Here is a 57,671-nt window from a genome sequence, read left to right as displayed (position 1 = left end):
GGTAGCGATCTTAGCCAGCGCCGCGGCGCGCGCGCGTAATTCCGGCATCGGCATGTCGCCGACGGTCTGAAACAGGCCACTTTGGTGGTCAATCAGCAGCATTACTGCGTCGTTAGCATCAATGGCAGGGCGTTGACCGTTAAAATTCGCGGGTGTAGACATAATTCATTCCTTGTTGTTGCCTTTCACTGATAATCACTATCAGTGTTAAAGTCATTAATCGCCGGGGCGATTTCCGTTTTTAAGCTGATGACAGTAATCCGTTGCCAATTCTGGATTACCTTATTGAGTTCTTTCTGAAGGAATATTCATCGACATCACCTTCAGTTGATTTACTTTCACGCGAATCTGTTATCACAACAATATTCATATTATGAATAAATGTTTCTATTTTACATGGCAGAGAGGATTATTGATTGAAAAAACAGACTATATCCCTACAAATTGTTTCTGATGGATAGTTTTAAAATTATTTAGTATAAGTTTGAAATATATCAATTAAGAGTTAACTTATTTATATTAAAATAACATAAAGCACAGCTTAAATATTAAGTGCGAAGCGTGCTACTATTAAGTATGGCTACTGTAACTCTTAATAAATTGGAAACTATCCCTACATAACGAGTGCTGCTTTTTTGGATATTACAAGCCATTATAGAGAACACATTGAATAAAACCTTGTGTTTCATGTGGGGTAGATTATCAGGATATTTTTTCTCATGATTTATCTATGAGATATTAAAGCGTAGTGGCACAGTAAATTTGGCCACTTGATTAAAGGTGATATTCTCACCTCAATACAAAACAGGAGACTTAACGAACAAGAAAACCAAACGTACTTTCACTCCTGAGTCTGCTATAATGAGAAAAGCGGTGTCTACGCTTACCTGTTAATGTCTTATGCCTCTCGCTCTTCTATATGATCGGTATGTGCAGGGGACAATCCATGTCCTGCTACGCAGCCACAGCATCAGACTATACTCAGTGGTGTCTATTAACCCTCTCCAACTACGTTATGTTTTGGCATGGTAACAATGCGATGTTATGGATAATTAACGATAATATTGAATTTAATCCAGAAATGAATCGCCTGGCGTCATTATCGAGGCCAGATCTCAACATTATTCTGACAACGCCCGCCAGCCGCTGCTTGCGCCTTCTGCTGGAAAACGCCCCCTCCGTCGTCTCACAACAAACATTCTTTCAAAAAGTGTGGGAAGAAGACGGCATGGTGGTGTCGGCAAATACGCTTTATCAGAATATCTCCATTATTCGCCGCGGATTACGTACCGTTGGCGAAAATGAAGATACGCTGATAATCACGGTTCCGCGTAGAGGCTTTCAGATTGAGCCTGGTGTGAGCATCATGACCATCCGCAAAGACTTCGCTCAGACAATAGAAAAAAAGGGTGAGACGCCGCCGCGTACGTCAGGGCGTTGGTTTAAACATTATGTACCTGTACTTTGGATGACCGGGACATTTGCTGTCGGTATTTTGCTTGGCACTATAAGCTGGCAAACCGTTCCCGATAAGGATTTTTACGATCGCTACACGCTGGTTGAAACAACTCAGGGCTGTCATTTTTTCTCGCGGAATGAAGATATCGAAAGCGGTAGCCGCTTTGCAAGCTATAAGTCAATGATTCTAAAAACCGGTATGGATTGTCAGAAATACCCATGGGTCTATTTCCCTTCCAGCAGTCGCACCCCAGCGGTTACGGCATTGATTTGTCAGCAACCTTATAAAACGCGCGGTGATACAGGCTGCGTGACGCTTTTTTTCCGCGGGGTGACACATGGGTAAAAAGGCACTGATGTTAGCCTGCCTGACGCTACTTTTTCTGGGAGTAGGGCTTGGACATCTTTTTCATTTGTATACGGAAAAGAACCGGGATCCAGAGAAATGTACTGCGCCTGTGATTGTGTTTTATAACAACACTCAGGCTAACCTGACGCTGGATTTTATGTATTCGCTGAAAAAACGTACTGGGGTGGTTTCCATCAGCGGAACGTATTACGTCGATAATAAAATGAGCGGCGTGATCCGCCGTGATGTTTCCTATGTATGGAGTGAAAATAAAGACAGCACCCATTTTATATCGACGGATATCAACAAAGTCACGCGTGACGAAACACTGTCCGATGCGGTTATCGAGACGGTTTTACCCGATTTTTATGTCTATCCAGGGAAAAGTATCAGTTACACCATCCTGACTCAGGGCCATCGTGGTTTTATGTTCACCATCGGGAAACGCCCGATATTTTTCTGTACACATTAAGCGGTTTTGGGAACCGTTCATGGAACGTATCAGCCAAATGAAAGCGCTTCCGGGTAAAAGCCGCTGAAGATCAGCGGCTCTGTTGTTACCTGAATCAAAAACTGTATTTAACCCCCAGTAGGCCTTGGGTATTACTATAGCCCTGGTCACCTACCTGTTGCGCCACGTTACCCCATACGTTCAGGCGCGGGGTAATTTGTCCTTCAATACCCACTTTCAGTTCACCAATATTTTTCGTACCACGCATATCGCTGCTGACATCGTCCATCTTCACGCTGGCAGGCTGCGTATTATGGATCCAGTTCGCTTCCACGAATGGCTGGAACTCTCGAGATTTATTGTCATCAATAGCATTGTGGCCGTTAATATAGGCTTTTACGCCCATGCGGGTTAGCAGATTACCAGCGGTATCATCCTTGACGAGGGTACCATTGGCTTCGCGATTGTCGTCAGCCTGCACGCCCATCCATACCACCTGCGCTTTGGGCTGCAACCAGTAGCTTTGATGCGCGCTTTCACCTAACCTGAAGCTGTAACCGGCTTCAACCGAGGCGGTAATTCCTTTGGATTTATATTTCTCAGCGGCCTGATCCTGACCCATCACCTTGTTATCAAACCAGTTGTACAGCATCCAGGTATCCACATAAGCCCCAGACCGATCGATATTGTTAGCATACCAGGTGCCGTAAAGGCCGACGCTGTAACCGGTGACTTGACCACGGGAATGATAGTCACTCACGGACGACTGCGTGCGGTTCTGGCTGTTGGCATAACCTGCCATTGCACCAATATGCCAACGGTCAAGACCGTCAGTGCTCCACTGTGCCAGATCGCCTCCCAGTTGTAACACATAGCTGTTGATGCGGGTTTTTAGCTGCCCGCTGCCATCGTTGAAGCGAGTATGGGCGCCGACGTTACGCATCCACAGGCTGGTGACCTTCTTCTCACCCGTCAGCATATCGGTGTACTGGGTTTCACCCAGACGGTCATGGAGACGCGTCATGAACAGCGTATTTGCCGCATAGTTGTTGGCAAGATAGCTGCCCACTTCCGGACGGAACTGATGTTCTGTTATCGGCGGTGTGTCAGATTGCCCTATGTCAGGAATGACCGGATCAGGGATGACCGGGTCTACTGGCTCAGGGTCTACTGGATCAGGGTCCACCGGATCGGGAATAACAGGGTCAGGGATAACCGGGTCTACTGGATCAGGGTCTACCGGATCGGGAATAACAGGGTCCACCGGATCGGGAATAATCGGTTCGTCCGGCTCAATGTAGCTGGTCAGATACCAGTTTTTACCTTTCTGCACCACGTTGTAGTCATAGGCTCCGGCAACAATACGGCTTGCTTTTTCGAAAGTACCGTTAGAATTGCCAGCAACGTTAACAATTTCAATACCTTCAATGGTTTGAGCCCCGGCTCCTCCAATATTATTTACTGCAACAAATGTGTTGCCTGAAGTATTGCCGAGAACCTGCAGCCTGTCCGTTTCGGAATCATCATCGTTGAGCACAGTATTAAAGACCAGCTTACCGCCGTTGCCTACATAATCTTCATTGATGGTGAGCGTTTGCCATGGCTCGCCATCTTCATGGCTGAAGTTAATGGTTGCGCCACTATTCAGCGTCAGGTCAGTGAGCGTTGAGCTGCTGGTCATATTCCAGGTCGCATCGCTCATTTGTACAGAGATAACGCCTGTGCCCGCCGTAGCGCTGGTGATGTACGACGCCCCGTCCCATCGCGAGTTGTCCGTCATATTGAGCTTAATCGTACTGTTCTGCTGCGGTAGCGTACCGCTGGCGGCGGTGGCGCCAGCAGCACGAATATCACCGTCGATGACGAAACGACCTCCTGAAGAACCGTCAACAATGCCGCCAGTTTCCGTGCTGATGGCGTAACTTTCGCTACTGTTATCGCCCGCCATAGTAATAGCCGCACCGCCTGCCAGATTAATGGCGCCTCGGGAGAGGGCGTATAAACCGGCAGGGGCTTTACTATAGGATGCAGCCTTACTGGCGCTGTTAACGCTAATAGTGGCATTCTCTCCCAAATTAACGGTAGCGTTAGTTGCATATACCGCGTGTGCGCTGGCACCGTTCACCGTAATAGTAGCGTTGTTGCCAAGCTCGGTTCTGGAGGAGGATGCTGCGTAAATCCCCGTTGAGGATGCGCCGGAGGTTTCGATGGTTGCATCGTCACCCAGACGAATCAAAGAACCGCTTTGTCCGGTACGCAGCCCCTCCGAACTGTCGCCGGTAGTAACAATATGTGCACGATTGCCGACGACAATCGTATTTTTGGCACGTGACGCATCCCGCATGGCGTTAGCTGTAATTCCACGTCCCTGGCTACCTGTTGTTTTGATATACAGATCGTCGCCGACGTAAATATTGGCCGATCCGGTCCAACCCTGGCCCAGTGAGTTATATCCGGCGTTAATACCGTCACCATCCTGACCATCCACGTAGATGTTGGTACGGTCACCGGTAATAATAAATACCGGGTTATCCGGAGTATTTGCGCCGTGAGTACGGATGCCATCGACGTCTCTACCATTATTCGCGGCATTCGCCGACTGCGTCCGAATGGTCAGGTCGTTGCCAAAAATCACGCCCGGACTTCCCGTCCCGCTGTTTTGAATAACCGTGACAGTGTGTTCAAACGCCTCCGCGCCCGGCCCATTAAGCGTGAGGCCATTGCCATAAACCGGGATGGTACCGGTGTTCCACTGATAAACGTAGTTGGGCATGGTACCGACTTTGGTGAAACCGGTACTGGCCTGAGCGGGAATAATAGCCTGTAATTCCGGCGGCAACTGGCTGACTAGCCCACTGGATGGCAGACTATCAACGTCGACCCAGGCCGCCTGGGAGGGAAATACCATAGAGGCTAATGCTGCTGATACCGCTATGGCGATGAATGAGTAATTTTGGGGAGTTGGCATTCTGCCTCCTGCATTATGGCGTAAAGCGTCTTCCACATCGCAATAATATGGAAATAATAAAAATGGAAACGGATCTATAAAATATTTGATATTATTTTATGAATGCTATGCCCTAGCTTATTTTCAAGCCGCAGCTTATGCACATAAAGTTTCTTAATATCAATATTGTCAATATTTACAATCTGCTGAATACTTATTCCTGATACAAAGCGCTTAAGTAATATAAATTCCGTATAGTTAAGCGTTCGTCCACGTTTACTGTTGGCAAGCCGACCGGTAAACAAGCGGTGCATCTTTTGCTGTTGCACAATATCATCGTCATCGGAATAAATAATTCCTTGTATTTTATTGCTTTTCAAAATCCAGTAATTGGCCAGCGGAGTTAAACTTTTGTCAGAAATCAGGACAATATGCATACCACTGTTTGCCAGACTGTCAGCCCATTGTAAATCGGTAAATCGTCGAAGATTCGGGAAAGAAAAATCAACAAAGATAAAACCGCTGGATAAATGGTTGTGTCTATCAAGCAATAACTTTTCAATAAACCCTTTTTTCAGGAAAGCATTACCATCTGGCCAGATGGAAAATGCCGCATTATGACAGTATTGCACCCGTACTGCGCTGTCAGGGAATAATTGACAGGATAAATCGCAACTAATGCAATGGACAATTTGTGAAGGCTTTCTCATCATCCTGAACGACTCCCGTCGATGTTTCTATTAATATTTCATTGGTAAATAAATGTGTCAATCCAGATAATATACAGTGCTACGGCTGTCAAAAGTCGCGAATTATTGTCAGTGTCATAAACTCCTGGAAAGACCTAAAATACAGCTTTAAGGAACCATGACAGATCCGACAGTCGTAATACATCATTTCGGATTTGTATTTCACCCATTGGGATTTTTATACATAATCTCCAATATCATAAAAAATCTTAAAACAGCACTATTTGCTAAATCATGAGAGTGATAAATAACGGTTATCAATACCATCTGTCTGCTGCCTTCGTCACTATCGGGGTGATGTGATGAAATATAAAAGTAAATCCTGTAAACCTGTAATGAATTCTTATTATTAAAACCTAATTTAAGATTTTTTCTTTTATTGCATTGTTATTCAATGACTTAATGGTGACATTTGTGCTCTCATCAACTTCTTATATACAAATTTAAGACTCTTTTATAGAGACGCATGTAAACTTTAAGGGGGTGTAATGCTAATGCCATGAGAAAATCTTGTAACTTAACGCTGGGAGTCATACCTTGCCAATAAGTTGATCTGACTTAATTCTGATCGTGACAGTCTGAGCAACCGACAGACTTATCGGTCGAAGCAACTTCAGCTTCTGGCTTCTCTTTTCAATTGCTCATTTGATGAAAACTCTTTCCCGGAGCACATTAGTGAGAAACAGGATGTGGTCAAACCCAATGTCCATAGATGTCGTCAGTCACTTCAGAAATATCCGCCTCCTGGCAGATATCTTTAACCGCTCGTCCAGCTTCGACCAACTTAATTACGGCGATGTTCTGATGCTCAGGGAGACGGGCTTTACGCATAGAGATTCCTTCGTCAGCAGTTCGATGACGTGATCTCTAAATGTGAATAGCACGATTATGTGGAGTAATATGAGTACCGGGTATAAGAATGTATACGGGTATTTTGCTGCTGAAATATAATAATGGGAGGGATTACGAATAAACAGGACGTATGGGAGAGAAAGGGTATAAAGGTAAAATGCTTGCAGTATCTAATAGATAACAATGAAAAATCAGGTAACTGAGAAACTATTCAGTGTTTAGGTTAATGTGACATTAAGTCATTCAGCCGCTACAGCACATTATCAGGATAATTTCGTCTGGATAAAACAGCGGAGTGAATCGCCACAGGTTTAACAGACGCCACTGAGTCATTTAAAATGACTTAAAGAGAGGAGCCCATGAGCGGTAAACGTTATCCCGAAGCGTTTAAAATTAAAGCGGTAGAACAGATTATTGAGCGCAGCCATTCTGTTTCCTATGTTTGCATCAAAAATTTTTTCTAAATAGCTACGCGGAATAGTAAATCCCTTTGAGGGAACCCGGTCCGGATGGTGCAATCTGATCAATCGCCAAATCAAAACAAATCACCAACCGGACTAAGCGATGCCGATCATAGCACCCATTCCCCGTGACGAACGACGCCTGATGCAGTAAGTAATCCATAAAACGCATCCGCAGGCTGACGGCCATGCTGATGTTGCATCAGGGCGACCGCGTCAGCGATGTTGCCAGAACGCTCTGCTGTGCCCGTTCCTCCGTCGGACGCTGGATTAACTGGTTCACGCAGTCGAGTGTTGCAGGACTGAAATCATTACCTGCCGGACGAACCCGTCGCTGGCCTTTTAAGCATATCTGCACGTTATTACGTGAGCTGGTAAAACATGCTCCCGGCAATTTTTGCCATCAGCGCTCAATGAATGAGCGGACACAACAATAGCGTTCTTGGTAATACACCATAATGCAGTCATTGACATTTATTTCTTTTTTAATATTGTTTTATGAAATAAATAAATCCATTTAGTTTTTTTAATTTTACTTTTAAGAAAATATAAAAAAATGATTCTTGTAATCAGCTACATGATTTGAATGAACTAATTTTATACCTAAAAGTATAAAATTTAATCATATATATATTTATTTTCAATATATTTTATACGGATATCCTTATTTATAGTTAACATGAATTGTTTCTAAATGATAATACATGTGTTTTATTTTACATATTATATTTCCCTCGCTCATACTGCGCCCTCATTTAATCATAGATGACAATTTTTATTCACATTAAGGATGTATGTAATAATGAAAAAAACATTATCGTTAGCAGTTATGGTTATGGCGATGGGCGCGGGTTCTGCAATGGCTGCCGATCCAGTAGCAGCTGGCCAGATCACGTTCAATGGCCAGGTCGATCCAGCGACCTGTATCGCTAAAGTTGTTGACGGCGGTAAAACCAGTATCGGTTCTGACGGTACTGTTACACTGAAAACCGTTACTCTGGCAGATATGAAAGCTGCCGCAACCGTTGCACAAAACACCACTGGTTTGAATCCTAAAGATTTCTCTATCACCGTGGACTGCACTGGCGCTGATGCTGATCTGAAAAACGTAGCTCTGTATATGAGTTCTGCAGACTTCGCCAACAGCGACGGTACTCTGGCTAACAATACCAATATTACCCTGGGCTCAGGCATTAAAATGGCCAATGGCGTAAGTATCGCAGTACACGAAGTTGAAGCTGCCGGCGGTCTGACTCTGGTGAATATGGTTAACCACTCTGACAAACACGAACTGGCACTGGATGATACTACCCGCGCCGGTACCTATAATCTGCGCGCTTCCTACGTTATGGCTCCTGGTGTCACCAGCGATGCAGTGACCTCCGGCGCGGTCACCACTAACTCTATTTACTCTATCGTTTATAATTAATCTACACCTACCCGTGAAGATTATTTAGCGAATTGTCATGCGAGCATGCGTGCCGATATTTTTCGGTACGCTTATTATCAATAAAATATCCTGCCCATACCGCGATGGATTAATGGCGATATTTAAGCACGCAAGGAATGCTTATGTTATGTCATCTGAGAACTGCATTTACGGTCATCACGCTTACCGGCACGTTACTAAGTAATGTCGCCTGGGCTGATATTGTTATTTCAGGTACGCGTATCGTTTATCGCGGCGCACAAAAAGATGTTAACGTGCGCCTGGAGAATAAAGGCTCGCGGCCATTGCTGGTACAAACTTGGTTGGATACCGGTAATGATAATACGGAACCTGGTGCAATTAAGGTACCATTTAACGCCACTCCGCCGGTTTCTCGTATCGATCCCAAAAAAGGCCAGACGATAAAAATTATGTATACCGGTAGTCAAACTCTTCCCAGTGACCGGGAAAGTGTATTCTGGTTCAACGTACTGGAAGTGCCGCCAAAAGCTAATAAAAATGAGAATTCAGCTGCGCAGAACACGCTGCAGTTAGCGTTTCGCACGCGCATTAAACTGTTTTACCGCCCTCAAGGATTGGGCGATCTGGCGGGTGAGGCTCCGGCAAAGTTAACCTGGAGAATGAAGCATGAACAGGGCAAGTCCGTTGTGACCGTTAATAATCCAACGCCCTATTTTGTCTCGTTTAATAGTATTGAACTGGAGTCGACTGGTAAAAAATATATCGTCGACGGTCAAATGGCTGCTCCGCTAACTGAGACCAGTTTTACTCTCAAAACCGCGACTACGATCAGCAGTGGCAAAATTAACTACAGTTTTATCAATGATTTTGGCGGAATTATCAACGCTACAGCCTCTCTACAATAAAAATAAGAAGGATTATAACGTTGTACACCTTTATCAATTGCCCTCATCCCTTATCGCGCACTACCATTGCTATCTGCCTGGCATTGTGTGCTGTTAATAGGGGCTATGCTGCGGAAAGCATTGAGTTTGATGAAACTTTTCTAATGGGTGATGGTAAGTCGTCTATTGATATTAGCCGCTATGCCGACGGTAACCCTACACCGCCGGGGGTATACAATGTCAGCGTTTTTGTTAATGATAAAATCACAACTAATCTGGAAATTCCGTTTATTGATGTCGGAAAAAATGATGCTGAAGCCTGTATCAGCAAAAAAAATCTTGCGCAGTTGCATATTAATCAGCCTGAGAAGATAAAAAATAGCGATATTTTGCTAAAGAAAGAGGATGAAAATAGCGATTGCCTGAATCTGACAACGCTAATAGACAATTCGAATATTAGCTACGATAGCAGCGATCAACGTTTATACATTACTGTACCGCAAGCCTGGCAGAATCGTAGCTATCAAGGTTATGTCGACCCTTCATTGTGGGACAATGGGATTAATGCCGCCACTTTATCTTATTCACTCAATGCCTATCACAGTGAATATGACAATGGAAATAATGACACCTTTTATGGTGCCTTTAACAGCGGTGTTAACCTTGCGGGTTGGCGCTTTCGCGCCACCGGTAACTATAACTGGGCCAAAAATGGTGGTAGTAACCTCGATTTTCAGAACCGCTACGTTCAGCGTGATATTACCGCATTGCGATCTCAGCTCATTATGGGTGAGGCCTATACGACGGGCGAAACCTTTGACTCGGTTAATATTCGCGGTGCTCGCCTCTATAGTGACAGCCGAATGTTGCCATCCTCGCAGGCCAGCTATGCGCCTATTATTCGAGGAGTTGCTAACAGCAACGCCAGGGTCACTATTACCCAGGGGGGTTACAAAATCTATGAAACTACCGTACCGCCAGGAGCCTTTATCATTGACGATCTTAGCCCATCCGGTTTCGGTAGCGATTTGATCGTTACTATTGAAGAGGCTGACGGCTCCAGGCGAACCTTTAGCCAGCCGTTTTCTTCAGTGATGCAGATGCAGCGACCTGGCGTCGCCCGCTGGGATTTTAGCATTGGGCAGATGAAAGACGACAGCCTGCGTCATGAACCTAATTTGATTCAGGGATCGTTTTACTACGGTATCAACAACTATGTGACTGGTTATGCAGGCCTGCAAGTCACCGATAATGATTACTCAGCTGGGTTATTAGGTGTGGGGATTAACACACCATTTGGCGCCATTGCAGTGGATGTCACCCAATCGCAGGCGGAAATCACCGATGATGAGTCTTATGCCGGACAGAGTTACCGTCTGACGTGGAACAAACTGCTGGAGCCGACAGAGACCTCGATCAACGTTGCTGCTTATCGCTATTCTACCCGAAAATATCTTGGGCTGAGCGATGCACAACGCCTGATTGATGATGCGGCACATGGCGTGGTGAGTACGAAAATGAATACTTACGAGCGACTCAAAAATCAGTTTACCGTCAGTATCAGCCAGCCGTTGCAATTTGAGAAAGAGGATTACGGTTCATTCTATCTTTCCGGATCCTGGAGTGATTATTGGGCGGGTGAGCATAGTCGCAGTGAGTACAACGTCGGCTATAGCAAAGGGTTCAGTTGGGGGAGTGCGGGTATTACCGTTCAGCGTACATGGAACGAATATGGTGATAAAGACGATGCGATGTATATTAACTTTAGCATTCCATTGAGTAATCTTTTTGGTGGTACTTACCGCCGTTCAGGTTTTACCAGCCTTAACGCCAATATTAATACTGATTTTAACGGCACCCATATGGTGAATATGAACTCAAGCGGTAATAGCGAAGATAATTTGCTGAATTACAGTGTTAACACCGGTTATACGATGAATAAGACCGGTAGCGATCTTGCCTCAGTAGGCGGTTATGCCAGCTATGATTCACAATGGGGCAGTTGGTCTGCATCCAGCTCATTTGATACTGATAAGAGTCGACAATATTCACTGAGTACAGATGGTGGTTTTGTGCTGCATAGCGGTGGTTTGACCTTCAGTAATGACAGTTTTAGCTCCAGCGACACCATAGTGCTGGTGAAAGCGCCAGGGGCCAAAGGTGCACGTATTAACAGTAGCGGCAGTAGCGTAGACCGTTGGGGCTACGGTGTAACCTCTTCGCTGTCACCATACCGTGAAAATACCATTTCACTGGATATTGAGGACATGGATGGTGACGTGGAACTGAAAAGTACCAGTACCATTGCCGTACCGCGCGATGGCGCGATTCTCTTCGCCAACTTCGAAACCGACCAGGGGCGTTCAGCCATCATAAATATGAGCCGCAGCGATAATAAGACATTGCCGTTTGCTGCTGAGGTTTATGAAGGTGATGCGCCAATTGGCAATATGGGCCAGGATGGTCAGGCATTTGTGCGTGGTATTAACGATGCTGGTGAACTCATCGTTCGTTGGTATGAAGAGGGTCGGCCGCAGTCCTGTCGCGCAGCCTATCAATTCCCGGCTCAGCCAGCCACTCTACCGGGGAGTCAGACATTGGTGTTGAGTAATGTCATCTGTCGTATCTCCAACCGTAACTAAGATGGAATAGATCATGAAACGGAATAAATCTGTACTTACCGCACCATTATTGGGGCTGATATTACCACTAGCCAGCCATGGGGCTGCGGCCCCTACCGAAATTAATGTTGATTTTACCGCAACGGTGATTGAGACCACCTGTAATTTTATTATTGATACTGCCGTCAGCCCGGCTGTTAAGGAAAATACGCGTAATAGTCAGTATACATTGACTATACCTAATGTTTCTTTGGATAAAATCATTAGCGAAGACCCTGCGGCGCAGTCTAATTTTACGCTGAAGACTGATAATTGCAGCCCCGGGATTTCTGCCATTAGCACAAAAATCACCAGTTCCGCAGGACGCACTGGCAACCTGATTAACAACAGTCTGTCAAACAGTACTGCGGCAACTAATATCGGCATGGGTTTTAAACGCCAGAGCGATAGCGGTAATAACTTTATTACTCCGGATAACGCCACGACTATCACATGGAGTTCTGATGAAAGGTCGGCAGGTTTACCCTTGACCGTTGCCCTGCGCATCGTTAACAGCAGTGGTACAACGTCTACCGGTGAGTTTGAGTCTACCGCCACCTTCAACTTCACCTATAACTAACAAGGATGATGATAATGAACAGGAAATTACTCGCCGGGATGGTTTTTGGTAGTTTATTAAGCACAGGAGTTGCTTCTCCAGCCTGGGCCGGAACCTCAACCCTTGATCTCAAAGTAAAAAGTACTATCGAAGTAGGTACCTGTACTGCGGCTATCTACGACGGTACCACTCAAACCAACACTATCGCACTGGGTAACGTGCCAGTTTCACAGGTAGTGAACTATCAAAGTAATGCAGGCAAAGCTTTTAAAATACGTTTTTCTGACTGTTCTGGTTTGCCAAACGGCAAGGCTAATCTGAAAATTGTTAAGCGGGCCAATGGCTGTGCAGGGGGCAACTCAAACCAGGCTGGTTTTGCCAATAGTACAGCCGCTGCAAGTGGTGGCGCTACGGCTACGGCCCTGGAGCTATGGACGGGTAGCTCGGCAGGTCAGGGAACGCAGTTCCACTGCTACACGCCGGACACCACCACACAGGAGATTAATGTCTCAGCAGCAACAGGTTCTACTACGGTTGATTATGATATGAGCGCCAGGTTAGCCATGCCGTCGGGTAAATCCCTGGCTGATATTCAGGCGGGGTCATTTCTTGGTGAAACCACCTTTATTATCTCTTATAACTAAGGCTCTGGAATAGCCATGCTGACGCGCAGACAGTGTTATTTTCTATTTTGTTCAGGGCTGGCAACGGCCTTTTTATCGCGACCGGGATACGCCGACCATAACGTCGATGTGACTGCAACGGTGATTAATAATACCTGTCGGTTGGAAGTCAATGATAACGGTGTGGTGCGACTGCCCACCGTTAAGCTGGACTATTTCTCGAATGAGATTACAGCTGAAACTGATTATGCCGGGGGGCAAAACTTTACTCTGCGTCTGGTTGATTGTCCGGTCAGCGATGATAAGATTTCTCAGGTGTTATTTACCTTTTCCCCGCAACAGGGGGCCTTGCCTGCGGATAACTTACAGGTATTTGCTAATGAGTTAGCGCAAAATAAAGATGGTGCGAAAAATGTTGGCGTGGTGATTTTTTCCGCTCAGAGCAACGCTACACGTTTTAATGTGCTGGATGTCAATGGGATGTCAAAAGCTATCTATAGCTTGCCGGATAGCAATTACAGTAATTCACAGTGGACATTCTACGCCCGGATGCAAAAAATTGTCAGCATGGAAGATGTGTCATCAGGGCTGGTAACTGCCAGAGTGCTGGTGAATATATCTTACCAGTAAATAAAAACAAGGATGATAAAATAATGACGATTAAATTTCGCATGTTATGTCTGTTGTTGTCGACTCTTTCTTTATTTTCACAAGCCTCCTATGGATGGTCTGTTTTTGTTGGAGATTATGGCAACGTAAATAGTAGTAATATTTCAAGCAGCATCAGCGATATCACTGTAGATTTCAACCCGACAACTTTTGTAAAACCTCTGGCAATGCATGAAGGAAACGGTTTACGGGAAATTGCCGTGACGGATGCTGCAAGAGATCTTGATCCTCATACCGGCCTGAGTTGTAATAAAGATGGTAACGAAGGTCAGGCTGATTTGCATCATGGGTATATCGATTCTGGATTAACTTATAATGGCAATAAGCTCTGGAAGACAAATATTACCGGGCTCTATTTTGCTCTTGAATTTACTAGTATTAACTTTGGTGGGCAATATTACAGTGAGCAATTTTGGGTCAACTGGGCCAGCGGTGATAGTGCAGCTAAATCCTTTAATATGCATACTATAATGGGGGCCGATCAGCGTACAAAAGCTGGAATGTGCGATAGGGCTACCAACTGGAAGTATTATGCCTATGGTGGCATTGTTTTATGGATTAAATATCATATTTATATTGATGATAAATTTAATCCTAATGGCGCAACATCCCTCCCCATCACTTTTCTGAAAAGTAGTATATATGATCTTAAATTTAATACACCGTACACCTCAGATGCTGCGCAGCATTCTGTGAGCTACGTGTTCAATAGTGGTACACTGAATATCAATTATCCAACCTGCACAGCCAGTGCCGTTACCGGTGAGGGCGTTAGTAATGCTACCGTGCCGTTTGGACGTGTTTCTGCTGAAGATATTGTTAATGGAAGCACGACGATGCAGAAAACATTTTCTATTGAACTCAGTAACTGTAAGTATGTTAAAAACCTGAATGTGACGCTGGATTCTACCAATATTGGTACAACAGATAAAACTTTACTAAGTAATACATTGACGAGTAGTGCTGCCAGTGGGATTGGTGTAATGATTGAGGGGGAGAAGAACCCACTCAGCACCAGCGACTGGACATTGCTCAAGCCCAGAGACAGTACTTCAGTTTATAAATTTACCAATACACCTGATTATACCAACAGCGATATTGGAAATAGTACCCAAACAATGAATTTTCGGGCTACCTTAAAACAGGATGGCAGTAATGTTATCAATGCAGGTGAATTTAAAGCTACGGGTAGATTTACCATCAACTATCCATAATATCTTTACCTGTAGATCTACTACTGGGGCAGGAAACATATTCGATAGAGCCCGGTGTTAGATCTTTTTCATAAAGATGGTCGTTCGGTATGAATGACCTCTTTATTGTATATAAATTCCATGTCGCTATGGGGAAAATTCTTTGTCACGATTGATATGTATATGCATGTAGGCACCTCAATAGGTTGGCTTATAACAAATAATGGCTATGTCAATAACCGGATTGCTACACACCAAAAATAATATCATATGGTTATTGACGTCAATGGTTCAATCAGCCTGATAAGCGTGCGTTGGAATATCATGAGTAAAATAGAAAGAAGTATATAGAAGTTAAATAATATACCGCCTTTAGAGTATATTTCAATTTATCGTGCTCAGAGATTATTGAATTGTGAGCCAGCAGATTAACTTCATCGGCATGATATTGGTGCAATAAATCGTTGTTTGAGGATAGCAGAAACAAATGGAGCATTAGGGTGTGTCCTTAACCTAACAATCGCCTCAAAAACAATCTGATGGCTCCCGGCTTTAACATGCACTGGTAGTTACTTGCCGTTTTCTCTGAACGTGTCGCTGAGGCGTGCAGGTAAATCCCGCCATGGAGCGCCTGAACAAAGCACCCAAAATATACCATTCATAACGTGTCGATGAGCAAAGTAAGGACGTCCACCTCTGGAAGAGCCCCTTTCAGGTGGCAACATAAGGGAAATGAGCGCCCACGCTTCTTCAGGGAAATCGTAACGAGCCAAATTCAGTGACGCTTTGTAATCAAATCATGCGCCAGATTGTACAAAAATAGTTACGGGACACACCCTGGCTTGATGGCTTCGTTAATAGCCACATCCGGCCATGTTCCAGATGTGGGGCTTTTCTCCTTCCCCTCTATTCGGTACTTCCTCCGCCAGCACGTTGACCCCGTTGGATTCACCAGCAAAAAGAGCCCCTGCCGATAGAAAATTTGTAAGGTTTACTACGGGCATCAAGTGATTTTATTATTTGATTATTAATGATTTTTTTATTTTGGTGGCATGTTATTTTACCTCCAATAGTTGGTATGCCCAATTGTGCCCCCAAAGGCATATTGATACCAATAGACTTCGGTTGACCTCAGAATACAAAGAAAGCCTGATATATAAGGGATTAGAAAGGGTTTTGTTGACGTCAGGAGAGTTCAGAAGAGGCAAACTGGCGGAGATCACAGGAGTCGTATTCAATGGTTAACTTATTGATTTAAAATTGATTTTTTGTGTTGGATAAATGAGTGCCCCCCATAAGCACCCCCAAATGATTTTGCTTGTGGAGATTGGGGGCATTACGCGCTGTTTTTTAGCCTTCATTGTCACTTGATCAATGAAGGCAAGAAATGTGAGTAAACTTAGCCATCTGTCTCTTCAACGCTAAAAGCGTGAAGAGTTCTAAGAGTATTTTCAGTGCACCATGCAGGATTTTCCTTGCTCAAGATTTCATCATAAATGGCTTCACTGAAGGGTATCGTGAGTAAAAAAGAAGCTTTTTTACCTTCAGTAGGTACTATCGGTTTACCACTGCTCACCCAATGCGCTTCAAGTCGGACATTCAGATTTTGCCATTCCACTCCTTTACGAAGTCTATCTTTTTTAAGTGAATAGAAAAAAGCTGATTTACCGTTTGGCGTCGGATGGTTATCCATCAACATCAGAAGAAGCGGGATTCCCCAGTCTGGCATATAGCTATAATGCCAGATCCCAAAACTATCAGCGATTCTGACCAAACGAATGAATGACTTTTGATCAAGCTTCCCTTCTCCTCCACGTAAATACCTACAAACTATCCACGCCTTGCAGAGATTATCAAATTGCATGAATCGATTTCGGCGAGATGCAGCAATTTCTGTTGATGCTGTTCTGTCATTCCCGGAAAGGCCACCGAAACGTTGAGATGTAGACCCAAGAGGGCAAAATTCGCCGTTATCAGGCGGAGATGAATGAGAGAATCTGGGGCTATAGTCAGGATTAGGAGTAACTAAGCCACTATCATGAACTCTTTGCTCACATGCGATACAACGTAATGAAGGGTACTTGTCTCGTGAAATACCTTTCACCCTTTGTGCAAATTCTTCGATATTGATCTCAGCCCAACAACCCTGCTCCAAAATTTCTGCTTTGTCCATAATACATTAACTATTGCTGAAGTATAACCGTGAGGGAAATTAGAATTGCAGGTTAAAAATGAACCAGCAAGCAATTTTTGCTACTAATACTGTTGTACACTCTCTAATCACATTTTTTGCTAATAGCCGCGTTAAGTCAGAGATAAAAACAAACGCGCCTGCTGGGAGTAGCTGGCGCATTATGCAGTGAAATAAAGTTGAGGGACCAATCAGGAATGGTGGTGTTAAATTAATGCTGGGGCGTGGTTCTGTAATACCTGTTCAGCTTCTTGCTGGAAAAACTGGCGTGTAATGCTGAAGAATTCATGCAGTTTATGATCTAGCGAAGGGACCAGCTCAAGCTGAAGTAATTGTTGCAGATCCCAGCCTTTTTCAATATGTTCCTCAAAAAGCTGTTCCAGCTCTTCCCAATGATTACGACGTTCCGTTTGAAGGAATCCGCTGTTCAGATTTAGTAGATCAATGGTGTACTCTGCCCTCTCCATTTCCTGGGCATTTAGCTCATCAGCCGGTACTATTCGGCCATCAGAAAGGTAAGCAAAATAACGAGAACAGTCAGGGAGGTGACAATGAATAAACTTTGCCATATCCACGGCCTCTTGTTTTCCTCTTGCGTGACCGCCGAAAGCGTTGATACCAAACAGGTGCAAACCATTCTCAGAGTCTAACGCGCTGGCGGCGAGATTTTGATAATCGAAGGTTCGCCCTGGCTGCTGACTTTTATTTTCGACGTGTTCAATGTGATAGCCGAGGCCACGCAAATCAGCACGGATTTCGCTGTAACAGCAAAGGTGATATTGCTCATTGAGAAGCAGAGTCATTAAGGCTGCTTTATTCTCACGACCAAAGTGCTGCCAGCGACGAGTTGATTGATCTGAATTTTGTGGTGGTTGCTCATGTGCAGTGAGTAAGGCATCTGTTCCACGTCGGGTTTTTATCACATGCCTCATTGCGCTTTCCCTTTCAGCATGTTCTGCCGGGCAATGCTGCGCTGTAAGCGTTGGAGTTGTGGATGTTGATCACCCAGCGCCGCCTGTAATGCAGCCATCAGTTGCTGTGCTTCTGGCTCGTCGTACTTCCCTTGATCTACCCAAGCCGTCAGCTTTTGTAGGTCAGCCTTCTCCTTAACCGGAGGTTGCGGATCGACACCCATCACACTTTGTAGCACGTCGTTACTCGGCTCGCCGTAGGTCGCTCCGAGCGGCATCAACGCTTTCCCGTTGCCATTCTCATCCTGCTCAAGCAGACGAATGGATTCACGTTTTACCGTGCTGATAACCTGCGGGCTATGGGTAGTGACAATAAACTGGATTAGTGGAAATGCGCTGCGCAAAGACTGGATAATTTGCTGCTGCCAGGCTGGGTGCAGGAACATATCGACTTCATCGATCAGCACAATCCCCTGTGTTTTTAAGGCGGCTTCATCGCGTAAATGGGGGTTGAGTTTGACACAGCGAAACGCGATATCCGCTACCATCGCAACCGCATTACGCAGGCCGTCGCTGAGCTGGGATAAGGGAATCTTACCGTGCTGTGGATGGTTCATCACCAATTGCTGGTTATGGCTGGAGCTGTATTCCAGATCGTGCCAGCCAGTCACTTCCTGCGTCAGACAGTTAATGGCTTGCTGGATGGCTTGAATAGCTTCTTTCATCCGCTGAACACGAACACCTTCTTTTAACTTTGCTGAAGGTGATTCAAGTTGTGTGATTTGATGTTCACGGTAGCTAAGCCATAACCAGCTATACCATTGTTCAAATTGCTTATAATTTGATGTGGCAGAAAGGCAATCGTCATAACCAGACAAACGTGAAAAGGCGCTGTTATCCAGACGCTGTTCAGTAGGCTGTGCCTCATAACGTTCCTGATACCACAAGCGAGCAGTCCCCAGATAAAGCATTAGGGGAAGCTCAACCTGCTGCAAATTATGCTCTTCACGCACCAGCGTCTGAAGTTGTTCACCCCAACGGGTAAGCTGCGCCGCTGTCTTATCTTCATGCGGCGGCTGTTCTCCTCGCTTGTCGAGCATCCAGGTTGCCGTTTTTCCACTTTCCCATTCCCCGGTAGCCGTAATCATGGCCGGAGACGACATTTCCATGTTCAGCGCTTCGGGGCGGAAAACCAGACGTACATCTTCTGTACGGATCGCCAGCGATTTATCTTTTACGTAGAGGCTGGCATCAAAACCACGAATAAAGGGAAACAGCGCCAGGCGTATCGCATCCAGCACTGTCGTCTTGCCCGCGCCATTCGGTGCAACCAGAATCGTAATGTGCTCATCAAAAGTAATATCGAGCTGTCTGAAGCAACGAAAGTTAAGCAGTGAAAGTTTGTCGATTCTCATTACACCAGCCTCACCTGTTTTTATGTTTTAGTATAATAACATCTCTTGCCTGCAATCTTGCCCGCTTTAAGCGGGCAAAGGTTACGCCTTTTATCACGTTTTAACTATTTATCCTGTTGATTAACATGGTTTTTCTAAGGAATTAATAAAATCCTTTCCTGTCGTGTCCGTAGAATATCGACAGCCTGGAGACAAGGTGACTGTTGCTGGTAACCATATTCTTTGCGTTCGATACCAACTCGTTCATGTTTTTTCTTCAGAAAGTTACGGCATCGACAAACGTAGCGCCTGCGTTGATAAACGTAAGGCTATAGTGCCTTCAAGTAGATGAGTAAGCTGCGACGTTACTGCTCGTATGAACACCATCCACCCTCATGATGTGAGCCTGTACCCCCATGTGGATGTTGACCCTTTGGGCAGGCAAGCGCACTGGATGATGCCGTGACGGTAATAAAAGCGATAATCATCGCTGTAAATAATCTCTTCATATATAACTCACATTAATAAATTAGAACATATTACTACCTACTACAGAATACGCATACTTGATACGGACTTAGGGATAATATAACGCGTACTTTAGTTTAAATTGTATCCTTCATGTGGCATAGGTTATCAGGATAGGTTTTCGTTATGAATTTTATCTGGGATATTGAAGCAACATATTGGGGGGTATATGAGTTATAAATATGTTGGTAAGCATGGCTGTGATGTTGCATTGCGGATGGGCTATAAAGAATGCCCCGATGAAAATGCTTATGGTGATGCCTATTATATTAAAGATGGGTTAAAATGGATATTTAATATAACAGGCTTAAAAAAACGGCTTGGCGTATACAGCGACGACGATCTCCGTAAACAGAACTATGATGTAGATACCTATTATCGAGTTGAAAACCAACCGGAAGAAAGTGCAGATGATGAAATGCAATCGCTATATCATAATTTAGCGGTAGAAGAAGGAGAACCCGTGTATCTGGAGGGAGGCATGTATCTTTATCCGGATGGCTCTATACGTTGATCTCATAATTTTGGCCTGGTAAGCGTATCTCTTTTGAGAAAGGATGAGCCTGTAAGTATGACCCACAAGTTCGTTTGGTGATTAGTTAAGTCCCGCCCGCGTTAGTCCTGGCGTACTTTTATCCCTTCTTTGCAGACGATATCCCACAATAAATGGACGTTCGGTTTTAGCAATCGGTAAATGGTGATTAATAAAATAATATTCCACTTTATCTATCCACCTTTCCTTTCGTATTATATGCAAGAACTAGTCTTAATAATAAGCAAATACTTTGTCCCGAAATAGAGGACGAATGGTGGGCATGAGAGAAGGATGTTGGCGGAAGATCACAGGAGTCAAAATTGCCATATAACCATTTGATTCAAATCGTTTATATTCTTCTATTATAATTCATTTATACACATCCTTATACATATAATATCTATCGATTAATTTTTACACGTATCTTCACGCACGTTAACTCAGGAAAAAAATTTTTTTTCGAAAGAACTGTTCACACTGTTCACCTTTCTTTTTTATCCTTTTATTTCAGTATGATAGGTGGTGAATAATGGGTGAAGGGTGAACATTCGATTCTTCACCTCCGGCATTCTGCCGGTGTGACTCATACCGGTGATTAATCCTCCGCACTGAAATCACTCAGGAAGAAAAAAGTTTTTTTTGATTTGATTGTTCACACTGTTCACCTTTCGTTTTTCTCTTTTAATTTCAGTGTGATAACGGGTGAATATACGGTGAAGGGTGAACACTGGATTGTTCACCTTCGGGGAATTCAGGGATAAAAAAAGACCGGCAGATGCCGGTCAGGTGGGTCAGGCTGTTGCAGGGTCGTCACATTTTGGCAGCCAGTCGCCGTAGCTTTCCTCTTTCAGTGTCAGGTTGGTCTGTATCCCCTGTTTGGTATGGCGCTTCTCGTAATTCAGTCCGTATTCCTTCAGCATCACCGGCAGCCCCAGCCCGAACATTTTCAGACTGAGTACATTCCGGTAGCCGTTTGCCTCCATGTAGGCCAGATAGGCGTGATAGAGGTATTTACGGTAATTGCGCGGGATGATGCTGGCGTTCCCCATATACATGCCGCTGGTCTGCGGCAGGGTTTCCAGATAGCCGATAAAATCAAACGTCGGGTCGGCATCCCGTTTGATGTTCAGCGCCTCGTCTGAGTTCTGCTGGGACTGAAGCAGTGACCGGGCGAGCATCGGGTCGCTGAACTTCTGCATCAGGTGACGCACGATGACCGCCAGCTCGCGGGTGATTTTGTCCTTAAGCTGCGGGTCGCGCTCCTGCGGGGCTATCTGTTCCGGGAAGTGAATAATCACCCGCCGGCGTGACACGCCGCCGCTGCGGTCGGTGAAGCGCATCGGGTTATTGTTCACGGCCAGAATCACCGCCGGGATGTGCGTGGAGTACGCATCCCGGTATTTCGGGTCAACGGACACCGCATCGCCGCCGGTGATGGCCTTGAGTCCGGCTCCGTCGCCGCTCCATTTTTCCTGGTCCGGCAGGCGTATCAGTGAGAAGCCAGTTAACGCGGCACGTTCACGCGGGGATTCCAGCGTCTCGATGGTGGCCGACGTGGCGTTATCCTCCCCGGCCAGCAGGGTGGCTATTTCGGCCATGATACTTTTGCCGCTGCCGCCGGGACCGGTCACCTCCAGAAAGAGCTGCCAGTCGTAGCGGTTTGCCAGCACCATAAACAGTGCGGCCAGAATCACGTCGCGTTTTTCCGCACGGCCACCGGCGGCACGGTCAAGCCAGCGCCAGAACGCGGGGGCGTGGGTCTCCAGCGTTTCACCGTCCACCGGCGGGGTGAAATCCACATCACACAGGGTGCGCATCCAGTGTGACGGACTGTGCGGGTGGAACGTGCCGTTCTGCGTGTCGAGCACGCCGTTACGAAAGCCAATCAGGCGGCGGGAGGGGGCTTCCTGCTGCGGAATAATCAGCTTCAGGGTGTCCACCACGGAGGCCACCTTCCCGGAGGAGAACGGCGCGCGCAGACGCTGAAACAGCCCGGCCACATCCCGGGCAAAGTCCTGTGGCGGCAGCACCTTCCAGACACCATTTTCATAACGGGACAGAAGCTGGCCGTTGGCATCGACCGCGAGCGCCTCGCCGTAATGCTCATAGATACGCATGGCCTTTTCGCTGGTACTCATGGCGGAAAACTCCGCTTCGCTCATGGTGTCGAACGGGCTTTCAGCCGGTGGCCGGATGGCATCATAAATGGCCTTACGGGTGGCTTCCCCGCCGTACTGCGTGAAGGCATCATTCCAGTCACCGAAGACCGGCGGCAGGGCAACAACACCTTCACACGCATCTGCGGCTGCGGCGGCTTTTGTCTGGCCGTCACCGCTGAGGTCACGGTCAGCGGCAAGGACAATCTGACAGGCCGGATGCTTCTGCCGGGCAAGGCTGGCCAGAGAAAGGAGGTTCACGGAAGAAAGCGCCACCATCACCGTTTCACCGGTCAGGTGATGCACGGTAAGTGCGGTCGCGTATCCCTCCGCTATCCACAGACGTTTTCCGGCCTGGTTCTGTCCTTCAAGGATGTGACAGGTGCCCCTGACCTGCCCGCCTTTCAGGGTGCGCTTACGGCCGTCAGCACTGATTAACTGAAGGTTAACCAGTTCGCCGCTGTCGTCATACAGTGGCACCACAAGGTCACCGGCACGCCAGCTCACGCCACCGGCTCTGTGTGTGCCGGTCAGCATCCGGCATTCCCGGCCGGGAAAGCCCTTGCGGGTCAGGTAGGCGTTACCGGTTCCGGGACGGGTTTTCGCCATCAGGGTTTGTGCCAGTGCGGCGGCGTTCTTCCGGGCGGCTTCTGTTTCAGCACCGGCGGCGGCCGTCACCGCCGGGTCAGCCGGGGGCAGGCTGCCGGTCACGGCAGCCACCTTTGCGGCCGCGTCGGACGGGGAAACACCAAACACCTTTTCAACCAGTTTCAGGCCGTCACCGGCACCACACTGATTGCAGTACCAGGTGCCGCGTCCCTCCCTGTCATCAAAACGGAAACGGTCACTCCCGCCACAGACCGGACAGGGCTGATGACGGTTCTTCAGCACCTGAATCCCCAGCGCCGGGAGAATACGCGGCCAGTGGCCGAGTGCATGGCTGACGGTGGCGGTTACGTTCATTTTCATGGTGTTGTTCTCCTTCAGTGCAGTACCGGCGCTTTTATGTGACGGGCACAGAGTTCATCCATCACAACCAGCCCGAGAAAGGACAGCGACGGCGCGGCCTTCAGGGGGCCGGATTCCATTAAATCTTCCAGCAGGGCACAGGCTATCTGACGCCCTTTTTCCTCACCGTGCTGGCGCAGATAAAAGCCTTCCAGCTCAGCGGCGATGGCCGCCTCCAGTGACTCAAGGGTGAGATGCGGGTAGCGGTGCTGACGTTCGCACACGGTCAGCCAGGCACAGGCGACAGCGCGACGGTAAAGGGCAGCGCGTAAGACGGGCGGTAAGGGTGTTTTCATTTGCTTTCCTCCCTGTGACAGATGACTGCATTCCGTGCCGGTCGCATTAACTGATAAGGCATATCTGCGTCTCCTGAAGACGTGCGTATCCCTGCGCGAATACGCACATTTAATTTTTCGGGTGTCGTTTTTTAATTACAGATAATTGCGGTAACTGTTATCCGGGGTGGTTTCCGGGTCAGGCTCCGTGCGGGGAATTTCCTGCCATTCCCGCGCCACCGGTGCCGCCCGGCTGACCGGAACAGGGTCCTGCGGGTAAATATCCAGATATTTCTCCCGCCATTTCTGTAATTCCGGGTCTCCGGCCATTTCTTTCAGTACCGCATGCCGGTTTACGGGGCTGCGTCTGAACAGGTCAGGACGGTCACAGGTAAATTCCCGCAGAAAACGCCCCAGCGGGATATCTGTGGTGCGCCCGTCAGCGAGGATACGCACAAGGATACTGAATTTACGGCGGTACGGGTTCCAGACAATGTCCGGGCAGCGGTACGGCATTTCCCACGGAATACCGTCTTCCAGAATGCCAACCACGGCCACATCGGGAAAACCGGCAGAACGGTAAATCTCACCGGGCTGGGGAAAATCAAACATGCGTCTTGTCTCCCCGGTCTTTCTGCTGGGCGAGAAAATCGCGGCACAGGCCTTTGGCTTTCAGCTCATTCAGCACAAAATCAATATCTTCATTCAGGTAGCTGAAAATATGCGGAATGTAGAGCTGATGCAGGCCGGAGAGTTCACGGTGAATCAAATCACCCCCAACAAACTGGGATACGGCGCTGGCGCGGTTGAGCTTATGGTAAGCCTCAATGCTGAGGTGTTCACGGGCGTCATGACGCGCTGAGACGGTCTGAGGGTTTTTTTTATTACGCACGGGACACCTCCACCACCGGCAGACGGGCAGCAAGGGAGAGCGCATAGTCACGGACAAGGGAACGGCGGGCGCTGCGTTCATCACCGGCGACGGTGCGAAGCATGCAGATACGGGGATGACGGTCTGCGCGACGGACAGCCGCAAACACAAAGACAAATTCAGGGTGTGAAGGGGTAAGGGTTGTAGCCATAAGGCAGTCTCCTTCGAGTAGCAAATAACTGCTATCGCCGGAGTTCCTACGCTCGATGGCGATAGCCCAGACGGGGGTAGGAATACCGGCCTCGAAGAATACCGGCCAGCCCGGAGGCTGCCCCGCCTGAGCTACCATTGACTCAGTGGCATAACATGCGATTGCGAACAGGATCATACCTGCACGGCAAACCACACGCCACACCATAATCTGGCGCTCTGTGGCGTTGATTGCGACACAAAAAAAGACGCATGGCGCGTCATATGTCGCCTTCGAGTTACACGGGTTCCTACGCCCGGCTGCCGATTTTGCGGCAGCGGAAAAACTATATCCGCAAATGCCGGAAAAAGGCAAGCCAGAAAAAGGGACTTTTTGCAGAACAGGCATCATCATGCGTCGTACCCCCGTTTGCGTCCGGCAATGCGTCCGGCCATCCATGCGGTGACTTCAGAGTGCAGCCAGGCCACATTTTTACCGCCAAGACTCACCTGCGGCGGAAATTCCCCCTTACGGATGAGTTCATAGATGGTCGAGCGTGACAGGCCGCACAGGTGCATCACTTCCGGAAGACGTAAAAAACGCTCCTGTGTGATGTCCGGCAGCGGCATCAGTGGCGTCACAGGGGCGGGAGACGGGGAAGAAAAAACAGCTTGCATCGGGCTACCTCGTTAATGTCCATACAGCACCGGATAAGTCCGTCCGGCTTCGGGTAGCGCTTTATTTTGTGAATATTTTCAGCAGACGCAACAGGGGGGATTTGTTCCGGCAGCCTTACAATGCTTGTGTGTTTTTTATCCATCCGGACTGGAAGGGTCTCAAAGGGTTCTGAAGGACCTGGAATTTTTTATAGTGAAATACAAATTGTTTTTTCTTATTTATTTCAGTGGATTAATAAAAATAAACAGTAGTAAACAGCACAAAAAGTCCATGAGTGGGTGAACAGTGGTGAACAGACGGTGAACAGTCATTGCTGCGATTGTTCACCCTTTAACTTACTGTATTACTTATCTTTTTTCTTATGGTGAACAGAGGTGAACAGTAAAATATAAAAAAACAAACAGTAAGCCGGTTTTTCCTGCGACCTTTTCCTGGCTTGCCGGTCTGAGGATGAGTCTCCTGTGTCAGGGCTGGCACATCTGCAATGCGTCGTGTTGTTGTCCGGTGTACGTCACAATTTTCTCAACCTGAAGTGACGAGGAGCCGGAAAATGTCTGACAACACCATCCCTGAATATCTGCAATCCGCGCTGGCACAACTGGAAAAGGCCAGAGCCGCCCATCTTGAGAACGCCCGTCTGATGGATGAGACCGTCACGGCCATTGAACGGGCAGAGCAGGAAAAAAATGCGCTGGCGCAGGCCGACGGAAACGACGCTGACGACTGGCGCACGGCCTTTCGTGCAGCCGGTGGTGTCCTGAGCGACGAGCTGAAACAGCGCCACATTGAGCGCGTGGCACGCCGGGAGCTGGTACAGGAATATGACAATCTGGCCGTGGTGCTGAATTTCGAACGTGAACGCCTGAAAGGGGCGTGTGACAGCACGGCCACCGCCTACCGGAAGGCACATCATCACCTTCTGAGTCTGTATGCAGAGCATGAGCTGGAACACGCCCTGAATGAAACCTGTGAGGCGCTTGTCCGGGCAATGCATCTGAGTATCCTGGTACAGGAAAATCCGCTCGCCAACACCACCGGCCATCAGGGCTACGTCGCACCGGAAAAGGCTGTCATGCAGCAGGTGAAATCATCGCTGGAACAGAAAATTAAACAGATGCAAATCAGCCTCACCGGCGAGCCGGTTCTCCGGCTGACCGGACTGTCAGCGGCAACACTCCCGCACATGGATTATGAGGTGGCAGGCACACCGGCACAGCGCAAGGTGTGGCAGGACAAAATAGACCAGCAGGGTGCAGAGCTTAAGGCCAGAGGACTGCTGTCATGATTTACTGCCCGTCGTGTGGACATGTTGCTCACACCCGCCGCGCACATTTCATGGACGATGGCACCAAGATAATGATTGCACAGTGCCGGAATATTTATTGCTCTGCGACATTTGAAGCGAGTGAAAGCTTTTTCTCTGACAGTAAAGATTCAGGAATGGAATACATTTCAGGCAAACAGAGATACCGCGATTCACTGACGTCGGCCTCCGGCAGTATGAAACGCCCGAAAAGAATGCTTGTTACCGGATATTGTTGTCGGAGATGTAAAGGCCTTGCGCTGTCAAGAACATCGCGGCGTCTGTCTCAGGAAGTCACCGAGCGTTTTTATGTGTGCACGGATCCGGGCTGTGGTCTGGTGTTTAAAACGCTTCAGACCATCACCCGCTTCATTGTCCGCCCGGTCACGCCGGACGAACTGGCAGAACGCCTGCATGAAAAACAGGAACTGCCGCCAGTACGGTTAAAAACACAATCATATTCGCTGCGTCTGGAATGAGGGCTGCCGGTTAACCCCGGCCGTCGCCGCACACCGTATTTTTATTCTTCAGCATGATGAGAAAGAGATAACGATGGAAAGCACAGCCTTACAGCAGGCCTTTGACACCTGTCAGAATAACAAAGCAGCATGGCTGCAACGCAAAAATGAGCTGGCAGCGGCCGAACAGGAATATCTGCGGCTTCTGTCAGGAGAAGGCAGAAACGTCAGCCGCCTGGACGAATTACGCAATATTATCGAAGTCAGAAAATGGCAGGTGAATCAGGCCGCCGGTCGTTATATTCGTTCGCATGAAGCCGTTCAGCACATCAGCATCCGCGACCGGCTGAATGATTTTATGCAGCAGCACGGCACAGTACTGGCGGCGGCACTGGCACCGGAGCTGATGGGCTACAGTGAGCTGACGGCCATTGCCCGAAACTGTGCCATACAGCGTGCCACAGATGCCCTGCGTGAAGCCCTCCTGTCCTGGCTTGCGAAGGGTGAAAAAATTAATTATTCCGCACAGGATAGCGACATTTTAACGACCATCGGATTCAGGCCTGACGCGGCTTCGGTGGATGACAGCCGTGAAAAATTCACTCCTGCGCAGAACATGATTTTTTCGCGTAAAAGTGCGCAACTGGCATCACATCAGTCTGTGTAAAATTCCCCGAAAATCCGCCCGTTTTTACTGAAAAAAGCCATGCATCGATAAGGTGCATGGCTTTGCATGCGTTTTCCTGCCTCATTTTCTGCAGACCGCGCCATTCCCGGCGCGGTCTGAGCGTGTCAGTGCAACTGCATTAAAACCGCCCTGCAAAGCGGGCGGGCGAGGCGGGGAAAGCACTGCGCGCTAGGAACGAAATTATTTGTAATTATTTATTATCTCTTCAATCTTCAAAAGTGCTTGTGAGAAATCACTTAATTTCCGTGTGTTGACTATATAGCGTAATAAATTTCTGATTGTCTCTGCTTCGTTAAATCTAAATCCTTTATAGTTTTCAACAAGCTTGGATACTTTCTCAGGAAGATTGTCATAGTTGTCTGAAATTTCTGATGCTAATAAAAATAATTCAAATTTAATCTTTCTTTCTTCATTGAAATCAGTTGTAGAAATATTTTTGATAAATGATTTTATTTTATCTCTATTCTTTTCCGTTGATATTCTGTACAGATCATATAGTATTGTTTCAGCAGCTCTTGCTTTATCTGTATTCGGATAAGAACTAATTTCATGAAGTAACTTATCGACCTTGCTGTCGTCTTCTATATTAACGCCCAGTTTTTTGGCTACTGAAAAAATATTAGCAAGGCCTCTGTTGACTATAGCTATCACCTCATACCAACCAAGGTTTCTACTTATTAACTTATCGAGAATCGTGTATATTAAAGTTTTTATGCTGTCAGTGGATAAAGTTTCACTTTGGGTGTTGTACCTTAAAACGACATATTCGGAAATAGCATCATAGAATGCTAGGTTGTGGTATGAGGACTTTAAAATGTCGTTTAATGTTTTTAATACTACCGCGTCTTGCTCTGTGGTTATTTTCATTAAAGATAGTAGTTTTAATGCGTTGATTAACTTTCCTTCTATAGGGTTGAGAAACGTAGCGAACTTGCTATATGACTTCGCTAGGTTTTGCAGTACAGTATTTATTAACCAATCTAATTCTTTGGGTTGAACAGACAGCGATAATAGTTTTTTATCTTCTTTCCTTAGGATAAGGGATAGGGTTTTATTATCAATGTATTTAATGCATGAATATAATTCTAATCTTGTTAGAGAAATCTCGTCTTTATCAGAATCCTTGATTATTTTTATTTCAATGAATTTGCGAATCACATCCTTGAATTCTTTATAAACATCAATTAAACATCCATTTTTTACAACAAAAATTATAAGGTTTTCGAAAAGAAATTCCGTTTTATGAAGATCCCCGTCAACTAATAACTTTGTATTTCTTTTTCTTATATCGCTATACTTTGTTAATAATGAGCTAACGGTGTAGTGAAGATTTAATAAATAATTAAAGGTTACTAAATCATAGATTACGGAGACGGTTTTTTTTATATTTCTCGGTAAGTTATCATATAATTCATGAATTTTATTCTCCTCAAGAGTTGAGTATCTTTCTCTATTACTTGAAAAATCATACTTCAATCTATTTAAAATAATATTTTGATTGAAAAGCGAGATGAGAATATTTGCATAATCCTTTTGTCTGATCTCTTCTGATAATTCCTCCTCTATAATACTGTAAGCCTCATCGTATTTATTTAACTGGAAGCAATTATATTTCTTAGTCTTGTCTATACTATTTGCAACCTTATGGGGGCGTGTATAGGTAACTATTTCGCTATAGTTGAAATTAATTTCCTTATCTATTTTAATTAATGAATCATTTGGTAGCACTTCAGTAATCAGTAGCGCTTCATCATGTTTATCGTTTAAAACAATACCATATATACTTGCTTTTTTTAATATAAAAAATAATTTTTGGAGATGCGGCTTATAGTCTTTAACTTTTTTATCATTACTGAGTATACTCAAAAACTTCTTATAAAATCCTCTTAGCTCTATATTATTATCATTAGAGGTTACTTCGGTGTCATAAAAGTGCAATAAAGCTTTTGGTCCATTGTCATCAATATACATTAAACCGCAATTAGTGAAACATCTGGTAACTTGTTCAGCAAGTATTGCATTTAACGATTGAAGAGATCTCACTCTTGAATAAATAGCATTAATTATTTCGATATCATCTAAGTCTGCACATAGTTCTAGGCTATTTAGGCTATGCAGGAAAGTATATAACTTGTTTGAATATGAATTGTTATTGAAAGGTTTGATTGTTTCATCGGTTAAAATAATAGTGGTTATACCATGACTTTCAAGATATTTTCTTTGAGCAGGAATATCTTCGAATACTACTAAATACATAGGGGGTCTAACAGATGAATGATTCTGAGTCCATTTAATTATTTGCTTTAGATCTATATCATTATATGAATACCCCAAAAATAGCACAGTATGGGTGGAAATAACACTTTTAACATAATTTTCAATTAAGGGGAAATTGAAGCTATAATTTAAGTAATCATCTTCTTTAAAGACGATGTTGTGATTTTTAAAATCACCATGCATTTTTATCAATTTTTTGCCAAGGTAAGATTTCATCAAATCTTTGTCACTGCTTATTATATTATAAAAGTAAGATTTGGCATTTATAGCTGCTTCAAGCAAAGTGTCCCAATTCGTTGTGATAACAGAGTGAGGATTCAGTTTAAATATTAGATCGTGAATCTTTGAATGGGGAACATTTTCAGGAAAGAAATCTTTGATTCTTTTGTAGTAAAGATGCTCACCAAATGTGAGGTAATAAAGCTGTGCTATTTTTAAATAATCTGATTCATCTTTGATATTGAGATCTGAAATGAGAGCGTCAATTAAGTCCCCCCATGAAGGCATTTTGATAGTTTTTGTTTCAGAGGATTTTGAAACACCAGCCCCTACAAAAATAGCTAAAGACTCCTCATCTTTTGCTCTTAAAATACTAGCTATATGTTTGTTTAGCAAATCCATTGTATATACCTCTCAATATAATTTATCTGAATACCATTGCATCATTTTTTTTCTATGTTCAAGATATTGAGCATGATTGTAAGTCCCTCGGATTCTGTTTTTATCAACATGTGCCAATTGTATTTCAATCCATGCGCTATCAAACCCTTGTTCGTGCAATATTGTCGACATGGTATGCCGAAAACCGTGACCTGTAGCACGGCCTTTGTAGCCAATTAACTCAATCACTTGTGAAACACTTTCTTTTGAGATTGGCTTGCTGCGGTTGTTCCTGCCAATAAAGATGTAAGGGTAATGGCCGGTAATAGGTTTGAGCTGTTTGAAAAGGTCAACTACCTGAGTAGATAAAGGAACAATGTGAGGTCTACGCATTTTCATACGTTCCGCTGGTATCTCCCATATACCTTTTTCGAGGTCTACTTCTTCCCACGTAGCAAAGCGCATCTCCTGCGTTCTTACACCAGTCAGCATGACTATCTTCGTAGCATTTTTGGTGATGATGCTACCGGTATACGCTTCAAGATCTCGAATAAAATGAGGCAACTCTTCAGCGGATAAAAATGGATGGTGTTTTTGCTTGGGAACAGCCAGAGCGATAGCTAAATCAGGTGCAGGATTGTACTCAGCACGGCCAGTTATGATTGCATAGCGATAAACCTCACCGCATCTTTGACGCACCTTGCGTGTTTTCTCTAGTGCTCCACGTTTTTCGATTCGTCGTAATACTTCAAGCAGTTCTAATGGTTTGATTTCACTGATAGGACGTTTACCAATGAACGGGAAGACATCTTGCTCGAATGTCTTAATGATTTCTTCTCGATAGGCCACAGTCCAGCGGTCAGCTTTGTTGGTATGCCATTCTCGACATATTGCTTCGAAAGAATTTTCTGTTGATAGCTTTTGGGCGAGTCTTAAAGCTTTGCGTTCCTCTACCGGGTCAATGCCATTAGCAACCTGCTTACGGGCGATATCACGCTTCTCACGTGCTTCTGCGAGGCTTACTAAATCGTAGCTGCCAAATGACATTAACCGCGCTTTCCCTGCAAACCGGAAACGGAAACGCCAGCCTTTCGAGCCATCGGGATTGATAAGCAATGACAGACCTTGTCCATCGTTCAATGTGTATGGCTTGTTTTGTGGTTTTGCACGTTTGATCTGTATATCGGTGAGAGCCATGTGTATAACCGAAAACTACTTATAAAAAATCTATACACATTACTATACATATTTTTCGCGGATTTAGGGAGACGATCTCGGACTGTTACGGATAAGATGATTATTCATAATATTGAATATAAAGGGTTTTATGGAGCATCTCGGAACTGGCTGGATGAAGTTTGGCGGAAGATCACAGGAGTCGAACCTGCCCGGGACCGCTGGCGGCCCCAACTGGATTTGAAGTCCAGCCGCCTCACCGGAGACGACGATCTTCCGCGCCTCGATTGCTACATGGAGGCGCGCGCATTATAGCTACTTCCTGGCGTTTCCACATCCCCTCCCGTGCTTTTTTAACTTCCCTTTCCTTCTGCCATGATCGGTTTCATATAAACCCCCATAAAATCCATTAGTTACATTTCATCACACTTTTTGGCGCTACCCTGATCACAGAAAACAAGAATCGTAATTTGATAACCAAATAACGGAATATTCACGCTCGCAGGGAAGGTTTACAAAAACTGTAACCGGTATCAGTGAGCGTTGTAAGCGTTAAGGATGCGTAATGAAAAGTGAAATTCTCTCCGTTAAGGAGAAGATTGGCTATGGTATGGGCGATGCCGCGAGCCACATCATCTTTGATAACGTCATGTTATATATGATGTTCTTCTATACCGATATTTTCGGCATTCCCGCTGGTTTTGTTGGCACCATGTTTTTACTGGCGCGTGCGCTTGATGCCATCTCCGACCCTTGCATGGGCCTGCTGGCCGACCGTACCCGCTCTCGCTGGGGCAAATTCCGACCCTGGGTGCTGTTTGGCGCGTTGCCGTTTGGTATCGTTTGTGTGCTGGCTTATAGCACGCCGGATCTCAGTCTGAACGGCAAAATGATTTATGCCGCCATCACCTACACGTTGCTCACCCTTCTGTACACTGTGGTCAACATCCCTTACTGCGCGTTGGGGGGTGTAATAACCAATGACCCAACGCAGCGTATCTCCCTGCAATCCTGGCGCTTTGTGCTGGCAACGGCGGGCGGAATGCTTTCTACCGTACTGATGATGCCTCTGGTGAAACTGATTGGCGGCGAGAATAAGGCGCTGGGCTTCCAGGGGGGTATCGCGGCGCTCTCGGTGGTGGCGTTCCTGATGCTGGCGTTCTGCTTCTTTACCACCAAAGAGCGCGTTGAAGCGCCTGCCACCCATACCTCCATGCGTGAAGACCTGCGTGATATCTGGCACAACGACCAGTGGCGCATAGTCGGCCTGCTCACCATCCTGAATATTCTGGCGGTATGCGTGCGCGGCGGGGCGATGATGTATTACGTCACCTGGATATTGGGCAAACCGGGCGTGTTTGTCGCCTTCCTCACCACCTATTGCGTCGGCAACCTGATTGGCTCGGCGCTGGCAAAACCGTTGACCGACTGGAAATGCAAAGTGAGCGTTTTCTGGTGGACCAACACTTTACTCGCAGTAATCAGCGTGGCGATGTTCTTCGTACCGATGCACGCCACGATCGCTATGTTCGTCTTTATCTTTGTGATTGGCGTATTGCACCAGTTAGTCACGCCTATCCAGTGGGTGATGATGTCTGACACCGTCGACTACGGCGAATGGTGTAACGGCAAACGCCTGACGGGGATCAGTTTTGCCGGCACGTTGTTCGTGCTGAAACTGGGTCTTGCCCTCGGCGGGGCGCTGATTGGCTGGATGCTGGCAGGCGGCGGTTACGACGCGGCGGCGAAAACGCAAAACAGTGCCACGATCAGCATCATCATCGCTCTGTTCACTATCGTCCCGGCCATCTGTTATCTGCTGAGCGCCGCGATCGCTAAACGCTACTACACCCTGAAAAGCCCGTTCCTGAAAACCATTCTGGAACAACTGGCGCAGGGCGCACACCGCAACGAACAAGAATTTACCCATAAAGAATTGCAAAACTAAAGGAACAGACTATGAAAATTAGCGACGGAAACTGGCTGATCCAGCCTGGCCTTAATTTGATTCACCCGGTTCAGGTGTTCGACGTTGAACAGCACGGGAATGAGATGGTGATCTATGCCGCGCCGCGTGATGTCCGCGAACGAACCTGGCAACTGGATACCCCGTTGTTTACCCTGCGCTTTTTCTCGCCGCAGGAAGGAGTGATAGGTGTACGGATGGAACACTTCCAGGGCGCTTTGGATAACGGCCCACATTACCCACTCAATGTCTTGCAAGATATCAACGTAGAGATGCAGAACAACGCTGAATTTGCCGAACTCAAGAGCGGCAGCCTGAGCGTGCGCGTCACCAAAGGCGAGCTCTGGTCTCTGGATTTTCTGCGTAACGGTGTACATATCACCGGTAGTCAGTTGAAAAATAACGGCTATGTGCAGGACACCAATAGCGGGCGCAACTACATGTTCGAGCGTCTGGATCTCGGCGTGGGCGAAACCGTCTACGGGCTTGGCGAGCGTTTTACCGCGCTGGTGCGTAACGGTCAGACGGTGGAGACCTGGAACCGCGACGGCGGCACCAGCACCGAGCAATCGTACAAGAATATCCCGTTCTATATCACCAACCGTGGCTACGGTGTGCTGGTAAACCATCCGCAGTGCGTGTCGTTTGAAATTGGCTCCGAGAAAGTCTCCAAAGTTCAGTTCAGCGTCGAGAGCGAGTATCTGGAATACTTCGTCATCGACGGCCCGACCCCGAAAGACGTGCTGAACCGCTATACCCAATTTACGGGTCGTCCGGCGCTGCCGCCCGCCTGGTCGTTTGGCCTGTGGCTGACCACCTCATTTACCACCAACTACGACGAAGCGACCGTTAACAGCTTTATCGACGGTATGGCCGAGCGCAATCTGCCGCTGCACGTCTTCCACTTCGACTGTTTCTGGATGAAAGCTTTTCAGTGGTGCGATTTTGAATGGGACCCGGTGACTTTCCCCGATCCGAAAGGGATGATTCGCCGCCTGAAAGCGAAAGGGCTGAAAGTCTGCGTGTGGATTAACCCCTACATCGGCCAGAAATCCCCGGTCTTCCAGGAGCTGAAAGAGAAAGGATATTTGCTAAAACGCCCGGACGGCTCCTTGTGGCAGTGGGATAAATGGCAGCCGGGACTGGCGATTTACGACTTCACCAACCCGCAAGCCTGCGAATGGTATGCCGACAAGCTGAAGGGCCTGGTGGAGATGGGAGTGGACTGCTTCAAAACTGACTTCGGCGAACGCATTCCAACGGATGTGCAGTGGTTTGATGGTTCAGATCCACAGAAAATGCACAACCATTATGCCTACATCTACAACGAACTGGTGTGGAACGTGCTGAAAGAGACCGTGGGCGTTGAAGAGGCGGTGCTGTTCGCCCGTTCCGCCTCGGTGGGCGCGCAACAGTTCCCGGTGCACTGGGGCGGCGACTGCTACGCCAACTACGAATCGATGGCGGAAAGCCTGCGCGGCGGGCTGTCCATCGGCCTGTCAGGGTTTGGCTTCTGGAGTCATGATATTGGCGGATTCGAGAATACCGCGCCGGCGCATGTCTACAAGCGTTGGTGCGCATTCGGCTTGCTTTCCAGCCACAGCCGCCTGCACGGTAGCAAATCCTACCGGGTTCCGTGGGCCTATGACGACGAGTCCTGTGACGTGGTGCGCGTCTTCACCGAACAGAAGTGCCGGATGATGCCATATCTGTATCGGGAAGCGGCGCGCGCCAACGAAGCCGGTACGCCAATGATGCGGGCGATGATGCTGGAGTTCCCGGACGATCCGGCGTGTGATTATCTTGATCGCCAGTACATGCTGGGAGATGCGGTCATGGTAGCGCCGGTATTTAGTGAAGCGGGCGACGTGGAGTTCTACCTGCCAGAAGGCCGCTGGACGCACCTGTGGCGCAACGATGAAGTACAGGGCAGCCGCTGGCATAAACAGCAGCATGACTTCCTGAGCCTGCCAGTGTACGTGCGTGACAATACACTACTGGCGCTGGGCAACAATAGCCAGAAGCCCGATTACGCCTGGCATGAGGGTACGGCCTTCCAGTTATTCCATCTGGATGACGGCTGCGAAGCGGTCTGCGAAGTCCCTGCTACGGATGGTTCGACAATCTTTACGCTGCAGGCGAAACGCACAGGCAATACCATTACGGTGAGCGGCGAAGGCGAGGCGCGCAACTGGACGCTGTGTCTGCGTAATATTACGCAGATTAGCGGTACCAAATGCGGTTCATATGCGGGAAGTGAACTGGGCGTAGTGGTCACCCCGCAGGGAAATGAAGTGGTAATTACGCTTTAAATCTGAATCGCCGGATGGCGCTGTGAGCTGCGCTTATCCGGCCTACAAATGAGCAAGAACCGTAAGCCCGGTAAGCGCCACCGCCACCGGGCAAGCCCTCAATTACAGCGCTGGCTCCGTTGACGTAACTTCCCCGCCGGACACCACGCCCGCTTGCATCGTCTGCGTTATCTGCTGCTTTTGTGCGTTGACCGCGTGTAATTGCCCGTTTACCGTCGGTTTCAACGGCGCATCGGCCTGAATATTGCCGCTGGCCGTGAGCTGAATATTGCCATCGCCAGCAATCGGTAATGCCGGCCAGCCCCACTGCTGTAGCACATCCATTGGTACGCCGCGTCCGTTCAGGCTGATTTGCGTCTGACGCTGCGGCAGTTGCGATACGCTGGCAGTGGCTTCCAGTATCCCTTTTCCAGTAAACGCGCTCAGATCGCTGATGTTGACTGTGCTGGCATTAGCCGTCAACGACAGCGACGGGCGGCGCACGTCCACACGGTTAAAGGTTGCCGCTGTGGCGTTGAGGGTCGCATTGCCGCTCCAGACGCCCCATTGATGATGTTGTACCAGCTCCAGGTTTGCGCCGTAGCCGTCCAGAGCGGTGATTTGCCACGGGAAGGCCGGGTCGATATCAATCACCAGATTGCGGCTGGCGCTGAATTTTTTCAGCGTCAGGCTGTTCAACCAGTCGGGCAGCGGCTTCATCCATAACTGCTTCCAGTTTTCCGGCAGCGTATACTCCAGCCCGGCGATAGCGGTATCGTCCAGAATAAGCGCTTTGCCTTCGCGTAACCAGGCGCCGGAAGTTCTGACCATACCGCCTTCCCAGCGGGTAGTGAACTGGCGTAGCGCAACGCCCTGTGGTGAAAATTCGGCGTTCAGGATTGGATCGAGCAAGTGCAGCGAGCCGTAAATAAACTCGCTGGCGTTCATCGATAATTTACCTTCCTGACTTTGCCAGTCTTCTTTGCGCAGAGTCAGATTGCGCAAACTCAGGTCAAGATCGGTGACTGCCCAGTCTGGTCCTTGCAGGCTGGAGTCCGTCACTTCAAGACGACCAATCTGCAAAGATGGAACCGTAGTAAGCGGCGCGAAAAACTCGCTCAGGGATTTATCGCTTTGTAACCGAATATCATTCAGCCGCAGATTTTCAACGACCCAACTACCGTCAGCGTTACGCCGGGCGACGCCGGTTAACGCTCCGCGCGCCATATCGGCGCCGACGGTGTTTAACATCACCTGATTATGGTCGATACTGCCTTCAATAAGCACATTCGTGGCGGGAACGTCGTTTAACGTCAGCGAACCGGCGCTCAGTTGGATCTGGGCTTTATTGCCCAATACCCGACCGGCTTCGGGGCGCCAGGGCATAACGCCGCCGTTAACGCGCTGGGCGCTCAACCGCCATTCGCTACCGGGACTATTGAGCGCCATATTGCGAAGTTGCAGGCGGTCGGCCTCAAACGGGAAAGGGGCGGTTTGCACTGAAATATTCAGCGTGCCGTCCTGTAACAGAATCGTGTCGACATGCAGCGGCGCGGTTAACTGGCGAATGCTCAGACCGATATCTACGGTTTTCGCGACCAGGGTAGCAGGCTGACCATCACGACCAAAGGTCACATTCTCCAGTAAAAGATGGGATGGGGCGGAAAAACGATGATCCATCACGTCGAATGTGAGGTGATAACCGCTGTTCTCTGATACCCAGTTGCTGACATGATCTGCGCCCCAGCGCGTTTGCAGCAGAAAATAAAAGCCGAAAATCACCACTAAACAGGCGATCAGCACGTAGAGAAGCAACCTCCCAATCAATTTCATGGTCTTCCATCCCGTGAAATGCACATAGGGGATTTATGCACGATTTGCGTGCAATCCTCAAGACAGGAATGGTGAAAGAGCGTTACAGCAGCGGCGAATCGTGTCGCCGCCGCAGGGTTTTTACGGTTTTTCCTGCGGGAGAATCAGGTTCAGCACGATAGCCGTGATGCCGCCAGCGGCAATTCCGGATGAGAGCAGATTTTTCACCCATTCCGGCGCGAACTGCAGGATCTGCGGCTGTTGCGAGACGCCAAGACCCACGGCCAGCGACAGGGCGATAATCAGAATCGCGCGGCGGTTCAGCGGCTCACGCGAGACAATACGCACCCCGGAGGCGGCAATGGTGCCGAACATCACCAACGTGGCGCCGCCGAGCACCGGTTCCGGGATATGCTGCACAAAACCGCTTACCGCCGGGAACAGGCCGAGCACAATCAGCATCAGCGCGACGACAAATCCCACATAGCGACTGGCGACGCCGGTCAACTGAATTACGCCGTTGTTCTGACCGAAACAGGAATTCGGGAACGTATTAAATACCGCTGAAACAAATGAGTTCAGGCCGTTAGCCAGTACGCCGCCCTTTAGCCGTTTCATGTACAAGGGGCCGGATACCGGCTGCTCGGAGACATCAGAGGTGGCGGTGATGTCTCCGATGGTCTCCAGCGACGTAATCATAAAGACCAGCATCAACGGCAGTAACAGGTTCCAGTCAATGCCCAGACCATAATACAGCGGGGTCGGCACCATCAGGATGTCCTGCGAGACCGGCGCGTTATTCTCAGGCAACATGCCCATAAACCAGGCCAAAAGATAGCCTGCCGCCATGGCAATAACCAAAGAAGCCACGCGCAGGTAGGGATTACGTTGCCGATTCAGCAGGATGATAATGGCCAGGACGACGCCGGCCAGTAACAGGTTTTTCGGTGCGCCAAAGGTGTTGTCGCTCATGGCGGCATAGCCGCCGCCGATGGAAGTTAGCCCCACCTGAATCAGCGACAGGCCAATAATCATCACCACGACGCCGGAGACTAACGGCGTGATAATCCGGCGCGCCAGATGTAGAATGCGAGAAAGCACCATCTCGGTGCAGCTTGCCAGCATCAGCGTGCCGAACAGCGCCGCCATCATCGTCGGGACGTCCGCGCCGCCGGTTTTCAGCGCGGTACCGCCCATAATCAGCGGGGCGACAAAGTTAAAACTGGTTCCCTGGATGGATAACAGCCCCGATCCTACCGGCCCCCACGCTTTGATTTGAATAATAGAGGCTACGCCGGAGGCGAACAGCGACATGCTGATAATGTGCTGCGTATCCTGCGCCGGTAAACCCAACGCCTGGCAGATTAACAGCGCTGGCGTGATTACCGCGACAAACATGGCCAGCAGATGCTGACAAGCGGCAAAAAGGGTTTGAGGGAGCGGCGGGCGATCTTCAAGACGGTAAATTAATTCGCTGTTTTGCGTCTGCGCAACCGGTTGCGCATCTGCCGGCTCGATGGCGTTAACGGACATCAGGGACATTCTCGTGGTGGAAAAGCGGTGATTTTATCTGACCAGATGGTAAAAGCAAACGATTGCGAGCGAATATTCTTAATATTTAAAAAAGATAAATGCACCTTTTTATATAACTTTTTGCCTTTTTCTGCTTAAAATCCATGCCGAAGACTCGCAAAGAGCTAAAAAACTGACTCAGGAAATGATTTGTGCGCACGTGTCACAGCGCACTACAGGAGCTTTAAATGTTTGAACTCGATACCTTATCGACCCTTGTCGCCGCCACGCTGGTGCTGCTACTGGGTCGCAAGCTGGTCCAGTCTGTCTCCTTACTGAAGAAATATACGATTCCGGAGCCGGTGGCAGGGGGGTTACTGGTCGCGGTTGCTCTGCTGGTACTGAAAAAAAGCGTCGGTTGGGAGGTCAACTTTGATATGACCCTGCGCGATCCGTTGATGCTGGCGTTTTTCGCGACGATCGGCCTTAACGCTAACCTTGCCAGCCTGCGCAAGGGGGGACGCGTTGTTGGCGTCTTCCTGGTCGTCGTGGTCGGATTACTGCTGATGCAGAATGCCATCGGTATCGGCATGGCGAGTCTGTTGGGGCTGGACCCGTTAATGGGGCTGATTGCCGGGTCAATTACGCTGTCCGGCGGACACGGTACCGGCGCGGCGTGGAGTAAACTGTTTGTCGAACGTTATGGTTTTGCCAATGCCACCGAAGTTGCGATGGCATGTGCAACCTTTGGCCTGGTGCTGGGCGGGTTGATTGGCGGCCCGGTAGCGCGTTATCTGGTGAAACACTCCACCACGCCGGATGGAATGCCTGACGATCAGGCCGTGCCGACAGCCTTTGAAAAGCCGGATGTGGGTCGTATGATCACCTCTCTGGTGCTAATCGAAACTATCGCCCTGATTGCTATCTGTCTGACCGTGGGCAAAATCGTAGCGCAGCTACTGGCGGGAACGGTGCTTGAACTGCCGGTCTTCGTTTGTGTGCTATTTGTTGGGGTGATCCTCAGCAATGGCCTGGCGCTGGTGGGTTTTTATCGCGTATTTGAGCGTGCTGTTTCGGTGCTGGGGAACGTGAGTTTGTCACTGTTCCTGGCAATGGCGCTGATGAGCCTGAAGCTGTGGGAACTGGCGTCGCTGGCGCTGCCGATGCTGGCGATTCTGGTGGTACAGACCATCTTCATGGCGCTGTACGCGATCTTCGTCACCTGGCGCATGATGGGGAAAAACTATGATGCGGCGGTGCTGGCGGCGGGTCACTGCGGTTTTGGCCTTGGCGCAACGCCGACCGCCATTGCTAATATGCAGGCGATTACCGACCGTTTTGGCCCCTCGCATATGGCGTTCCTGGTGGTGCCGATGGTCGGCGCGTTCTTTATCGATATCGTCAATGCGTTGGTGATCAAGCTGTACCTGATGTTACCGATTTTCGCGCAATAAGGGTTTGTACGGCGGCATTAAAGCCGCCGTGCTCACTAGGCGTTGGAATAACGTTCGGTTTCCGGCATCCAGCGCTCAATCAGCGCTTGTGCCTGCTGCGGATAACGTTCGTGAATATGACGGGCAATACGCTGAACTTCGGGGATCATGGCTTGATCGCGCAGCAAATCAGCTACTTTAAATTCGGCGTTACCCGTCTGGCGCGTGCCCAGTAATTCCCCCGGGCCGCGAATCTCTAAATCTTTTTGTGCAATCACAAAGCCGTCGTTGCTGTCGCGCAATACCTGTAAACGCTTCTGCGCCGTTTTCGACAACGGCGATTTATAGAGCAGCACGCAGTGCGACGCGACCGCGCCACGGCCAACGCGCCCTCTGAGCTGGTGTAACTGCGCCAGGCCCAGTCGCTCCGGGTTTTCAATAATCATCAGGCTAGCGTTAGGAACATCGACCCCCACCTCAATCACCGTAGTGGCGACCAGCAGATGCAGTTCACCCTGCTTAAAGGCCTGCATCACCGCCTGTTTTTCGGCGGGCTTCATGCGGCCGTGTACCAGGCCAATATTCAACTCCGGTAACGCCAGCTTGAGCTCCTCCCAGGTGGCTTCCGCCGCCTGCGCTTCCAGCAGGTCGGACTCTTCAATCAGCGTACAGACCCAGTAGGCCTGACGGCCTTCGGTTGTGCAGGCGTTGCGCACACGATCAATGATTTCATGGCGACGGGTATCCGGAATCGCAACGGTAGTGACAGGGGTACGGCCCGGCGGTAGCTCGTCAATCACCGAGGTATCGAGATCGGCGTAGGCAGTCATCGCCAGGGTGCGCGGTATGGGCGTTGCGGTCATAATCAACTGATGCGGATGAAAGCCCTGCTGCTGGCCTTTTTCCCACAGCGCCAGACGCTGGTGGACGCCAAAGCGGTGCTGCTCATCGATAATGACCAGCGCCAGCCCGTTAAACTGCACCTGTTCCTGAAAGATAGCGTGGGTGCCGACAATCATCTGCACCTGACCGCTGGCAATAGCCTCTTGCTGCGCCTGACGCGCTTTACCTTTTTGCTTACCTGCCAGCCAACCCACTTCAACGCCCAACGGTTCGAACCAGTTGCGGAAATTATTTGCGTGCTGTTCAGCCAGCAATTCGGTCGGCGCCATCAGCGCCACCTGCTTACCGTGGGCAATAGCGCGCAAGGCGGCAAGCGCCGCAACCAGCGTTTTCCCTGAGCCGACGTCGCCCTGAACCAGACGCATCATCGGTACATCCAGCGCCATATCACGTTCTATCTCTGCCACCACCCGCGCCTGCGCGCTGGTGGGTTTAAACGGCAACGACGCCAGCAGCTTGTCTTTCAATATGTTGTTGGTACTTAGCGGCTGAGCGTGGTAGCGCTGCGCGCCTGCGCGAAGCGCCAGCATACTGAGATTATGCGCCAGTAGCTCTTCAAGAATAAGCCGCCGCTGCGCCGGGTGTTTGCCGGTTTCTAAATCGGCGAGCTGGAGCGTCGGCGGCGGGCGATGCAAGGTACGTAGCGCCTCCGGCAGGCTCATCATACCCTGCGCCAGTTCCGGCGGCAGTAGTTCGGCAATGGCGCAGGTGTCGAGCAACTCCAGCGCCTGATCGGTAAGCTTGCGCAGTGTCGCTTGCTTCACGCCCTCGGTGGTCGGATAGACGGGGGTGAGCGTTTCCTGAAGTTCCGGCGTGCTGAGATCGCCCTGCAGGCGATATTCCGGATGGATCATCTCTGCGCCATACTTGCCGCGCTTCGCTTCCCCGTAGGCCAGCACACGTCGCCCCGTCGCCAGGCTGTTTTTCATCGCCGCGTTAAAATTGAAAAAGCGCATGGTAAGAATGCCGGAACCGTCGCTAATCTGGCAGGTCATCATCCGACGACCGCCGAAAGTGATATTGCAGTTCAGCACTTCACCTTCAACGGTGGCGTAGATGCCAGGCAGCAGTTCGCCAATAGGGTAGAGATGGGTACGGTCTTCGTAACGCAGAGGGAGGTGGAGCAGGAGGTCCTGCACGGTATGCAGGCCAATTTTCGCCAGTTTACTGCTTTGCGCTGCGCCGACGCCTGTCAGGGAATTGAGCGGAACAGCGTCTAACAAGCGGCCTGACATGGTGATTACCCTGCCGCCTGCATCGTCGCCCACCAGTCAGCATCGGCGTCGATTTCGCCCTGCTGATTGACGCGAGGATAAGGCAGACCTTTACGTTTAGCGACTTTCGCCAGCACCGGATAACCACCCTCAAACAGCAGGCGCTGCTGTTCATCTTCCGGCAACATGCTATTTTCACGCAGATACATGCCCGCGTTCTGACGCTGGCGCTGGGCTTCATAAAGAATGAGCGCGGAGGCGACGGAAACGTTCAGCGACTGTACCATACCGATCATCGGAATGATGATATCCCGATCCGCCAGGTCTAATGCTTCCTGCGTAATACCGGTTTTCTCCTGACCCATCAGAATACAGGTCGGGCGCGTGTAATCAATCTCGCGAAAGTCTACGGCCTTATCAGAAAGATGGGTTGCCAGAATCTGCATTCCCCGACCTTTCAAATGGGCTACCGCATCGCCAATGGTACGGTGAGTTTTCACCTGTACCCAACTGTTGCTGCCCGCCGCCGCGGAAGCCATGGTGCGCATCCGGCTACCAGGCCAGATGGCATGGACTTCATGGACGCCAACGGCATCTGCGGTACGAATGATTGCAGAAACGTTATGAGGTTTGTGGACTTGCTCCATGCAGACCGTGAGATCAGGCTGACGCCTGGCGAGCATTTCGCATATACGCGCATAACGTTTTGGATTCATAGCGCTAGTTTCGGTTACGGGTGACTTTAATAACGTCTGGCATCACGCGGATTTTGCGCATGATATTCGCCAGATGTACGCGATCGCGTGCGGTAAGGCGAATAAAGGTACTATAGACGCGACCATCTTTCTCTTCAGTATTCAGGCTTTGAATATTGGAGGTGGTGGTATTAATCGCCGCCGTCAGGTTAGCCAGCGCGCCCTGATGGTTAAACATTTCCACCTTGATTTCGGTAATGAATTCCTGCTCCGTCTCTTTGTCCCATTCGACCGCCATAAATTTCTCTGGCTCTTTCTGGTATCCACGGATATTACGGCAGGATTCATGGTGGATCACCAGTCCTTTACCTGGGCTGACGTGAGCGATGATCGGGTCGCCTGGGATCGGACGACAACACTTCGCAAAGGTGATAAGCACACCATCCGCGCCTTTAATCGGCAGGTGGCCGTGATTCGATTGCGCAACGGTCGGCACCACGGCTTCGCCTTGCTGCAGATTTTTCGCGACCACTACGCTCATCGCGTTGCCGAGACCGATTTCCGCCAGCAGATCGTCAAGCGTTGCCAGCTTCATACGATCCAGTTCGCGCTGAATATTTTCCTGCGGAATTTCCGCCAGCTTACGACTACCGCCTAAAGCATGGTTAAGCAGACGACGGCCCAGGCTTACGGAGTCATCACGTTTGAGGTTTTTCAGCAACTGACGAATTTTAGCGCGCGCTTTAGAGCTGACGACAAAGTTCAGCCAGGCGGCGTTGGGACGCGCGCCCGGCGCGGTAATAATTTCGACGGTCTGACCGCTGCTAAGCGGCTGCGACAGCGGATAAGGCTGGCGGTCGACACGCGCGCCGACGCAGGCGTGGCCGATGTCAGTATGCACTGCATAGGCAAAATCCACTGGCGTAGCGCCAGCGGGCAGTTCGACAATGCGCCCTTCCGGGGTGAAAACGTAAATCTCATCCGGGAAGAGATCGGATTTTACGCTTTCGATAAATTCAAACGAACTACCGGCGCTCTGTTGTAGCTCCAGCAGGCTCTGCATCCAGCGCTGGGCGCGGATCTGCGCCGTGGTGCTGGTCTCACCGTGTTCTTTATACGCCCAGTGCGCCGCGACCCCCATTTCCGCCATCTGATCCATATCTTCGGTACGGATCTGGACTTCAACAGGAACGCCGTGCGGGCCGATCATCGAGGTGTGCAAAGACTGATAGCCGTTCGCTTTGGGAATGGCTATATAGTCTTTCACGCGTCCCGGACGCGGCTTATAGAGACTGTGCATCTGGCCGAGTACGCGATAGCAGGTATCGGAATCATGAACGATGACGCGGAAAGCGTAAATGTCCATGATCGAGTGAAAACGCTGCTCTTTGAGCACCATTTTGCAGTAGATCGAGTAAAGATGTTTTTCGCGACCGCTAACGCGACACGGAATTCCCGCCTCTTGCAAACGTCCTTCGATTTCAGAGAGGATTTTTTGGATCATCTCTTTACGGTTGCCGCGCGCCGCTTTTACCACTTCTTTGATGACGCGGTAACGATTGGGATACAGCGCTTCAAAGCCCAGCTCTTCCAGCTCGGTTTTGATGTGATGAATACCTAAACGGTGCGCCAGAGGACTGTAGATTTCCAGCGTTTCACGGGCAATACGACGACGTTTATCCGGGCGTAACGAGCCCAGCGTGCGCATGTTATGGGTACGGTCAGCAAGCTTAATGAGAATGACGCGGATATCCTGCACCATCGCCATAATCATTTTGCGAAAGTTTTCGGCCTGCGCCTCTTTCTTATCGCGGAACTTGAGCTTATCAAGCTTAGACACCCCCTCTACCAGCTCGGCAACGCTTTTACCGAAAAGCTGTTCCATGTCCTGATAGGTGGCGGGGGTATCTTCAATCACGTCATGCAGCAGAGCGGCCATCAACGTTTCGTAGTCGAGTTTCATCTCGGCCAGAATACAGGCCACCGCTACCGGGTGCGTGATATAGGGTTCACCGCTTGAACGTGTCTGGCCCTCGTGAGCGTCACGTGCAACGAGATACGCCTGCCGAAGACGCTTAATCTGGTCTTCCGGCAGGTAGGTTTGAATCAGTTGATTCAGGCTTTCAAACAGATACAAGGGCGACCCGCTTTGTGATTAACGACGACCTTCAGCAATAGCGGTAACGGCTTGTAATTCAGCGGCTTCCTGCTCTTGCTGTTCCTGGCGCTCGCGGACGTCAAGGATCTGGTTGTTAATCAGACCTTCTTCGATTTCGCGCAGCGCGATAACGGTAGTTTTATCGTTTTCTTCCGGTACCAGCGGATCCTTTCCGCCTACCTGCATCTGACGAGCGCGACGCGCGGCGACCAGTACCAGGTCAAAACGGTTACCAATTTTCTCTACAGCGTCCTGAACAGTTACGCGTGCCATACTTAAAATGCTCCACAGGTGAAGAAATGACTGGGCATGATACTGAAAGTGGGTTCAGTCTGCCAACAATTTGCTGATTAAAGCGTCATGACGCTGCTTTTGGCGGCTCATACGCAGACGTTCAGCGCGAATGATGGTTTTCAAGTCGCTTAACGCGGTATCAAAGTCGTCATTCACAATAAGATAATCATATTCGGCGTAATGGCTCATTTCTGCAACCGCTTGCGCCATTCGTTTGGCAATGACTTCTTCGCTATCTTGCCCGCGGCCGCGTAAACGGCGATCCAATTCGATCTTTGATGGCGGCAAAATAAAAATGCTGCGTGCTTGCGGCATCTTTTCGCGAATTTGCTGGGCGCCCTGCCAGTCGATATCCAGAAAAACATCAACGCCGGTTGCCAGCACTTGCTCAATGGTTTCGCGCGAAGTGCCGTAGTAATTGCCAAACACTTCCGCGTGCTCCAGAAACGCCTCCCTGCCAATCATGGTTTTAAACTCATCATGATTTACAAAGAAATAGTGCTCACCGTGCACTTCACCCGGACGCGGCGCGCGCGTGGTATGTGAAACGGAAACCTGAGTGTCATACAACGGTTGGGTTTTTAATAAAGCCTGAATCAGGCTGGATTTACCCGCGCCACTGGGGGCAGAAACAATATAAAGCGTACCTTGAGCCATGAGTATCTTACGTCTGTGATTATCGAAATAGAGCCTTGATACGGGCTTATTATACACATCGCCGTTATGCGACGTAGTCTTTGTCACACTTTTTGCGCCAGATTATTGCATTTTGCGTCCCTTTTTCCGCTTTTATCGCGTCGTTGCAGCAACCCACCAAAAAATCTGGAAAGCGGCTCGGATGATGCATTTTTACCTGTCGGTTTTTATTCACTAAAGCGCTATACCTGCCGGGCAATGTGCGCAGGAGGTCGTGATGAGATTATGGAAAAGTATGGCGTGGGGAATTTTATTGTGGCATTCGCAGAGTGGGGCGCTTTGCCCGGCCTGGCCGCCAGCAAGGGCCGCTGAAGAAATCGCCCGTTTACAGCAACAGCTCGCTGACTGGAATGACATCTACTGGAAACAAGGGGTTAGCGCGGTTGACGATAGTGTGTACGACCAACTCAGCGCAAGACTGGTTCAGTGGCAACGCTGTGTTGGTCAGGATGTTTCATCTACTCCGGTTTCACCGCCGTTAAACGGTACAACAATGCACCCTGTTGCGCACACGGGCGTACGTAAACTCGCGGACCGACAGGCGGTAGAACAGTGGATGCGCGGGCGCAGCGAGCTTTGGGTACAGCCAAAAGTGGATGGCGTAGCGGTAACGCTGGTTTATCAAAACGGTAAACTGACCAGGGCTATCAGCCGGGGTAACGGACTACAAGGCGAGGACTGGACGCCAAAAATTCGCCTGATCCCCTCTATACCGCAGACAACACAAGGCGCGCTTGCTAACGCGGTGTTGCAGGGCGAAATCTTTCTACAGCGCGAGGGGCATATCCAGCAACGGATGGGCGGGATGAATGCGCGCTCGAAAGTCGCAGGAATGTTAATGCGCCAGGATAACGCCTCCACGCTAAATTCGTTGGGTATTTTTATTTGGGCGTGGCCGGACGGTCCGGCAAATATGCCCGAAAGATTAAGCCAACTTGCTAAGGCTGGATTCAGTCTGACGAAGAAATATTCCCTGGTGGTAAAAGATGCCAGCGAGGTCGAGCGGGCGCGCCAGTCATGGCTGACGTCAGCGTTACCCTTTGTGACGGATGGCGTAGTGATACGCATGGCTAAAGAACCCGCGTCACAATACTGGCGACCCGGGCAGGGCGACTGGCTGGCAGCATGGAAATATCCGCCAGTAGCGCAGGTCGCGCAAGTGAGCGCTATTCAGTTCTCGGTGGGGAAAAGCGGCAAAATTACCGTAGTAGCGTCGCTTGTCCCCGTTATATTGGATGATAAGCGGGTTCAGCGGGTCAATATCGGCTCTGTGAAACGTTGGGAAGCGTGGGATATCGCGCCGGGCGATCAGATCCTGGTGAGTCTGGCGGGGCAAGGCATTCCCCGGCTTGATGAGGTCGTCTGGCGGAGTCGTGAGCGGAGTAAACCTGTACCGCCTGATAGCCATTTCAACTCGCTGACCTGCTTTTACGCGTCGGCAACGTGTCAGGAACAGTTTATCTCCAGGCTGGTATGGCTGGGGTCACGGTCGGCGTTGGGTCTGGACGGAATGGGCGAAGCCAGCTGGCGGGCCTTGCATCAGACGCATCGCTTTGAGCATATCTTCTCCTGGCTTGCCCTGACGTCAGCGCAAATAGCCAACACGCCAGGCTTTGCTAAAGGAAAAAGCGAGCAGATATGGCGGCAATTTAACCTGGCGCGCCGGCAGCCGTTTACCCGCTGGATCATGGCGATGGATATCCCCTTAACGCAGGCCGCATTACAGGCCAGCGGCGATCGCTCATGGGAGCAGTTATTAATGCGAACAGAGCAACACTGGCGGCAGTTGCCAGCGACGGGCGAGCGCCGTGCCGGGAGAGTTATCGACTGGCGGGATAATCCGCAGATCAAAACGCTGAGCAGATGGCTGGCTGCTCAGCATATTCCAGGATTTGGGTCTTAGTGCCCTTCATGGCGGTAATAAAATACCGGCAGGCCAAGTTTAAGACGTAGCGCTAATAACCTTGCTGTAAAGCCAAACAGTAGCGTAGAGATAACGACGACATCCGGATTCATGACGTAATGTTGCAGCGCAATATAGAGCACCGCCGAGGCGAACGAAATGCCGGCATATAGCTCTTTTTGAAACACCAGTGGAATGCGTTTGCAGAACATATCGCGGAGCACGCCGCCAAAGACGCCGGTAGTGACGGCGGCCACCACGGCGATAATTGGCCCTTCGCCCATATCAAGGGCTATCTGAGCGCCAATAATAGAGAAAACCACCAACCCCAGCGCGTCAAGTACCAGGAAAAGCTTGCGTAAATAGGGCATGACGGGGGCAACAATGGTGGTCAATACAGCGGCAGTCGCCACAATAATGACATATTCGGGATGCTTCACCCAACCCAGCGGATAGTGACCGAGCAGAATGTCGCGAACCGAGCCTCCACCAATGGCGGTGGCGGTAGCAATAATAATTACGCCGAATGTATCCATGCGACGACGACCCGCAGCGAGTGCGCCCGTCATGGCCTCGGCAGTGATGCCAATTAAATAAAGAACGTGCAACAGCATGATTTCCCCCTAATTTACTGGGGGCGAAGATTAACGATTTGTGCGCTGTATCACGATTGAGATTTTCTAAGGCATTACACGATTAATAAATTTTAGTAATGATTTTAAATTTATGATTAATAATTATTTATTATAAATATCAATAAATTGAACATCATTTTTGTGGTTTATTGTATGCGAGGTTTTTCTGTTTTGACTTAGATAATTTAAAAGAACGGCGCCCTGGACGCGCCGCCGGTGAATCATTTCATTATGGCTGCTGTGCGGTAAGTTGTGTGATGAAGCGCTGGCGCGAGCGTTCCACATACTGTTGCAAGCCATTGGAATCAAAGAAAGCCTGTGTATCGCCGTTGCGAAGTTGCTGTCGTTTCTCCAGTAGCCCGAAGCGGTCACCTTTGTTGGCAATAAAGATATCAACATGCTGGGCGGCCAGTGTCTTAAAGCTACTCTGAATATCAGTAACCAGGTCAGGGTAATTTTTGTTGTTAATCAGCAGATAGTCGGGCGTGGCGAGACTATCTGCGTAAATTAGCGTCTTGCCGTTGCGAAGCGTTACGCGCCAGGAAGTTGAGCCGGGCAGATGTCCAGGCGTGAATAGTGCTGTCACGGTTATCCCTCCGAAGCTGATGCTTTCCTGGTTGTGGATAATTTTATCAGTGGTGACGGGCGGGAAGGGGAGCGCATCGCCAAGCGCAAAATCCTCTCGTCCACCCCTCGCCATCTGATCGGCGTTGGGTTGGCTGGCGACCAATTGTGCGCCGCTCCACGCTTTCAAACGTGCCATGCCCCCCGCTTGATCCAGCCGCGCATGGCTATTCAACAGATAGCGCACGTCTGTGAGGCGGAATCCTGCCGCTTCAATATTCGCTTTAATTTGCGGTGCGCTTTCATCCAACCCCGCATCAATAAGAATATGCCCTGCCGGAGTGGTCAGCAGAATAGAAGAGAGATTTTTCGTGCCGACATACCACACGCCTTCTGTGATTTGAAACGGCTTTATAGGCTTAGCCCACGCTTTAAACAGTGATAACGGAGGCGCGGGTGATAACGGTTGTGAAGGATCTAATGCCGCCATGGCAGGAAGTGCTGATGTTGAAAATATACATACAAAGAATAATGCATAGCGATTCATAATATTCTCCTGATTGAAGCGCCCGCAGTATACCTGGCAGTAATTTAGCCAGGTTCAATAAGAGAGACGTTTAATGAACTTGCTGCAAATGGATATGAACCTGTTAAAAGTACTGTATGTGCTGCTGGAGACGAGCTCTACGGGGAAAACGGCGCAAAAGCTGGCTTTGTCGCCTTCTGCGGTAAGTCATGCGCTAATGAGATTGCGCGATGCGCTAAACGATCCGTTGTTTCGACGGGAAGGGAACCGCCAGATTGCTACGCCTTATGCGCAGGCGCTGCGTGACAAATTGGCGCCTGTGTTTGTTTCGCTTAATGAGGAGCTATTTGGCGATAAAGAGAACGGCTCCCGTTGTTTTCGGGTGGTACTTCCTCCCGCATTGAACGCGCTGCTTACGCCCGTTCTCGCAGAGAAAGGTCATCTTCATCAGGCGGTGATCGAGTGCCTTCCTTTTGCCCGCCGACCCTGGCGTGATGAACTGTTGGATAGCTCGGTTGATTTGGTGCTGGCAATTGGCGACCATCAAAAGCAGGTCAGCGCTCTGCATTACGAGCGGGTGGGGACTACGCGTTTGATCGCGGTTTATGGCGCGCCATTGCGTTCACGTCTGGAGAATGCCACAGCGTTGAATTTTGCTGATCTACAGCATTATCAACACATTTACTGTTTGCCGTGGACAAAAGAGAACAACGAACTGGACAGGCAGCAGGCTCGTGCCGGGTTTGAACGTCCGCTGGCGTTTGTTTGTCATGATTACAGTCAACTGGCGCCTGCTGTCCAGTCGGCGCCGCTAATGGCGATTGTACCGCGCCCCTGGTATGAAAATTTATCCGATAAGCGCGGTCTTTTTGTCCTGCCGCTTGCCGGGGAGCAGGCGGAAGGCGCTATTTTTATGCAGTATCGGGCTTCAACGGTAGAGTGGAAGCGGCGCCTTATCGACGCTATTCGCCGGAAATTAAAAACGTACTACCGATAAACGCGAGAGCCCGCATAAGGCGGGCTCTGTGACATATTGAGCGCCAGAATTATTCAATATTCTGGATTTGCTCGCGCATTTGCTCGATCAACACTTTTAATTCAATAGCGGAGTTAGTTACATCAGCGTTGATGGATTTGGAGGCCAGGGTGTTCGACTCACGGTTAAATTCTTGCATCATGAAGTCCAGACGGCGACCTACCGCCTCTTTTTTCTTCAGAATGTTGTAAGTCTCTTTGACGTGCGCTTCCAGACGATCCAGCTCTTCCGCCACATCAATGCGTTGCGCCATCATCACCAGCTCTTGCTCCAGACGGTTGTTTTCCAACTGAACCTGAGCATCTTCCAGCTTCGCGACCAGGCGTTCACGCTGCCATTGCAGGATTTCCGGCATATGCGCGCGGACTTTCGCTACTTCGGCGCTGACGCCTTCCAGACGTTGTTCAATCAGCGCTTTCAGCGCCTGGCCTTCCGTTTCGCGCGCGACGATAAAGTCATCCAGCGTACCGTCCAGTGCGGCTAAAATTTCTGCGGCAATCGCGTCCAGATCCTGCTCTTGCGCCGCCATGACACCTGGCCAGCGCAAAATATCAACCGGATTGATTTCCCCTTCGTCGCTCTGCATTTTGACCCAGTTTGCGGCGCTAACTAATTGTTTCGCGAGCTTTTCATTCAGAATAAGCTCGCCTTGCGCGCTGGCATCGGGTTCAAAACGCAGCATACATTCGACTTTGCCGCGCGTCAGGCGTGTACGAATGCGTTCGCGCACGACGGGTTCAAGACTACGGAACTGTTCCGGCAGACGAAAGTAAGTTTCCAGATAACGCTGGTTTACCGAGCGCATTTCCCAGGTCGCGCTACCCCATTCACCCTTGATTTCACGCCGGGCGTAGGCGGTCATACTGCGGATCATAGATGTTCCCGTTTTTAAAGGAGAGATGAGGGGATTATAGCTATCCATGCCTTGTCAGGATAGGAATAACCATCGGAAGTCCGTATAATGCGCAGCCACATTCGTTTTAAGCCGGAGATCTCAATATGCGTCCAGCAGGCCGTAGCGCTAATCAGGTGCGTCCCGTAACCCTGACCCGTAACTATACAAAACACGCTGAAGGCTCGGTACTGGTCGAATTTGGAGATACCAAAGTGTTGTGCACCGCCTCCATTGAAGAAGGTGTCCCACGTTTTCTGAAAGGACAAGGCCAGGGGTGGATCACCGCAGAGTATGGCATGTTGCCTCGCGCTACCCATACCCGTAACGCGCGCGAAGCGGCAAAGGGTAAGCAGGGCGGCCGTACTATGGAAATTCAGCGTTTGATCGCGCGTGCGCTGCGTGCGGCGGTCGATCTGAAAACGCTCGGCGAATTTACCATTACGCTGGACTGCGATGTAATCCAGGCCGATGGCGGTACGCGTACAGCGTCTATTACCGGTGCCTGCGTGGCGTTGGCGGATGCGCTGAATAAATTGGTTGCCAACGGTAAGCTGAAAACCAATCCGATGAAAGGCATGGTGGCGGCGGTTTCCGTAGGCATCGTTAACGGCGAAGCGATCTGCGATCTGGAATATGTTGAAGACTCCGCCGCAGAAACCGACATGAACGTCGTGATGACTGAAGACGGCCGCATTATTGAAGTTCAGGGTACCGCGGAAGGCGAGCCGTTCAGCCATGAAGAACTTCTCACTTTGTTGGCGCTGGCCCGAGGGGGAATTGAATCCATTGTGGCGACGCAGAAGGCGGCGTTAGAAAATTGATTTTAAGGCGACTGAAAAGTCGCCTTTTTTTTGTCCGTAAATTTCGTAAATGATGAAAGTAAGAAAAGGAGCGAATCCATGAAACCGTATCAGCGCCAGTTTATTGAGTTTGCGCTTAACAAGCAGGTACTAAAGTTTGGCGAGTTTACGCTGAAATCCGGGCGCAAAAGCCCCTATTTCTTCAACGCCGGGCTGTTTAATACCGGGCGCGACCTGGCGTTGTTAGGCCGTTTTTATGCCGAAGCGCTGGTGGATTCCGGTATTGAATTTGATCTGCTGTTTGGCCCCGCATACAAAGGTATTCCGATCGCGACGACGACGGCGGTTGCGCTGGCGGAACATTACGATAAAGACCTGCCGTACTGCTTTAACCGCAAAGAGGCAAAAGATCATGGCGAAGGCGGGAGTCTGGTGGGCAGCGCGCTACAGGGCCGCGTGATGCTGGTGGATGACGTGATTACCGCAGGTACGGCGATTCGCGAGTCGATGGAGATTATTCAGGCGCACGGGGCTACGCTGGCTGGCGTACTGATTTCGCTGGATCGTCAGGAACGTGGCCGCGGCGATATTTCCGCGATTCAGGAAGTGGAGCGCGACTATGGTTGTAAGGTTATCTCCATCATTACGCTGAAAGACCTGATTGCCTATCTGGAAGAAAAACCTGATATGGCTGAGCATCTGGCGGCTGTGCGAGCATACCGGGAAGAATTTGGCGTGTAAGCGAATTGCCCGGTGGCGCTTTACCGGGCCTATGTTTCTGTCGCCTGGATAAGGCGTGAGCCACTATCCAGTCAGCGTTACTGTAGCTGAGCGGCAATGAGCGGCCAGCGGGCGTCGAAATCGTCCGTTGGGCGGTATTTAAATTCGCTACGCACGAACCGTGAAAGCATACCTTCACAGAAGGCTAACAGCTGGCTTGCCAGCAGATTTTCATCCGTCGTGTAGCCTTCGCCTTCACGCATTCTTTTTTCTCGTAGCACCTGGCGGAGCTGCGCTTCGATGCGTTCAAAAAGCTGATTAATGCGCCCCTGTAGGCGATCCTGTTCAAACATCAGCGCGTGCCCGGTAAGAATGCGCGTCAGGCCAGGGTTGCGTTCGCCAAAACCCAGAATCAGCAACACAATCAGGCGCAAACGCGTGCTGGTGTTTTTTTCATCTTTTAAAATCAGATTGATACGGGTAATCAGACTATCTTCGATAAACTCAATCAGGCTATCGAACATGCGGGTCTTGCTGGGAAAATGGCGGTATAGCGCCGCTTCGGAAACGCCGACCGAGGCCGCCAGTTTTGCCGTCGTGATGCGTTGGCTTCCATCGCTGGATTCAAGCATCAGCGCCAGTGACTGAAGTATTTCTTCGCGACGATTCCTTTTCGCAGTTTGTTTTTCTGCCATGTTACAAAATACCCCTGAAAATAAGCACTTGCCAGGCGAGCACCCACGCTATAACCGCAAACTCAGCGCTTGCGGCAGTATTATGACGTTATGGGGATGCGTAAAATTTACTTACGGCCAGAATGACCGAAGCCGCCCTCGCCACGTTCGGTGGCGTCAAATGCTTCCACCAGATTAAATTCGGCCTGAACGACCGGAACAAACACCATTTGCGCGATACGTTCGCCCGGTTCAATGGTAAAACTGTCCTGACCACGGTTCCAGATCGAAACCATCAGTTGCCCCTGATAATCGGAATCAATCAGCCCGACCAGGTTGCCCAGCACGATACCATGTTTATGGCCCAGGCCCGAACGCGGCAACATGACTGCCGCCAGTGATGGATCGGCGATATGAATGGCCAGTCCGGTAGGTACCAACGTCGTTGCGCCAGGCGCCAGTTCTACGGCGTCATCGAGACAGGCGCGCAGGTCAAGCCCGGCAGAACCAGAAGTAGCATAAGTCGGCAGCGGAAACTGCTGACCAACACGCGGGTCCAGAATCTTAACGTCGATTTTTTTCATCATAACGGGTCACGATCTCGTCGAGTAATAATTGGCCCAGGAGTTCTTTCCGCTCAAGCGGTAAGACTTTATCTCCATCCTGCCAGAAAAGGTGTAAAGCGTTTTTATCGCTATTAAATCCCTGATTTGAAAGAGAAACATCATTTGCACAAATCAGGTCAAGGTTTTTACGGATACGTTTTTGCCGGGCGTATTCTTCCACATTATTCGTTTCCGCGGCAAACCCAACAACATAGGGGCGATTGTCACTGAGTGCGGCCACCCCGGCGACAATGTCCGGGTTTTTGACCATTTTTATTAGTAATTCATCACCTTGCGCCGCCTGTTTTTTGATTTTTTCGCTGGCGATAGTCTCTGCGCGATAGTCAGCCACGGCGGCGCAGCTAATGAAAATGTGCTGCTGTTGAACGGCGGCCTGAACAGCGGCTTCCATGTCCAGCGCGGTTATGACATCAACCCGTTTTACAAAAGGCGGCGTTGGTAACGAAACGGGGCCGGAGACCAGCGTGACATTTGCGCCGCGACGCGCTGCGGCCGCCGCAATAGCGAAGCCCATTTTACCTGAGCTGTGGTTGGAAATATAACGCACCGGGTCGAGCGGTTCGCGCGTCGGGCCTGCCGTAATCATGATATTAAGATGTCGCAGATCGTTGACGGCAGCGAAATGCGCGGCGGCCTTATCAACGATAACTAATGGGTCCAGCATTCGGCCTGGGCCTACATCGCCGCACGCCTGACTGCCGCTATCCGGCCCCCAAATGAACAGGCCGCGAGAGGCGAGCACCTCCAGATTATGTTGCGTGGCGGCAGCGCGGTACATCTGTTGGTTCATGGCCGGAAGAACGGCCACCGGGGCTGGCGTCGCCAGGCAAATGGTGGAGACTAAATCATTAGCCATACCCGATGCTACACGGGCGATTAGGTCGGCGGTCGCGGGAGCAAGAATCACCAGGTCGGCCCATTTCCCCAACTCGATATGCCCCATCGCGGCTTCGGCGGCAGGGTCAAGCAGACTGTCGGATACGGGATAGCCCGACACTGCCTGTAAGCTCAGGGGGGTAATAAAGGCTTTTGCCGCCTCGGTCATTGCCACGCGCACGTCAGCGCCGCGCTCACGTAAACGGCGCACCAGCTCCGGCGTTTTATACGCAGCGATACCGCCGCTAACGCCGAGAACAATTTTTTTACCGGCCAGGCTCATCATGTCTTTCCTGTTGGGTGACTTTGAAAGGCGGCTATTTTATCACAATCTCTACGGCGTCGTGTCTTTGCCTGCGCTCCACTTTGCGAGGCGCTACGCAAGAACAAAATCGGGGCGTCGATCTCTCCCAAAGGCTGTGCCACTATGCCGCTTCCTTAAAAAAGGAGGTGCGCGTATGGATACGTTGGACGAATTATTACCGCGTGAAAAAATGCTCAGATCCGGCATTGCTTCCCTCAGCGACGTGGAGCTGCTGGCGCTTTTTTTACGTACCGGCACGCCGGGAAAAGATGTTATGACGTTGGCAAAAGAGATATTGCAGCACTTTGGGTCGCTGTATGGCCTGCTGTCGGCGGACTTTGCGCAGTTTCGCGGCGTAAACGGCATCGGCCTGGCGAAATTCGCGCAGTTGAAAGGCATTGCTGAGCTGGCAAGGCGCTATTACAGCGTGCGCATGAATGAGGAAAGTGCGTTGCTGAGTCCGGAAATGACGCGGGAATTTCTGCAAAGCCAACTGACGGGCGAAGAGCGTGAGATCTTTCTGGTGATCTTCCTCGATGCCCAGCACCGGGTGCTTCAGCACAGCCGCCTGTTTTCCGGCACGCTTAACCACGTAGAGGTGCATCCGCGTGAGATTGTTCGGGAAGCGATTAA

49 protein-coding genes, 1 tRNA gene and 6 pseudogenes (2 of these 56 only partly in view) are annotated in these 57,671 nt (G+C 49.5%); 23 read left to right on the top strand and 33 right to left on the bottom strand.

From position 1 onward, the window contains the following. Positions 1-162, bottom strand: the start of a protein-coding gene (locus ACLJQJ_RS19655) for an isochorismatase family protein (protein ID WP_000106464.1). The gene continues 519 nt to the left of window position 1, outside the view; 162 of the gene's 681 nt are visible here — the first part of the coding sequence; it begins with the start codon at positions 160-162; its stop codon lies beyond the left edge, outside the window. 784 nt (positions 163-946) lie between these two features. On the opposite strand from ACLJQJ_RS19655, the gene ACLJQJ_RS19650 reads away from it, so the two are divergent. Together ACLJQJ_RS19650 and ACLJQJ_RS19645 are read left to right on the top strand one after the other, a co-directional pair. Next, the gene (locus tag ACLJQJ_RS19650; RefSeq protein ID WP_077950905.1) at positions 947-1,804 is read left to right on the top strand and encodes a transcriptional regulator; all 858 of its coding nucleotides are present in this window, start codon (positions 947-949) and stop codon (positions 1,802-1,804) included. A 10-nt stretch (positions 1,805-1,814) separates the two neighbouring features. Then, the gene (locus tag ACLJQJ_RS19645) at positions 1,815-2,279 is read left to right on the top strand and encodes a hypothetical protein (protein ID WP_001521985.1); all 465 of its coding nucleotides are present in this window, start codon (positions 1,815-1,817) and stop codon (positions 2,277-2,279) included. Between the two features lie 94 nt (positions 2,280-2,373). Here the strand turns inward: ACLJQJ_RS19645 and misL are convergent, their stop codons facing one another. The 3 genes and pseudogenes from misL to ACLJQJ_RS19630 all read right to left on the bottom strand — a co-directional run. Beyond that, positions 2,374-5,226 (bottom strand): intestinal colonization autotransporter adhesin MisL, encoded by a 2,853-nt coding sequence (gene misL / locus ACLJQJ_RS19640; RefSeq protein ID WP_063809488.1) that lies wholly within the window; start codon positions 5,224-5,226, stop codon positions 2,374-2,376. Between the two features lie 74 nt (positions 5,227-5,300). After that, complete coding sequence (locus ACLJQJ_RS19635; protein ID WP_000984809.1) at positions 5,301-5,918, bottom strand: helix-turn-helix transcriptional regulator; 618 nt, start codon at positions 5,916-5,918, stop codon at positions 5,301-5,303. A 735-nt stretch (positions 5,919-6,653) separates the two neighbouring features. Then, positions 6,654-6,785, bottom strand: a pseudogene (locus ACLJQJ_RS19630) (transposase); the annotation flags it as partial. A gap of 639 nt (positions 6,786-7,424) precedes the next feature. Between ACLJQJ_RS19630 and ACLJQJ_RS19625 the strand changes: the two are divergent. The 9 genes and pseudogenes from ACLJQJ_RS19625 to ACLJQJ_RS19585 form a co-directional block, all read left to right on the top strand. Next, positions 7,425-7,680: pseudogene (locus ACLJQJ_RS19625) on the top strand (helix-turn-helix domain-containing protein); the annotation flags it as partial. Between the two features lie 389 nt (positions 7,681-8,069). After that, positions 8,070-8,696 (top strand): fimbrial protein, encoded by a 627-nt coding sequence (locus ACLJQJ_RS19620; RefSeq protein WP_000753270.1) that lies wholly within the window; start codon positions 8,070-8,072, stop codon positions 8,694-8,696. A gap of 143 nt (positions 8,697-8,839) precedes the next feature. Then, on the top strand, positions 8,840-9,583 hold the full coding sequence (locus ACLJQJ_RS19615) for a fimbrial chaperone (protein ID WP_000882257.1): 744 nt from the start codon (positions 8,840-8,842) through the stop codon (positions 9,581-9,583). 20 nt (positions 9,584-9,603) lie between these two features. After that, positions 9,604-12,204: an outer membrane usher protein gene (locus ACLJQJ_RS19610; protein ID WP_001747525.1), complete on the top strand. Its 2,601-nt coding sequence runs from the start codon at positions 9,604-9,606 to the stop codon at positions 12,202-12,204. 13 nt (positions 12,205-12,217) lie between these two features. Beyond that, positions 12,218-12,802, top strand: coding sequence for a fimbrial protein (locus ACLJQJ_RS19605; RefSeq protein ID WP_039590871.1), 585 nt, complete (start codon positions 12,218-12,220; stop codon positions 12,800-12,802). A gap of 14 nt (positions 12,803-12,816) precedes the next feature. Then, positions 12,817-13,425, top strand: coding sequence for a fimbrial protein (locus ACLJQJ_RS19600; protein WP_001080417.1), 609 nt, complete (start codon positions 12,817-12,819; stop codon positions 13,423-13,425). A gap of 15 nt (positions 13,426-13,440) precedes the next feature. Continuing rightward, positions 13,441-14,034, top strand: a complete 594-nt coding sequence (locus ACLJQJ_RS19595; protein ID WP_023200969.1) for a fimbrial-like protein — start codon at positions 13,441-13,443, stop codon at positions 14,032-14,034. Positions 14,035-14,057: 23 nt separating this feature from the next. Beyond that, a complete protein-coding gene (locus ACLJQJ_RS19590) occupies positions 14,058-15,287 on the top strand; it encodes a fimbrial protein (protein WP_001522214.1) in 1,230 nt (409 codons plus the stop codon). A gap of 342 nt (positions 15,288-15,629) precedes the next feature. After that, positions 15,630-15,764, top strand: a pseudogene (locus ACLJQJ_RS19585) (hypothetical protein); the annotation flags it as partial. A gap of 104 nt (positions 15,765-15,868) precedes the next feature. Here ACLJQJ_RS19585 and ACLJQJ_RS19580 read toward each other — a convergent pair. The 7 genes and pseudogenes from ACLJQJ_RS19580 to ACLJQJ_RS19550 all read right to left on the bottom strand — a co-directional run. Next, positions 15,869-16,039: pseudogene (locus tag ACLJQJ_RS19580) on the bottom strand (transposase); the annotation flags it as partial. A 50-nt stretch (positions 16,040-16,089) separates the two neighbouring features. Beyond that, a complete protein-coding gene (locus ACLJQJ_RS19575; protein ID WP_342365454.1) occupies positions 16,090-16,248 on the bottom strand; it encodes an Arm DNA-binding domain-containing protein in 159 nt (52 codons plus the stop codon). 417 nt (positions 16,249-16,665) lie between these two features. Then, on the bottom strand, positions 16,666-17,439 hold the full coding sequence (locus ACLJQJ_RS19570; RefSeq protein WP_050067998.1) for a hypothetical protein: 774 nt from the start codon (positions 17,437-17,439) through the stop codon (positions 16,666-16,668). 224 nt (positions 17,440-17,663) lie between these two features. Continuing rightward, entirely contained in the window at positions 17,664-18,389 is a 726-nt protein-coding gene (locus tag ACLJQJ_RS19565) for a retron system putative HNH endonuclease (protein WP_001521981.1), read from the bottom strand. Beyond that, positions 18,386-18,595: a hypothetical protein gene (locus ACLJQJ_RS19560; protein ID WP_125541612.1), complete on the bottom strand. Its 210-nt coding sequence runs from the start codon at positions 18,593-18,595 to the stop codon at positions 18,386-18,388. Before ACLJQJ_RS19560 ends, ACLJQJ_RS19565 begins: the two co-directional genes overlap by 4 nt. Continuing rightward, a pseudogene (locus ACLJQJ_RS19555) lies at positions 18,592-19,783 on the bottom strand (AAA family ATPase). The gene ACLJQJ_RS19560 and the pseudogene ACLJQJ_RS19555 overlap by 4 nt, the downstream one beginning before the upstream one ends. Positions 19,784-19,917: 134 nt before the next feature. Further along, a pseudogene (locus tag ACLJQJ_RS19550) lies at positions 19,918-20,049 on the bottom strand (TA system toxin CbtA family protein); the annotation flags it as partial. A 410-nt stretch (positions 20,050-20,459) separates the two neighbouring features. On the opposite strand from ACLJQJ_RS19550, the gene ACLJQJ_RS19545 reads away from it, so the two are divergent. Continuing rightward, the gene (locus ACLJQJ_RS19545; protein ID WP_000120776.1) at positions 20,460-20,804 is read left to right on the top strand and encodes a hypothetical protein; all 345 of its coding nucleotides are present in this window, start codon (positions 20,460-20,462) and stop codon (positions 20,802-20,804) included. Positions 20,805-21,616: 812 nt separating this feature from the next. Here the strand turns inward: ACLJQJ_RS19545 and ACLJQJ_RS19540 are convergent. The 6 genes from ACLJQJ_RS19540 to ACLJQJ_RS19515 form a co-directional block, all read right to left on the bottom strand. Continuing rightward, positions 21,617-23,950 (bottom strand): primase-helicase zinc-binding domain-containing protein, encoded by a 2,334-nt coding sequence (locus tag ACLJQJ_RS19540; protein WP_031614182.1) that lies wholly within the window; start codon positions 23,948-23,950, stop codon positions 21,617-21,619. Positions 23,951-23,964: 14 nt separating this feature from the next. Next, positions 23,965-24,285, bottom strand: a complete 321-nt coding sequence (locus ACLJQJ_RS19535; protein ID WP_000856729.1) for a DUF5375 domain-containing protein — start codon at positions 24,283-24,285, stop codon at positions 23,965-23,967. A 135-nt stretch (positions 24,286-24,420) separates the two neighbouring features. Continuing rightward, positions 24,421-24,876, bottom strand: a complete 456-nt coding sequence (locus ACLJQJ_RS19530) for a hypothetical protein (RefSeq protein ID WP_031614183.1) — start codon at positions 24,874-24,876, stop codon at positions 24,421-24,423. Further along, on the bottom strand, positions 24,869-25,156 hold the full coding sequence (locus ACLJQJ_RS19525; RefSeq protein WP_157700658.1) for a Derepression protein: 288 nt from the start codon (positions 25,154-25,156) through the stop codon (positions 24,869-24,871). Before ACLJQJ_RS19525 ends, ACLJQJ_RS19530 begins: the two co-directional genes overlap by 8 nt. Further along, positions 25,149-25,739: a host cell division inhibitor Icd-like protein gene (locus ACLJQJ_RS19520; protein ID WP_198895290.1), complete on the bottom strand. Its 591-nt coding sequence runs from the start codon at positions 25,737-25,739 to the stop codon at positions 25,149-25,151. The genes ACLJQJ_RS19525 and ACLJQJ_RS19520 overlap by 8 nt, the downstream gene beginning before the upstream one ends. Beyond that, entirely contained in the window at positions 25,736-26,002 is a 267-nt protein-coding gene (locus tag ACLJQJ_RS19515; protein WP_001149160.1) for a helix-turn-helix transcriptional regulator, read from the bottom strand. The genes ACLJQJ_RS19520 and ACLJQJ_RS19515 overlap by 4 nt, the downstream gene beginning before the upstream one ends. Positions 26,003-26,553: 551 nt before the next feature. Here ACLJQJ_RS19515 and ACLJQJ_RS19510 point away from each other — a divergent pair. The 3 genes from ACLJQJ_RS19510 (at position 26,554) to ACLJQJ_RS19500 (ending at position 28,431) form a co-directional block, all read left to right on the top strand. Then, a complete protein-coding gene (locus ACLJQJ_RS19510) occupies positions 26,554-27,288 on the top strand; it encodes a hypothetical protein (protein ID WP_001283042.1) in 735 nt (244 codons plus the stop codon). Further along, positions 27,285-27,785 carry an ogr/Delta-like zinc finger family protein gene (locus ACLJQJ_RS19505; protein ID WP_000638636.1) on the top strand — a complete coding sequence of 167 codons (501 nt, stop codon included), beginning with the start codon at positions 27,285-27,287 and terminating at the stop codon, positions 27,783-27,785. The genes ACLJQJ_RS19510 and ACLJQJ_RS19505 overlap by 4 nt, the downstream gene beginning before the upstream one ends. Before the next feature lie 73 nt (positions 27,786-27,858). Next, entirely contained in the window at positions 27,859-28,431 is a 573-nt protein-coding gene (locus tag ACLJQJ_RS19500) for a phage polarity suppression protein (RefSeq protein WP_000446145.1), read from the top strand. Positions 28,432-28,632: 201 nt separating this feature from the next. Here ACLJQJ_RS19500 and ACLJQJ_RS19495 read toward each other — a convergent pair whose 3' ends face one another. From ACLJQJ_RS19495 to ACLJQJ_RS19485, 3 genes are all read right to left on the bottom strand, one after another. Beyond that, entirely contained in the window at positions 28,633-31,350 is a 2,718-nt protein-coding gene (locus tag ACLJQJ_RS19495; RefSeq protein ID WP_023568261.1) for an SIR2 family protein, read from the bottom strand. 12 nt (positions 31,351-31,362) lie between these two features. Continuing rightward, positions 31,363-32,526: a tyrosine-type recombinase/integrase gene (locus tag ACLJQJ_RS19490; protein ID WP_023568260.1), complete on the bottom strand. Its 1,164-nt coding sequence runs from the start codon at positions 32,524-32,526 to the stop codon at positions 31,363-31,365. Between the two features lie 162 nt (positions 32,527-32,688). Further along, positions 32,689-32,783: transfer RNA gene (locus ACLJQJ_RS19485), tRNA-Sec, on the bottom strand. A 287-nt stretch (positions 32,784-33,070) separates the two neighbouring features. Here ACLJQJ_RS19485 and ACLJQJ_RS19480 point away from each other — a divergent pair. Both ACLJQJ_RS19480 and yicI read left to right on the top strand, forming a co-directional pair. Beyond that, on the top strand, positions 33,071-34,453 hold the full coding sequence (locus tag ACLJQJ_RS19480) for a glycoside-pentoside-hexuronide family transporter (RefSeq protein WP_063809486.1): 1,383 nt from the start codon (positions 33,071-33,073) through the stop codon (positions 34,451-34,453). A gap of 11 nt (positions 34,454-34,464) precedes the next feature. Then, a complete protein-coding gene (gene yicI, locus ACLJQJ_RS19475) occupies positions 34,465-36,783 on the top strand; it encodes an alpha-xylosidase (protein ID WP_063809485.1) in 2,319 nt (772 codons plus the stop codon). Positions 36,784-36,885: 102 nt separating this feature from the next. Here yicI and ACLJQJ_RS19470 read toward each other — a convergent pair whose 3' ends face one another. Further along, complete coding sequence (locus ACLJQJ_RS19470) at positions 36,886-38,595, bottom strand: AsmA family protein (RefSeq protein ID WP_063809484.1); 1,710 nt, start codon at positions 38,593-38,595, stop codon at positions 36,886-36,888. A gap of 120 nt (positions 38,596-38,715) precedes the next feature. After that, positions 38,716-40,107 carry a xanthine/proton symporter XanP gene (gene xanP / locus ACLJQJ_RS19465; RefSeq protein WP_063809483.1) on the bottom strand — a complete coding sequence of 464 codons (1,392 nt, stop codon included), beginning with the start codon at positions 40,105-40,107 and terminating at the stop codon, positions 38,716-38,718. 227 nt (positions 40,108-40,334) lie between these two features. Between xanP and gltS the strand changes: the two genes are divergently transcribed. Next, the gene (gltS, locus tag ACLJQJ_RS19460) at positions 40,335-41,540 is read left to right on the top strand and encodes a sodium/glutamate symporter (RefSeq protein WP_000462250.1); all 1,206 of its coding nucleotides are present in this window, start codon (positions 40,335-40,337) and stop codon (positions 41,538-41,540) included. Positions 41,541-41,575: 35 nt separating this feature from the next. Here the strand turns inward: gltS and recG are convergent, their stop codons facing one another. Genes recG through gmk form a run of 5 tightly spaced genes read right to left on the bottom strand, consistent with a single transcriptional unit; the run spans position 41,576 to position 47,440 of the window. Further along, the gene (gene recG, locus ACLJQJ_RS19455) at positions 41,576-43,657 is read right to left on the bottom strand and encodes an ATP-dependent DNA helicase RecG (RefSeq protein ID WP_000016748.1); all 2,082 of its coding nucleotides are present in this window, start codon (positions 43,655-43,657) and stop codon (positions 41,576-41,578) included. Between the two features lie 5 nt (positions 43,658-43,662). Continuing rightward, on the bottom strand, positions 43,663-44,352 hold the full coding sequence (trmH, locus tag ACLJQJ_RS19450) for a tRNA (guanosine(18)-2'-O)-methyltransferase TrmH (RefSeq protein WP_001068436.1): 690 nt from the start codon (positions 44,350-44,352) through the stop codon (positions 43,663-43,665). 4 nt (positions 44,353-44,356) lie between these two features. Further along, on the bottom strand, positions 44,357-46,468 hold the full coding sequence (gene spoT / locus ACLJQJ_RS19445) for a bifunctional GTP diphosphokinase/guanosine-3',5'-bis pyrophosphate 3'-pyrophosphohydrolase (protein WP_000280481.1): 2,112 nt from the start codon (positions 46,466-46,468) through the stop codon (positions 44,357-44,359). An 18-nt stretch (positions 46,469-46,486) separates the two neighbouring features. Next, positions 46,487-46,762 carry a DNA-directed RNA polymerase subunit omega gene (rpoZ, locus tag ACLJQJ_RS19440; protein WP_000135058.1) on the bottom strand — a complete coding sequence of 92 codons (276 nt, stop codon included), beginning with the start codon at positions 46,760-46,762 and terminating at the stop codon, positions 46,487-46,489. Between the two features lie 54 nt (positions 46,763-46,816). Beyond that, the gene (gene gmk, locus ACLJQJ_RS19435) at positions 46,817-47,440 is read right to left on the bottom strand and encodes a guanylate kinase (protein ID WP_000046966.1); all 624 of its coding nucleotides are present in this window, start codon (positions 47,438-47,440) and stop codon (positions 46,817-46,819) included. Between the two features lie 256 nt (positions 47,441-47,696). Here gmk and ligB point away from each other — a divergent pair, with 256 nt between their 5' ends. After that, on the top strand, positions 47,697-49,382 hold the full coding sequence (gene ligB, locus ACLJQJ_RS19430; protein WP_063809482.1) for an NAD-dependent DNA ligase LigB: 1,686 nt from the start codon (positions 47,697-47,699) through the stop codon (positions 49,380-49,382). On the opposite strand, the gene ACLJQJ_RS19425 is transcribed toward ligB, so the two are convergent. After that, the gene (locus tag ACLJQJ_RS19425) at positions 49,379-49,996 is read right to left on the bottom strand and encodes a trimeric intracellular cation channel family protein (protein WP_000924334.1); all 618 of its coding nucleotides are present in this window, start codon (positions 49,994-49,996) and stop codon (positions 49,379-49,381) included. The two genes, ligB and ACLJQJ_RS19425, sit on opposite strands and share 4 nt — an antisense overlap. A gap of 250 nt (positions 49,997-50,246) precedes the next feature. Continuing rightward, entirely contained in the window at positions 50,247-51,128 is an 882-nt protein-coding gene (locus ACLJQJ_RS19420; RefSeq protein WP_063809481.1) for an HARLDQ motif MBL-fold protein, read from the bottom strand. A gap of 73 nt (positions 51,129-51,201) precedes the next feature. Between ACLJQJ_RS19420 and ACLJQJ_RS19415 the strand changes: the two genes are divergently transcribed. Further along, a complete protein-coding gene (locus ACLJQJ_RS19415) occupies positions 51,202-52,104 on the top strand; it encodes a LysR family transcriptional regulator (protein WP_001050866.1) in 903 nt (300 codons plus the stop codon). Between the two features lie 49 nt (positions 52,105-52,153). Here the strand turns inward: ACLJQJ_RS19415 and ACLJQJ_RS19410 are convergent, their stop codons facing one another. Next, entirely contained in the window at positions 52,154-53,017 is an 864-nt protein-coding gene (locus tag ACLJQJ_RS19410) for a YicC/YloC family endoribonuclease (RefSeq protein ID WP_000621352.1), read from the bottom strand. Between the two features lie 125 nt (positions 53,018-53,142). Here ACLJQJ_RS19410 and rph point away from each other — a divergent pair, with 125 nt between their 5' ends. After that, positions 53,143-53,859, top strand: coding sequence for a ribonuclease PH (gene rph / locus ACLJQJ_RS19405; RefSeq protein WP_001247078.1), 717 nt, complete (start codon positions 53,143-53,145; stop codon positions 53,857-53,859). 78 nt (positions 53,860-53,937) lie between these two features. Beyond that, positions 53,938-54,579: an orotate phosphoribosyltransferase gene (gene pyrE, locus ACLJQJ_RS19400; protein WP_063809479.1), complete on the top strand. Its 642-nt coding sequence runs from the start codon at positions 53,938-53,940 to the stop codon at positions 54,577-54,579. Positions 54,580-54,656: 77 nt separating this feature from the next. Here pyrE and slmA read toward each other — a convergent pair whose 3' ends face one another. From slmA to coaBC, 3 genes are all read right to left on the bottom strand, one after another. Further along, positions 54,657-55,253, bottom strand: coding sequence for a nucleoid occlusion factor SlmA (gene slmA, locus ACLJQJ_RS19395; RefSeq protein ID WP_000818607.1), 597 nt, complete (start codon positions 55,251-55,253; stop codon positions 54,657-54,659). Positions 55,254-55,360: 107 nt separating this feature from the next. Then, the gene (gene dut / locus ACLJQJ_RS19390) at positions 55,361-55,819 is read right to left on the bottom strand and encodes a dUTP diphosphatase (protein ID WP_000976078.1); all 459 of its coding nucleotides are present in this window, start codon (positions 55,817-55,819) and stop codon (positions 55,361-55,363) included. Continuing rightward, the gene (gene coaBC, locus ACLJQJ_RS19385) at positions 55,797-57,017 is read right to left on the bottom strand and encodes a bifunctional phosphopantothenoylcysteine decarboxylase/phosphopantothenate--cysteine ligase CoaBC (protein ID WP_000050176.1); all 1,221 of its coding nucleotides are present in this window, start codon (positions 57,015-57,017) and stop codon (positions 55,797-55,799) included. Before coaBC ends, dut begins: the two co-directional genes overlap by 23 nt. 175 nt (positions 57,018-57,192) lie before the next feature. Between coaBC and radC the strand changes: the two genes are divergently transcribed. Beyond that, positions 57,193-57,671 carry the 5' portion of a RadC family protein gene (gene radC, locus ACLJQJ_RS19380; RefSeq protein ID WP_000380129.1) on the top strand. Its footprint extends 187 nt past the window's final position, so the window shows 479 of its 666 coding nt (coding positions 1-479); it begins with the start codon at positions 57,193-57,195; its stop codon lies beyond the right edge, outside the window.

It is taken from the genome of Salmonella sp. SAL04202 (assembly GCF_046550775.1).
GTDB classification, from domain to species: Bacteria; Pseudomonadota; Gammaproteobacteria; order Enterobacterales; family Enterobacteriaceae; genus Salmonella; species Salmonella enterica.
Note: the sequence above shows the minus strand (reverse complement) of the source record. Positions and strands in the feature narration are given on the sequence as shown.

Excerpts from the sequence above, each read along its gene's own strand:
- ACLJQJ_RS19635 (WP_000984809.1), bottom strand. The coding sequence starts at position 5,918 with ATGATGAGAAAGCCTTCACAAATTGTCCATTGCATTAGTTGCGATTTA.
- ACLJQJ_RS19480 (WP_063809486.1), top strand. The coding sequence starts at position 33,071 with ATGAAAAGTGAAATTCTCTCCGTTAAGGAGAAGATTGGCTATGGTATG.
- ACLJQJ_RS19605 (WP_039590871.1), top strand. The coding sequence starts at position 12,218 with ATGAAACGGAATAAATCTGTACTTACCGCACCATTATTGGGGCTGATA.
- recG (WP_000016748.1), bottom strand. The coding sequence starts at position 43,657 with ATGTCAGGCCGCTTGTTAGACGCTGTTCCGCTCAATTCCCTGACAGGC.
- ACLJQJ_RS19540 (WP_031614182.1), bottom strand. The coding sequence starts at position 23,950 with ATGAAAATGAACGTAACCGCCACCGTCAGCCATGCACTCGGCCACTGG.
- ACLJQJ_RS19510 (WP_001283042.1), top strand. The coding sequence starts at position 26,554 with ATGTCTGACAACACCATCCCTGAATATCTGCAATCCGCGCTGGCACAA.
- ACLJQJ_RS19490 (WP_023568260.1), bottom strand. The coding sequence starts at position 32,526 with ATGGCTCTCACCGATATACAGATCAAACGTGCAAAACCACAAAACAAG.
- rph (WP_001247078.1), top strand. The coding sequence starts at position 53,143 with ATGCGTCCAGCAGGCCGTAGCGCTAATCAGGTGCGTCCCGTAACCCTG.
- ACLJQJ_RS19535 (WP_000856729.1), bottom strand. The coding sequence starts at position 24,285 with ATGAAAACACCCTTACCGCCCGTCTTACGCGCTGCCCTTTACCGTCGC.
- misL (WP_063809488.1), bottom strand. The coding sequence starts at position 5,226 with ATGCCAACTCCCCAAAATTACTCATTCATCGCCATAGCGGTATCAGCA.
- dut (WP_000976078.1), bottom strand. The coding sequence starts at position 55,819 with ATGATGAAAAAAATCGACGTTAAGATTCTGGACCCGCGTGTTGGTCAG.
- ACLJQJ_RS19615 (WP_000882257.1), top strand. The coding sequence starts at position 8,840 with ATGTTATGTCATCTGAGAACTGCATTTACGGTCATCACGCTTACCGGC.
- ACLJQJ_RS19545 (WP_000120776.1), top strand. The coding sequence starts at position 20,460 with ATGAGTTATAAATATGTTGGTAAGCATGGCTGTGATGTTGCATTGCGG.
- yicI (WP_063809485.1), top strand. The coding sequence starts at position 34,465 with ATGAAAATTAGCGACGGAAACTGGCTGATCCAGCCTGGCCTTAATTTG.
- rpoZ (WP_000135058.1), bottom strand. The coding sequence starts at position 46,762 with ATGGCACGCGTAACTGTTCAGGACGCTGTAGAGAAAATTGGTAACCGT.
- trmH (WP_001068436.1), bottom strand. The coding sequence starts at position 44,352 with ATGAATCCAAAACGTTATGCGCGTATATGCGAAATGCTCGCCAGGCGT.
- gmk (WP_000046966.1), bottom strand. The coding sequence starts at position 47,440 with ATGGCTCAAGGTACGCTTTATATTGTTTCTGCCCCCAGTGGCGCGGGT.
- ACLJQJ_RS19470 (WP_063809484.1), bottom strand. The coding sequence starts at position 38,595 with ATGAAATTGATTGGGAGGTTGCTTCTCTACGTGCTGATCGCCTGTTTA.
- ACLJQJ_RS19600 (WP_001080417.1), top strand. The coding sequence starts at position 12,817 with ATGAACAGGAAATTACTCGCCGGGATGGTTTTTGGTAGTTTATTAAGC.
- ACLJQJ_RS19415 (WP_001050866.1), top strand. The coding sequence starts at position 51,202 with ATGAACTTGCTGCAAATGGATATGAACCTGTTAAAAGTACTGTATGTG.
- gltS (WP_000462250.1), top strand. The coding sequence starts at position 40,335 with ATGTTTGAACTCGATACCTTATCGACCCTTGTCGCCGCCACGCTGGTG.
- ACLJQJ_RS19410 (WP_000621352.1), bottom strand. The coding sequence starts at position 53,017 with ATGATCCGCAGTATGACCGCCTACGCCCGGCGTGAAATCAAGGGTGAA.
- ACLJQJ_RS19420 (WP_063809481.1), bottom strand. The coding sequence starts at position 51,128 with ATGAATCGCTATGCATTATTCTTTGTATGTATATTTTCAACATCAGCA.
- xanP (WP_063809483.1), bottom strand. The coding sequence starts at position 40,107 with ATGTCCGTTAACGCCATCGAGCCGGCAGATGCGCAACCGGTTGCGCAG.
- coaBC (WP_000050176.1), bottom strand. The coding sequence starts at position 57,017 with ATGAGCCTGGCCGGTAAAAAAATTGTTCTCGGCGTTAGCGGCGGTATC.
- ACLJQJ_RS19505 (WP_000638636.1), top strand. The coding sequence starts at position 27,285 with ATGATTTACTGCCCGTCGTGTGGACATGTTGCTCACACCCGCCGCGCA.
- ACLJQJ_RS19495 (WP_023568261.1), bottom strand. The coding sequence starts at position 31,350 with ATGGATTTGCTAAACAAACATATAGCTAGTATTTTAAGAGCAAAAGAT.
- ACLJQJ_RS19570 (WP_050067998.1), bottom strand. The coding sequence starts at position 17,439 with ATGGACAAAGCAGAAATTTTGGAGCAGGGTTGTTGGGCTGAGATCAAT.
- ACLJQJ_RS19530 (WP_031614183.1), bottom strand. The coding sequence starts at position 24,876 with ATGTTTGATTTTCCCCAGCCCGGTGAGATTTACCGTTCTGCCGGTTTT.
- ACLJQJ_RS19645 (WP_001521985.1), top strand. The coding sequence starts at position 1,815 with ATGTTAGCCTGCCTGACGCTACTTTTTCTGGGAGTAGGGCTTGGACAT.
- slmA (WP_000818607.1), bottom strand. The coding sequence starts at position 55,253 with ATGGCAGAAAAACAAACTGCGAAAAGGAATCGTCGCGAAGAAATACTT.
- ACLJQJ_RS19590 (WP_001522214.1), top strand. The coding sequence starts at position 14,058 with ATGACGATTAAATTTCGCATGTTATGTCTGTTGTTGTCGACTCTTTCT.
- ACLJQJ_RS19520 (WP_198895290.1), bottom strand. The coding sequence starts at position 25,739 with ATGATGATGCCTGTTCTGCAAAAAGTCCCTTTTTCTGGCTTGCCTTTT.
- ACLJQJ_RS19620 (WP_000753270.1), top strand. The coding sequence starts at position 8,070 with ATGAAAAAAACATTATCGTTAGCAGTTATGGTTATGGCGATGGGCGCG.
- ACLJQJ_RS19595 (WP_023200969.1), top strand. The coding sequence starts at position 13,441 with ATGCTGACGCGCAGACAGTGTTATTTTCTATTTTGTTCAGGGCTGGCA.
- ACLJQJ_RS19500 (WP_000446145.1), top strand. The coding sequence starts at position 27,859 with ATGGAAAGCACAGCCTTACAGCAGGCCTTTGACACCTGTCAGAATAAC.
- ACLJQJ_RS19650 (WP_077950905.1), top strand. The coding sequence starts at position 947 with ATGTCCTGCTACGCAGCCACAGCATCAGACTATACTCAGTGGTGTCTA.
- ACLJQJ_RS19565 (WP_001521981.1), bottom strand. The coding sequence starts at position 18,389 with ATGAGGCATGTGATAAAAACCCGACGTGGAACAGATGCCTTACTCACT.
- ACLJQJ_RS19425 (WP_000924334.1), bottom strand. The coding sequence starts at position 49,996 with ATGCTGTTGCACGTTCTTTATTTAATTGGCATCACTGCCGAGGCCATG.
- pyrE (WP_063809479.1), top strand. The coding sequence starts at position 53,938 with ATGAAACCGTATCAGCGCCAGTTTATTGAGTTTGCGCTTAACAAGCAG.
- ligB (WP_063809482.1), top strand. The coding sequence starts at position 47,697 with ATGAGATTATGGAAAAGTATGGCGTGGGGAATTTTATTGTGGCATTCG.
- ACLJQJ_RS19515 (WP_001149160.1), bottom strand. The coding sequence starts at position 26,002 with ATGCAAGCTGTTTTTTCTTCCCCGTCTCCCGCCCCTGTGACGCCACTG.